The sequence below is a fragment of the Prevotella sp. AM34-19LB genome, assembly GCF_003468525.1.
Lineage (GTDB): Bacteria > Bacteroidota > Bacteroidia > Bacteroidales > Bacteroidaceae > Prevotella.
This window is the reverse complement of the sequence record NZ_QSIG01000017.1, coordinates 1-56735: the sequence shown is the minus strand read 5'-3', so window position 1 is coordinate 56735 and position 56735 is coordinate 1. Positions and strand designations below refer to the sequence as shown.

Genomic DNA, 56735 nt, shown 5'->3' with positions numbered 1-56735 from the left:
CGATCGATAAGCACCAGTTTGGCAAGTGCAATGTCACGGAAGGTAATCGGGCATTCCTTGAAGAATCCATCTGCTACCTGCCCATCGATGAGCTTGTTAACCAGATTACTGATACTTTCCTCTGTGTATTCATTCAGTGAGCGGGAGGCTGCTTCTACCGTATCCGCCATCATCAGGATAGCCTGCTCTCGGGTGAACGGATTGGGTCCCGGATATTGGAACTGCGACTTATCGACCACTTCTGTAGGGTGGGCATTGCAATAGTTTACATAGAAGAATTTGGCTATACCCGTGCCGTGATGAGTGGTGATGAAGTCCTTGATGATACCCGGCAAACCTACCTTTTCTGCCATCTTCAGTCCTTCTGTTACGTGACTGATGATGATCTGGGCACTTTCCAGGTCACTCAGCTGGTCGTGTGGATTCACTCCAGCCTGGTTCTCCGTAAAGAATACCGGGTTTGTCATCTTGCCGATATCGTGATAGAGTGCTCCGGTACGTACCAGCAGACTGTTTGCCTCGATACGGTTGGCTATCTCCGCTGCCAGATTACCTACGGTGATGGAGTGCTGGAATGTACCAGGAGCAATCTCGCTCAGGTTGCGCAACAGCCCCTTGTTGGTGTTGGACAACTCGAAGAGTGTGACATTAGAAGTGAAACCAAACGTCTTCTCGATGATGTACATCAGTGGATAGGCGAGCAGCAGGAAGATTCCATTGATGGTGGAATAGGTGTACATGCTGCGGTCGATATTGAACACTTGGTTGTCTTGCATCAGCTGGAGGGCCACATATACCACGGTGGTACTGATGGCAACCAGGAGGGCTGTGAAGAAAATCTGCGAGCGCTTGGATAATTCGCGCAGACTGTAAATCGCAACCAAGCCGGAAACCAGCTGCACGATGATGAATTCATATTGGTATCTCACAGCTGCCGCACAGATGAGAATCATCGTGGCATGCGTGATGAAAGCCGTTCGTGAATCCATAAAGACGCGCACAAAGATAGGCGCCATGGCAAATGGGATGATATATACGCTGAAGAAATTGTGCTTCATGATGAGTGACACGAAGATAGGGAACAGCGTAATCATCGCATAGAGCATGGTGATGCTGCGTGGCTTGTCGAAGTAGTCTTTACGGAAGAGCGTGAGATAGAAGGTAAACATCATCACGAGGAGCAGTACGAAGAGTGCCTGGCCGATGATGGTAGTGGTAAGCTCGTCCTCCGTAGAACTTCGGCGCTTCGTCTCCTTGTCGAAAGAGTTAAGTACTCGGTAAGTATAGTCATTGATTACTTCGCCTCGGTCGATGATCTTCTGTCCACTCATCACCATTCCGCTGGCTAGCGGAATGCTACTCAGCAAGTCTGTTCGTTCAGCCTCCGAGCGTTCCTTATCATATATAAGGTTGGGTTCCACATAGTCGTTGAGATTGCAGCGGGAGAGAATCTGCCGCTGTGCTGATATCTTCTCATCAAAGAAGATGTGCTCATAGGCGGCAATGGTAGAGTAGAAGTTACCGATAGGAAAGCTCTTGGCATTCTTGCCGCTGATGATGCGTATCATACTGGTAGAATCCTTGTAGATACGGTTATATTCAGGCGTGCTGACAATGCCCGTCTGATAAACCTGCTTCAGCTGGTTGGCTATGAGTTCCACGTATTCCTTCGGAAGTCCTGGAATTCCCTGATTGAAGTCGTGGAGAAAACGCTTGATCTGTTCATTGCCGACATTGGATTTCACAGTGTAGTACGGTTGGAACTGCCGTAGCAGCGAATCCTGCTCGTGCTTGATGGCTTCATCGGTCTTGTAGATCGGGAAGTCGAAGGTGGCAATTACAGAACCGTACATCCAAGGTTTTCCCACGTCGTAACGGAACTGTCTGCCCTCATTGCGTGGCAAAAACCAGACAATGATGGAAACTGTAAAGATAACGAGAATGGTCTTGGTGATCAGGTTGCGCCAATAATTCTCCTCGGGATTGTTGAATATACTCATGTTTGTTACGCTTTATGGTTTGTGACGTTTTTGGGCTAAAAAGCTGCTCATTTTCCCAAATATTGAGCAAAAAAGCATCTTTTCTCCCATTAATTCCTTTTTACAGTGCGAAAATACGAAAAAAAACTATTATAATCGCAAAAAAAACTGTAAATTTGCAGAAAAATTCAAAAATAGCTATAAAATAAGACATGGCAGATAGAAAAGTAAGAGTGCGTTTTGCCCCAAGTCCAACGGGAGCACTGCACATTGGTGGTGTCCGTACCGCCCTTTATAATTATTTGTTTGCTCGCCAGCATGGTGGTGAGCTTGTGTTCCGTATCGAGGATACAGACTCTCATCGTTTCGTACCAGGAGCCGAGGAATATATCCTGGAATCTTTCAAGTGGCTCGGTATCCAGTTTGATGAGGGTGTGAGTTTCGGTGGCGAGCATGGTCCTTATCGTCAGAGCGAGCGTCGTGATATCTATAAGAAATATGTACAGCAGCTTTTGGACAATGGTAAGGCATACATCGCTTTCGATACTCCAGAGGAGCTGGAAGCTAAGCGTGCTGAGATTCAGAATTTCCAGTACGATGCTCATACCCGTATGCAGATGCGCAACTCTCTCACCCTTTCCAAGGAGGAGGTAGATCAGCTCATCGCAGACGGTAAGCAATATACCGTGCGTTTCAAGATTGAACCAGGACAGGAGATTCATGTCAACGATATGATTCGTGGCGACGTGAAGGTGATGAGTGATATCCTGGATGACAAGGTGCTCTATAAGAGTGCTGATGAATTGCCAACTTACCACTTGGCAAACATCGTGGACGACCACCTGATGGAAATCTCTCACGTGATTCGTGGTGAGGAGTGGTTGCCTAGTGCCCCATTACACGTTCTTCTTTATCAGGCATTTGGTTGGGAAGATACCATGCCTCGCTTCGCCCACCTTCCTCTGCTTCTCAAGCCAGAGGGTAAGGGTAAGTTGAGCAAGCGCGATGGTGACCGCCTCGGTTTCCCTGTATTCCCATTGGAGTGGCACGATCCTAAGACCGGTGAGGTTTCTTCAGGTTATCGTGAGAGTGGCTATTTCCCAGAGGCAGTAGTCAACTTCCTGGCGCTCCTCGGTTGGAACCCTGGTACAGAGCAGGAAATCTTCTCTCTCGATGAGTTGGTGAAGGCTTTTGATATCTCCCGCTGTTCCAAGGCTGGTGCCAAGTTCGACTTCAAGAAGGGTATCTGGTTCAACCACGAGTACATTCTCATGAAGAGTGATGATGAGATTGCCAACCTCTTTGCACCAATCGTAGCCAACAATGGTGTAGAGGAGACTTTGGATAGAGTAAAGCAGGTGGTACACATGATGAAGGATCGTGTGAACTTCGTCTATGAGTTGTGGCCATTGTGCTCATTCTTCTTCCTCCCTCCTACAGAGTATGATGCCAAGACAGCCAAGAAACGCTGGAAGGAGTACTCTGCACAGCAGATGACTGAACTCGCTGAGGTTCTTGAGGGCATCGAGGACTTCTCTATCGAGGGTCAGGAGCCTGTCGTATTGAAGTGGGTAGAGGATAAGGGTTACAAGCTCGGTGATGTGATGAATGCTTTCCGTCTGACTCTCGTAGGAGAGGGCAAGGGACCAGGTATGTTCGACATCTCTGCCTTCCTCGGTAAGGAGGAGACTTTGCGTCGCCTTCGCAAGGCTATCGAAGTTTTGGGTTAATTCACAATAAACATCTCTCTGAGGAACTTTCGCCGTCGGGCTGAATGTTTCTCAGAGAGTTCACGTATTTATAGATACTAACCAATAAAAGTAATATCATGATCTATAATATCGTAATATATTTCGTCCTGTTGGGTATTGCCATCGCCAGTCTGTTTAATGAAAAAGTACGCAAAATGTGGCGTGGTGAGCGTGAGGCTTTCAAGATATTGAAGCAAAAGGTGGATCCTAATGCTAAGTACATTTGGTTTCATGCGGCTTCGCTCGGCGAGTTTGAGCAGGGACGTCCATTGATGGAGCAAATCCGCAAGGAATATCCTCAGTATAAGATTTTGCTCACCTTTTATTCTCCTTCGGGTTATGAGGTGCGCAAGAACTATGAGGGTGCCGACATTATCTGCTATATGCCAGTGGATACCCGTCTGAATGCCATCCGTTTCCTTCGCCTGGTACGCCCTGTGATGGCTTTCTTCATCAAGTATGAGTTCTGGTCTAATTTCCTTCATATTCTTATGCATCGCAACATTCCTACCTATAGTGTGAGCAGTATCTTCCGCGAGGATCAGGTATTCTTCAAGTGGTACGGCAGGAGTTATGCAAATGTACTGAAGTGTTTTACCCGTTTCTTCGTGCAGAACGAGGAGAGCAAACGATTGCTCGAAAGCATCGGCATCAAGGATGTGGATGTGGTAGGAGATACTCGTTTCGACCGTGTGCTCCAGATCAAGGAGGCTGCAAAGCGCTTGCCTATCTGCGAAGCTTTCAGAAGTGGGGTGGCTGGTTCGGCAGAAAAAGCTTCGGTTTCTTCTGATGTTTCTTCTGAAAAAGCATCTCGTCCGGATTATAAGGTCTTCGTGGCTGGTAGTTCATGGCCTCCTGATGAGGAAATCTTTATCCGTTTCTTCAATGAGCATAAGAATTGGCGACTGTTGATTGCTCCTCATGTGATTGCTGAGGAACATCTGAAGTTGATTCTTTCTCTCTTGAGGGATAAGAAGGTAGTACGTTATACTCAGACTACGCCAGAAGAAGCAGCCAAGGCTGATGTGTTGATTATTGATTGCTTCGGATTGCTGAGCAGTATGTATAACTATGGAGATGTGGCTTATGTCGGCGGCGGATTTGGTGTCGGCATTCATAATACTCTGGAAGCTGCTGTATGGAATATGCCGGTTATCTTCGGTCCAAACAACAAGAAGTTCCAGGAGGCTCAGGGCTTGCTGAAATCGGGTGGCGGTTTCGAAATCAATACCTACGAGGATTTCGAGGGCTTGATGAAGTCGCTGATGAATGACGAAGCTTTCCTGAAGCAGGCTGGCGATGAGGCTGGTGCTTTCGTAGCGAGCCTTTCGGGAGCCACAGACAAGGTTTTGGCCAAGGTTACATTATAATATATAAAAGGTCTCATGGTTTTTGAAAATCATGAGACCTTTTTTGATGTTTGGCATAGAATTCTATTTGTTTTATTCCATGCTTGTATTATGCTTTTTCTATTTGATGATGCGGTAGTAATCCTCCTTGCGAGGCTTTACGGTATGAGGATGTGCAGATGCATAACCCAATGCCAGGGCTCCTACTCCCATCAAACCTTCAGGAAGATTCCAGTCCTTCATCAGCTTCTTGCCTTCTTCTGATGCGAACATGCCATCTTCACGGTTGATCCAGCAGGAAGAAAGACCGATGGAGTGGGCTGCAAGCATCATATTGCCTAGGATGAGGCTGCCGTCTTTTACTCCGTTTACATTACTTTCTGGTGCCAGGACGATGACGATGGTTGGCGCTCCGTAGTAAGGATCACTCTCCACACCCATGATGTCTGCGTTCATCTTGCGAAGCTGGGCGCAAACCTCAGGATTCTGAACTGCTATGATGAATGGCTCCTGTGTGCCATGACCGGTAGCAGCCCAAGTGCCAGCTTCCAAAACTGTCTTTAATTCCTCGTCGGTAATCTGGTCAGCCTTGAATCGACGAATGCTTCTTCTCTCCTTGATGGCTTTTAAAACTTCATTTTCCATATTATCTTGTTTTAAACATTGTATTTAGAATTCTTTTCTCTTTATTTGCTCTTTACGCAGGATATCCGCTCTTTTATGCAGGATATCCGCTCTTTTATGCAGGACATCCGCTCTTTTATGCAGGACATCCGCTCAAATCCTCCTCGTCCATATACTGGCTGAGAACTCGTGCGATGCGAATCAAACCCTGCATCAGGGTCTTGCGAGGACAGGCGATGTTGAGGCGCAGGTAGCCTTGACCAGCCTTTCTGCCATACATCGTACCGCTGTTGACGAACACCTTGCCGTCATTCATCAGTTTCTCGTAAGCCTCGTCGCTAGATAATTCGAATGGTAGAATGTCGAGCCAAACAAGGTAAGTACCTTCCAGGCGGGTTACGCGAACCTGCGGCAATTCGGTATTGAAGAATTCCTTTACAGCCTGATAGTTTTCGTAGAGATACTGGTTCAGTTCGTCGAGCCATTCCTCACCCTCGTTGTAGGCAGCCTGGAGAGCGATGATGCCGAAGGGATTGACATCACATACCTCGTTGATGTTGATGGCACGGTTGATGCGGCGGCGCAATGCTGCATCCGGACAGATGATGTTGGCTATCTGGAGCCCGGCAATATTGAATGACTTTGAAGGTGAGTTCAGTACCACGCAGTTGTCGCGGCAAGCTTCGCTGATGCTGGCAAATGGAGTGTAGTGATAGCCAGGCATGACGAGTTCGCAGTGAATTTCATCGGCAATGATCTTCACATTATGCTTGAGACAGATGTCGTTCATTCGCTCCAGTTCCTCTTTCTTCCATACTCTTCCGGCTGGGTTGTGAGGGTTGCAGAGAATGAAGGCGGTGGTCTTCTCATCGGCACACTTGCGCTCGAAATCCTCAAAATCGATTTCGTAGGTGCAGTTGCCCACACGCTTCAATTCATTTTCCACTACTTCGCAGCCGCTATTGGTAATGCATGAGAAGAAGCAGTTGTACACTGGAGTCTGCACCAAAACCTTCTCGCCTGGCATACAGATAGCCTTTAGGCTGCAGGAGATAGCTGGTACTACACCCGAAGTATAGAGAATCCAGTCTTTCTCTATCTTCCACTGGTGGCGGCGGGAAAACCAGTTGATGATTGCCTCGTAGTAAGAATCTGGTACTAGGGTGTAGCCGAAGATACCGTGAGCAACACGCTTCTGCAGAGCTTCAATGATGCAGGGAGCTGTCTGGAAATCCATGTCTGCTACCCACATCGGAATAACGCCGTCTTCCTTTACCAGATCCCATTTATAGGAATTGGTACCGCGACGTTCGATGATTTCATCAAAATTGTATTTCATATTTGTTTTCTATCTATGTTATTTCTTCATTGCCCGTAGGATAAATCTCTTTTTCCTTTATCAAAATCTCCGTTCACAAGTGTTGAACTTATGTTCAGCACTGTTGAACATAAGTTCAACACTGTTGAATGTAAGTTCAGAACTTATGAACAGAGATTTCTCCTAATACTAAGAACATTTCTCCTTAATGGCAATGCTTATTTTGTTTAAGGGAATACAGAATTGCAATGAATGCTTCTGCTATTTCGAATGGTCGATGATTTCACATGCTCCCTTAGGTGCTTGGCAAACTCTGTGTAGGTTACGCTTCCCACTTCGTCTGCCTCGATTCTTCCGGAAATAGGGTTCTTGATATTGGTGATGCTTCCCTTGATGTGTGCATTGATGTTCATGCAATCCTCAAAGGCGCGGTCGCATTCCTTATCAAATGTGCAGTCTTCGAGTGTGACGTGGTCCATATAGCAGAGTGGCTGCTCGCCGCTGATGTGGCAACGTACGAACTTGATGTTCTTGCTGTGCCAGGCAAGATACTCGCCATTCAGTTCTGAATCATAAACGGTCACATTCTCGCACTCCCAGAAACTATCCTTGGTAGTTATCTTGGCATGGTGAATCTCCACGTTGCTGCAGTATTGGAATACATACTTGGAGTCGCTCTCCAGTCCATCTACATAAATGTTCTTGGAAAACATGAATGGATAGGTGCCATCGTGAAGCTTTACGTTCTTCAGTTTCAGACCATCTATCTTCCAGAAAGTCTCGTCTGCATCCGTGATGTTGACGTTTTCCAATTCTAGGTTCTTCATTTCGCGGAAGAACTTAGGACCATCGATGGTGCAGTCTTTCATCACCATATTATCACTATACCAGATGGCGGAACGGCTCTCTGGGGCGAAGTAGCAGTCTGTGATGAGGGAGCCATCCACATGCCACCAAGGGTATTTGCCATAAAACTTGGAATGGTGGCATTCTATGTTCTTGCAGCACTTGATGCCCGACTCGCCATCTGTAATTGTGATGTCCTCCAGGCGTACATCGTGAGCACCAAAGAGAGGGCGCTCGCCTCCGAATGATTTGTTCTTTATCTGTTCCATAATTTTCTATTATCCTTTCTTATTTGTTATTTCTGTTTGCAAAATTACAAAAATAATGCCAAAGTCGTATAACCCGATTTACAGAAAAGTGTAACTTTATGGCGTATTTGCGGATAAAGTTGCTGAAGGCAGGAAAAATGAAAACCAAAAAAGGCTGAATCATGAAGCATTTTCACGATTCAGCCCTTATCGAGTTAACTTCTAAAAATCCGAAGTGGAGAATTACAAGTTAGGGTTCATCTCTTTCCACTCAGCTACTGGAGGAACGATGCCAAGCTCTACGATCTCATCGCGCATCTTGCAAAGGTGCTCGTAAGACTTAGCGAGGCTAGCGAGCTCTTCCTCTGTACCTGTAGGCTCTGTGAAGTGAACACCAGTCTTGTCGATAGTAGTAGGCATAGCCATCATTACGTTCTTGAAGCCGCACTTGTCGCAATTAACGTAGCAACCTGCAGGCAATGTGAACTTCTCGCCACCCATAGCAGCCTCGATCATCTTAACTGCATTGTAAGCTGGGCTCTGGAATGAAGAACGGCCACGGAGCTTGATGATGTTAGAACCACCCTGTACTGTGTGGTGCTTGATCTCCTCCCAACGCTCGTCAGAAAGACCCATCTCTGCCAATGGCTTGCCGTCAACCTTAACCTGAGAAGCAAATACTGCCATCTGCTCGCCGTGACCACCGTAAGTGTGAGCGCCAGTAACCTTATCCTGCTGTACACCGAACTCGAGAGCCAAAGCCTGCTGCAAACGAGTAGAGTCGAGAGCTGCGAGTGAAGTCAACTGATTTGGCTTCAAACCAGAGTGGATAAGAGCTGTCAAAGCTGTAACGTCAGCTGGGTTGAAGATAACAACTACGTGCTCAACCTCTGGGCAGTACTTCTTGATATTGTCACCGAACTCAGCAGCGATCTTGCAGTTACCCTTGAGAAGGTCCTCACGAGTCATACCCTCCTTACGAGGAGCACCACCAGAAGAGATGATGTACTTAGCACCAGTGAAAGCTTCCTCTGGATTTACTGTATAAGTAACGTTAACACCAGGGAATGCGCACTGCTGAATCTCATCGAATACACCGTGAACACCTGGCTCGAAGATGTCGTAGAGACAAATATTAGGAGTAAGACCGAGCATCAAAGCGCTCTGAACCATGTTAGAACCAATCATACCGCCTGCACCGACGATAACGAGCTTGTCATTTGTTAAAAATTCCATAACTACAATTTTTTATTTAAGTGTTTATAAATTTCTTGTTAGGGTAGGCGGCACCTGGTCGCAGCCCTTGCTTTTTGGGATTGCTATCGGTTAAAAAGACCGTAAATCTCGTACTTTTAGCTTTCCGACCGCAAAATTAATAAAAAGTAATGTAAATCGTGCATTATTTTACGCTTAAATTTGTGATTAATTCTTAAAATTAGTATCTTTGTAATCTCTAATTAGCAAAATGCCGTTATTTCCTCTGCTCTGGAGGCGGTAAATGGCATGAAAATCGAATATGTTATTATCAATACTTGGCAATTATGAATGAAATCAATCTAAGATTAGCTAGCTTGAGGGAAGTGATGAAGCGTGAGCATCTGGCTGCCTTTATCTTCCCTAGTACGGATGCTCATCAGAGTGAGTATGTGGCAGACCATTGGCTCGGCAGAGCTTGGATCTCCGGATTCAACGGATCGGCTGGAACCGCTGTAGTAACCATGAACTCTGCTGCATTGTGGACAGACTCCCGCTACTTCCTTGCGGCAGAAGAACAGTTGAGTGGAACAGAATTCCAGTTAATGAAGCTCAAGATTCCTGGAACTCCTACTGTTGCTGAATGGCTGGGAAAGGAATTGGCAGATGTTGCATCTCCAGAGGTCGGACTGGATGGTATGGTCAACTCATACTCAATGACCTCGGCACTTATCTCTGATTTGCGTAAGGAGGGTGGTATTACCTTGCGCACTAATTTTGATCCTTTGAAGGAGATATGGAAAAATCGTCCTGCTATTCCGGAAAATCCGGTGGAGATTCAGCCTTTGGAATTTGCCGGTGAGACAGCCGTTTCCAAAATCGCTCGAATCAGAAAGGCTTTGCGAGGTGTTCATGCTGATGGTATGCTGGTGTCTGCACTCGATGATATCGCCTGGACTTTGAACTTGCGTGGTACGGATGTTCATTGCAATCCGGTATTCGTTAGTTATCTCCTGATTGCATCTGATAAGGTGTCGCTTTTTGTAGATGAGGCTAAGCTTACAGATGAAGTTCGTGCTTATCTCCGGGAAGCTGGTATCTCTGTATATAATTATAATAAGGTGGAAGAGGGATTGGAGCAGTATGCAGAATATAATATTCTGCTGGATGGCAATGAAACCAGTTATCATCTTTGGAAAACCGTGAAATGCCAGGAAATCGTTTCCCAGAACTCTCCGATACCTGCCATGAAGGCTGTGAAGAGTGAAGCTGAAATTGCGGCTATCGCCGGGCGATGGTACGTGATGGCGTGGCAATGGTCAAGTTCCTGAGATGGCTGCTCCCTGCTGTGGAAGCTGGAGGTGAGACCGAGATTTCCATCGACAAGAAGTTGACTGCATTGCGTGCTGAACAGGATTTGTTCCGCGACATCTCATTTGATACAATTGCAGGTTATCAGGAGCATGGAGCTATCGTGCATTACGAGGCATCTCCGGAGACCGATATTCCGCTCAAGCCGGAAGGACTTCTTCTGCTGGATTCCGGTGCCCAGTATCAGGATGCAACTACAGACATCACCCGTACCATCGCTCTTGGTCCAGTAACAGATGAGATGAAGCATATCTACACCTTGGTTCTCAAGGGACACATTCAGCTGGAGTTGGCAAAATTCCCGGATGGAGCTTCTGGTACTCAGTTGGATGCGCTTGCCAGAGAATGCATGTGGAGAGAAGGCTTGAACTTCCTGCACGGTACCGGACATGGTGTAGGTTCTTATCTGAATGTGCATGAGGGACCTCACCAGGTTCGTATGGAATACATGCCGGCACCTCTCCGTGCAGGAATGACGCTGACAGATGAGCCAGGACTCTATCTTGCTGGAAAGTTCGGCGTGAGAATCGAGAATACCATACTGATTCAAGATTATAAGGAGACAGAATTCGGTAAGTTCCTGCAGATAGAATCCCTTACCCTCTGTCCGATCGACACCACTCCGATAGATGTAGAGATGCTCTTGCCGGAAGAGATTGCATGGCTCAATGATTATCATGCTGAAGTGTATGCAAGATTGGCTCCTCATCTCGATGAAGAAGAGAAAAAATGGCTGAAAAATGCCACAAAAGCCATAAAATAAAGGTTTTATAGCAAAAAAATGCCTAAAATCTTGGTTTTCTGAAAAATAAGATGTAATTTTGCACCCGCAATTTGTGGCATTACGCCCATTTCGCTAGAAATAACATAAGTTTAACATAATAAATTAAAAAGCAAAAAAATGATTATTGTACCAGTTAAGGACGGTGAGAACATCGAGAGAGCTCTCAAGAAGTTTAAGAGAAAGTTTGAAAAGACAGGTGTTGTTAAGGAGTTGCGTACTCGTCAGCAGTACGACAAGCCATCTGTTTTGAAGCGTCTCAAGATGGAACACGCCATCTACGTACAGCAGTTGCGCGCTAACGAGGAATAATATTATCCTCGGTAGAGGATGAAAATGCTCTCTTATTGGAAGCAAAAGTCCAAGAAGAGAGCATTAAAAGTAAAAAATCCTCAAAATATTTGGTGGTTTCGAAATATTTTCGTAATTTCGTTGCCGAATAACAAAAACTACAACTGTTATGTTGAATATAGACAAGTTCTTGGAATACTTATGCAGTGAGCTGAACAGGTCGCCGCGGACAGTAGAAAGCTATCGGGATGATCTGACATACTTCGAGAAGTTTGCTAAAGGCTTGTCTGGTTCGTTCTCTTGGGAGACCGTCGATTCTGACATGGTTCGGAATTGGATGGAAAGCATGATGGATAAGGGAAACTCAGCAGCAACGGTCGAACGTCGGCTCAGTGCTCTGAAAACCTTCTACCGGTTTGCTTTGACAAGACATTATGTTGAGTCTGATCCCGTATATAGCATCAAGGGGCCTAAAAAAGAGAAACCTCTTCCACAATTCGTTAAGGAAAGTGAGATGGATGAACTTCTGGATAGGCAGGTGTGGGGCGATGATTATAATAATGTACGTGCGCGTACCATAATTATAACGTTCTATGAAACTGGGATGCGACTGTCGGAACTCGTGAATCTGGATGACTGTGATGTCAGCTTCGTGAATTCGGAGATCAAGATAACGGGTAAGGGAAACAAACAGAGAATAGTGCCATTCGGTGACGAGCTTAAAAATACGCTCCGCGAATATCTTAAGTTGAGGGATGCAAGCATTGAAGCTTCTTCTCCGGCATTCTTTCTTTCTGATAAAGGTGAAAGGATGCAGCCTGCAAAGGTCAGGGATATCGTGAGAACGAACCTCGCAAGGGTTTGCTCGTTGAAGAAAAAGAGTCCTCATGTGTTGAGACATTCATTTGCCACGGCAATGCTGAATCATCACGTAGGAATTGAAAGTTTGAAAAAGCTGCTTGGACATGCGAATCTCTCGACAACCGAGATTTATACGCATACTACGTTCGAGCAATTAAAACGAGTTTATAATATTGCCCATCCTAGGGCGTAACCTTTTTAAAATTGGAGGTCACTATGGAAATTAAGATTCAGTCGATTCATTTCGACGCTACCGAGAAGTTACAGGCGTTTATCGAAAAGAAAGTCGCCAAGTTGGAGAAAACTTATGAAGATATACAGAAAGTAGAGGTGCAATTAAAGGTCGTTAAGCCTGCTACCGCTCTTAATAAGGAAGTTCACCTTGAAGTTGCTGTCCCTGGAACGACATTGTTCGTTGAGAAGACATGCGATACTTTTGAGGAAGGAATTGACCAAGCAGTGGACTCAATGAAGGTTCAATTGACCAAATTTAAAGAAAAAACAAGAAATCGATAAAAAATATTCCGAAAAATTTGGTGGAATGAAAAAATAGTTGTATCTTTGCAGCCGTTTTCCGATAGGTCGAAAACTTAGTCGCATTGCGGCTGTAAAGATTGCCTCTTTAGCTCAGTTGGCCAGAGCACGTGATTTGTAATCTCGGGGTCGTTGGTTCGAATCCGACAAGAGGCTCAGAAAAAGAAAGACTATGGGTAGTTACCAGAGTGGCCAAATGGGGCAGACTGTAAATCTGCTGGCTATGCCTTCGGTGGTTCGAATCCATCACTACCCACTTTCTTTGATAAGCGGAAATAGCTCAGTTGATAGAGCACTAGCCTTCCAAGCTGGGGGTCGCGGGTTTGAGCCCCGTTTTCCGCTCAATGTTGAAATGCTGTAATAGCTCAGTGGTAGAGCACTTCCTTGGTAAGGAAGAGGTCCTGAGTTCAACTCTCAGTTACAGCTCTACTTCAAGCGGAAGTGAGAAGTAGAAAACGTGGAGACAATATATTAATTAATTGATTATTCATTTATATAAATAAAAAGAAAAAGCTATGGCTAAAGAAGAATTCGTGCGTACCAAACCGCATGTAAACATTGGTACAATTGGTCATGTTGACCATGGTAAGACTACTCTTACTGCAGCTATCTCTAAGGTATTGAATGAGAAGCTCGGTACATCTGAGGCAGTTAAGTCATTCGATCAGATTGATAATGCTCCTGAGGAGAAAGAGCGTGGTATCACTATCAACTCTGCTCACATCGAGTATGAGACAGTAAAGCGTCACTATGCACACGTTGACTGTCCTGGACACGCTGACTATGTAAAGAACATGGTTACTGGTGCTGCTCAGATGGATGGTGCTATCTTGGTTTGTGCTGCTACTGATGGTCCTATGCCACAGACACGTGAGCACGTACTTCTTGCACGTCAGGTAAACGTTCCTCGCTTGGTTGTTTTCTTGAATAAGTGCGATATGGTTGACGATGAGGAGATGCTTGAGCTCGTTGAGATGGAGCTTCATGAGATCCTCGAGCAGTACGGTTATGAGGAGGATACTCCAATCGTACGCGGTTCTGCTCTCGGTGCTTTGAACGGCGTTGAGAAGTGGGTTAAGTCTGTTGAGAATTTGATGGACGTTGTTGACGAGTGGATTCAGGAGCCTGAGCGTGAGGTTGATAAGCCATTCTTGATGCCTATCGAGGATGTATTCTCAATCACAGGTCGTGGTACTGTTGCTACTGGTCGTATCGAGACTGGTCGTTGCAAGGTAGGTGACGAGGTTCAGTTGCTCGGTCTTGGTGAGGATAAGAAGTCTGTCATCACTGGTGTTGAGATGTTCCGTAAGGTACTCGCTGAGGGTGAGGCAGGTGATAACGTAGGTTTGCTTCTCCGTGGTATTGATAAGGCAGAGGTTAAGCGTGGTATGGTAGTTGTACACCCAGGTGCTATTACTCCTCACGATCACTTCAAGGCTTCTATCTATGTATTGAAGAAGGAAGAGGGTGGTCGTCATACTCCATTCGGTAACAAGTATCGTCCTCAGTTCTATCTCCGTACTATGGACTGTACAGGTGAGATCAAGCTTCCAGAGGGAGTTGAGATGGTAATGCCTGGTGATAACGTAGAGATTGAGGTAGAGTTGATCTACAAGGTTGCTTTGAACGAGGGTCTCCGTTTCGCTATCCGTGAGGGTGGTCGTACAGTAGGTTCTGGTCAGATCACAGCACTTCTCGACGATGTTAAGTAATTTTAGAATTATCTAGATTTACTATATATGACTTCCGCTTCTGCGGAGGCGGAAGTCAACTTACGGGTTTAGCTCAGTTGGTAGAGCACTGGTCTCCAAAACCAGGTGTCGAGGGTTCGAGCCCTTCAACCCGTGCTAAATAGAAGATAATATGAATAAAATAGTAAGTTATTGCAAGGCATGTTACGATGAACTTGCGCATAAGACTACTTGGCCATCACGTGCCGAACTAACTCATAGTGCAATGGTTGTATTATCTGCTTCCCTAGTCATTGCATTGGTGGTGTTCGCGATGGATTCTGTATTCAAAGCCTTTATGGGTGTAGTTTATCCAGGTTAATTTTTAGAGGAAATGGCAGACACAGGAAATAAATGGTATGTGCTGAAGGCCGTAAGCGGCAAGGAAGCTAAGGTGAAGGAATACATCGAAGCTGAGATGAAGCACAATGATTTACTTGCAGCAAATGTTTCTCAGGTGTTAATACCACTCGAGAAGCATGCATCTGTACGTAACGGTAAGAGAGTCGTTAAAGAAAAGGTTTCTCTTCCTGGTTATGTTTTTGTAGAAGCTAGACTGAAGGGCGATGTTGCGCATACTCTGCGTTTCATGCCTAATGTTTTAGGTTTCCTTGGCGGTTTGGATGAACCAACTCCTGTACCTCAGCGAGATATCAATCGTATGCTGGGTACTGTAGAAGAGACTGAGTTTGAGGAGAATCTCGATTGTCCTTACTTGGTTAATGATACTGTTAAGGTAATGGAAGGTCCATTTAGTGGCTTTAGCGGCGTTATCGAAGAGGTTAACTTGGAGAAGCGCAAGCTGAAAGTTACGGTTAAGATCTTTGGACGTAAAACTCCATTGGAATTAGGTTTTATGCAAGTAGAAAAGGAATAAGGTTCTGTTACGAGAACTTGAAGTCCTTTTATAAGTTTCAATTTTAAATATTAACAAAAAAAAATGGCTAAAGAAGTTGCTGGATTAATCAAATTACAGATTAAAGGTGGCGCTGCAAATCCTTCACCTCCAGTAGGACCTGCATTGGGTTCTAAAGGTATTAATATCATGGGATTCTGCAAGGAGTTCAACGCCCGTACCCAGGACAAGGCAGGTAAGGTATTGCCAGTTGTTATTACATATTACACTGACAAGTCGTTCGATTTCGTAATCAAGACACCTCCTGCTGCAGTACAGTTGAAAGAGGCTGCTAAGATCAAGAGTGGTTCTGCTCAGCCTAATCGTCAGAAGGTTGCTTCACTTACTTGGGATCAGGTAAAGGTAATCGCTGAGGATAAGATGAAGGACTTGAACTGCTTCACTGTAGAGTCAGCTATGAAGCTCATCGCTGGTACTGCAAGAAGTATGGGTATTACTGTAAAGGGAGACTTCCCTGGTAAATAATTTAAAACTTCAATTAGAAAAATGAGTAAACTGACAAAAAATCAAAAATCAGTAGCTGATAAGGTTGAAGCAGGGAAGATGTACACATTGAAAGAGGCTGCAGAGTTGGTAAAGGAGATTACTACTACCAAGTTTGACGCATCTCTCGATATCGATGTACGTTTAGGTGTTGACCCACGTAAGGCTAACCAGATGGTTCGTGGCGTTGTTTCATTGCCAAACGGTACCGGTAAGGTTACTCGCGTGCTCGCACTCTGTACTCCTGATCAGGAAGCTGCTGCTAAGGAAGCAGGCGCTGACTACGTAGGTCTCGACGAGTATGTTGAGAAGATTAAGGGTGGTTGGACAGATATTGATGTCATCATCACAATGCCATCTTGCATGGGTAAGATTGGTCCTTTGGGTCGTGTTCTCGGTCCTCGTGGATTGATGCCTAACCCTAAGAGTGGTACTGTAACTATGGATGTTGCTAAGGCAGTTAAGGAAGTTAAGCAAGGTAAGATTGACTTCAAGGTTGATAAGGCTGGTATTATCCACACATCAATCGGCAAGGTCAGCATGACACCTGAGCAGATCTACGGAAATGCTAAGGAGTTCATCAATACAGTTATCAAGTTGAAGCCTGCTGCTGCTAAAGGTACATATATCAAGAGTATCTTTATTTCAAGCACTATGAGTAAGGGTATCAAGATTGATCCTAAATCAGTTGAATAACTCTAAAAGTTTTGTAAAATGAAGAAAGAAGTTAAAGATACTATCATCACCGAACTTGGACAGAAGATTCAGGAATTCCCTCACTTCTATCTTGTAGATGTTACAGGATTGGACGCTGAGAAGACTAGCAATCTCCGTCGCAAGTGCTTTAAGAGTGAGATTAAGATGGTTGTTGTTAAGAACACCTTGCTCCACAAGGCATTCGAGGCTTCAGACATCGATTTCTCTGAGCTTTATGGCAGCTTGAAGGGTACTACTGCAGTATTGTTCACAAATACAGCTAATGTACCAGCTAAGTTGTTGAAGGAATACGAGAAGGATGGCGTTCCAGCATTGAAGGCAGCATACGCTGAGGAAAGCTTCTATGTAGGCGCTGACAAGCTCGCTGAACTCGCAGCTCTCAAGAGCAAGAACGAGGTTATCGCAGAGATTGTTGCTTTGCTCCAGTCTCCAGCACAGAATGTTCTTTCTGCTCTTCAGTCAGGAGGCAACACTATTCACGGTGTGCTTAAGACATTGGGCGAGCGTCCTGAGTAAATACAACATTTCATATATTAATAGTATAAACAAATAAAATTTTTAGAATAAAATGGCAGATATCAAAGCTATTGCAGAAGAGTTAGTAAATCTTACTGTTAAGGAAGTTAATGAGTTGGCAACAGTCCTCAAGGACGAGTATGGCATCGAGCCTGCTGCTGCAGCTGTAGCTGTAGCTGCTGGTCCTGCTGCTGGTGGTGCAGCTGCAGCTGAGGAGAAGTCTTCTTTCGACGTAGTCCTCGCTGAGGTTGGTGGCGCTAAGCTCCAGGTTGTTAAGGCTGTTAAGGAGGCTTGCGGTCTTGGTTTGAAAGAGGCTAAGGATCTCGTAGACGGTGCTCCTTCTACAATCAAGGAGGGTGTATCTAAGGACGAGGCTGAGAACCTTAAGAAGGCTATCGAAGAGGCTGGTGCTAAGGTAGAGCTCAAGTAATTAGATTAATTACATCTCTTACATAATGGTTAGGATTCTCCTAGTAGGCGAGTCCTAACCTTTTTGTGTCTTTTATTATCATGTTAATAAAACCCCCATTTAATAACTTCTAATGGCTACAAAAATTGTTGATAACAGAGTAAATTTTGCCAGCGTGCATAATCCGTATCCATATCCGGATTTTCTCGATGTGCAGTTAAAGTCTTTTAAGGACTTCTTACAGTTGGATACTCCGCCTGAGGAACGCAAGAATGACGGTTTGTATAAGGTGTTCTCTGAGAACTTCCCTATCACCGATACTCGTAATAATTTCGTTCTTGAGTTCTTGGATTACTATATTGACCCTCCTCGTTACACCATTGATGAGTGCTTGGAGCGTGGTCTTACATATAGCGTACCTTTGAAGGCTAAGATGAAACTGTATTGTACTGATCCTGATCATGAGGACTTCGGTACTTTTATCCAGGATGTATTCTTGGGTACAATCCCTTACATGACTGATAACGGTACATTCGTCATCAACGGTGCTGAGCGCGTTGTTGTTTCTCAGTTGCACCGTTCACCGGGCGTGTTCTTCGGACAGGGTGTTCATGCCAATGGTACTGTGCTTTATTCTGCACGTATTATCCCATTCAAGGGTAGCTGGATTGAGTTTGCTACTGACATCAACAATGTGATGTATGCTTACATCGACCGTAAGAAGAAGTTGCCTGTTACTACATTGCTCCGTGCCATCGGTTATGAGCAGGATAAGGATATTCTCCAGATCTTCGATCTCGCAGAAGAGGTGAAGGTGAACAAGAAGAATATGAAGGCAGCTATCGGTCGCAAATTGGCTGCTCGTGTCTTGAAGAGCTGGAATGAGGACTTCGTTGATGAGGATACTGGTGAAGTTGTATCTATCGAGCGTAACGAGGTGATCATGGAGCGTGAGACCGAACTTACTGCCGACAATATTGAGGACATTGTAGAGAGTGGTGCTGCTTCTGTGCTTTTGCATAAGGATGTAGATGCTGCCAGCAAGTACACAATTATCTTCAATACTTTGGCCAAGGACCCAAGTAACTCTGAGAAGGAGGCTGTGAACTACATCTATCGCCAGTTGCGTAATGCAGATCCTGCTGATGATGCAAGTGCACGTGAAGTTTTCCAGAACTTGTTCTTCTCTGACAAGCGTTATGACTTGGGTGAGGTTGGCCGTTACCGTATTAATAAGAAATTAGGTCTCGATACTGATGTTGATGTCCGCGTTTTGACTAAGGATGACATCATCGAGATTATCAAATATTTGATTCAGCTCATCAACTCAAGTGCTACTGTCGATGATATCGACCACTTGTCTAACCGTCGTGTTCGTACCGTAGGCGAGCAGCTGGCTAACCAGTTCTCTATCGGTTTGGCACGTATGAGCCGCACTATCCGTGAGCGTATGAATGTACGCGACAATGAGGTGTTCACTCCAACAGATTTGATCAATGCCAAGACCATCTCTAGCGTTATCAACTCATTCTTTGGTACCAACCCATTGTCACAGTTCATGGACCAGACTAACCCATTGGCTGAGGTAACCCACAAGCGTCGTCTTTCTGCCCTTGGTCCTGGTGGTTTGTCTCGTGAGCGTGCTGGTTTCGAGGTTCGAGACGTACACTATACTCACTATGGCCGTCTTTGTCCTATTGAGAGTCCTGAAGGTCCAAACATCGGTTTGATTTCTTCACTCTGTATGTATGCAAAGATCAATGACCTCGGCTTTATCGTAACTCCTTACCGTAAGGTGAACGATAGCAAGGTAGATATGAACAACGATGATGTTGTTTACTTGACAGCTGAGGATGAGGAGGCTAAGATCATCGGTCAGGGTAATGCGCCTTTGACGGAGGATGGTGCTTTCATCCGCGACGTGGTTAAGTGCCGTCAGGATGCTGATTATCCAGTAGTTCCACCAACAGACGTTGATTATGTGGATGTTTCTCCACAGCAGATTGCATCTGTATCTGCCGGTCTGATTCCTTTCTTGGAGCATGATGATGGTCACCGTGCGTTGATGGGATGTAACATGATGCGCCAGGCAGTTCCTTTGCTTCACAATGATGCACCTATCGTAGGTACTGGTCTTGAGAAGCAGGTGTGCGAGGATTCTCGTACCATGATTACTGCAGAGGGCGAGGGTGTTATTGAGTATGTAGATGCTACAACCATCCGTATCCTTTATGATCGCACAGAGGATGATGAGTTCGTAAGCTTCGAGCCTGCCTTGAAGGAGTACCGCATTCCTAAGTTCCGTCGTACCAACCAGAATATGACCATCGACTTGCGTCCTATCTGCAACAAGGGTCAGCGTGTAAAGGCTGGTGATATCCTGACAGAGGGTTATGCTACAGAGAACGGTGAGTTGGCTTTGGGTCGTAACTTGCTCGTAGCTTACATTCCTTGGAAGGGTTACAACTATGAGGATGCTGTCGTTATCTCAGAGCGTATGGTTCGCGATGACGTTTTGACATCTGTTCACGTTGATGAGTATTCACTCGATGTACGTGAGACCAAGCGTGGTGTTGAGGAGTTCACTTCTGATATTCCTAATGTCAGCGAGGAAGCTACCAAGGATCTTGATGATAACGGTATTGTTCGCGTTGGTGCTCGTATCGAGCCAGGCGATATCATGATTGGTAAGATTTCACCTAAGGGTGAGAGTGATCCTTCTCCAGAAGAGAAGTTGCTCCGTGCTATCTTCGGTGATAAGGCTGGTGATGTGAAGGATTCTTCATTGAAGGCTAACCCATCATTGAGTGGTGTTGTTATCGACAAGAAGCTGTTCTCTCGTGCCGTTAAGACTCGTGAGTCTAAGAAGCAGGATAAGATTATCCTTGCCAAGATTGATGAGGAGTACGAGGCAAAGGGCGACGACTTGAAGGATATCTTGGTTGATAAGTTGCTCACCTTGACTGAGGGCAAGACTTCTCAGGGTGTGAAGGATTACTCGGGTGCTGAGATTATCACCAAGGGTAACAAGTTCACAACAACAGCTTTGAAGAACCTGGAGTATGATGGCGTACAGTCTAATGGTTGGACAGAGGATGATCATACCAATACTTTGATCCAGCGCCTGATAATGAACTATATCCGCAAGTACAAGCAACTCGATGCAGAGTTGAAGCGTCGCAAGTTTGCTATCACTATCGGTGATGAGCTTCCATCAGGAATTCTCCAGATGGCTAAGGTTTATATCGCTAAGAAGCGTAAGATCCAGGTAGGTGATAAGCTTGCTGGTCGTCACGGTAACAAGGGTATTGTTTCTAAGGTAGTACGTCTTGAGGATATGCCATTTATGGCAGACGGTCGTCCTGTAGATATGGTATTGAATCCATTGGGTGTGCCTTCTCGAATGAACCTCGGTCAGATTTTCGAGTGTATCCTGGGTGCTGCAGGTAAGAAGTTGGGTGTTAAGTTTGCTACTCCTATCTTCGATGGTGCTCATCTTGAGGACCTCTCTGTATGGACTGACAAGGCAGGTCTTCCACGTTTCTGCTCTACTTACCTCTATGATGGTGAGACTGGTGAGCAGTTCGACCAGCCAGCTACCGTAGGTATGACTTACTTCTTGAAGCTGGGTCACATGGTAGAGGATAAGATGCACGCACGTTCTATCGGTCCTTACTCTCTGATTACTCAGCAGCCACTTGGTGGTAAGGCACAGTTTGGTGGTCAGCGATTCGGAGAGATGGAGGTTTGGGCCATTGAGGCATTCGGTGCTAGCCACGTATTGCAAGAGATTCTGACCATCAAGTCAGATGATGTTGTAGGACGTAGCAAGGCATACGAGGCAATCGTGAAGGGTGATCCAATGCCTACACCAGGTATTCCAGAGTCACTCAACGTATTGCTCCACGAGCTTCGCGGCCTTGGCTTGAGCATCAAACTTGATTAATTTTGAGAACCCCTAATTAAGATATAGAAACATGGCTTTCAAAAAAGATACAAAGGTAAAGAATAATTTTACGAAGATTACCATCGGTCTCGCTTCACCAGAGGAGATCCTGGAAAATTCGTATGGTGAGGTTACTAAGCCTGAAACCATTAATTATCGAACATATAAGCCGGAGCGTGATGGTCTCTTCTGCGAGCGCATTTTTGGTCCTACCAAGGACTATGAGTGCGCCTGCGGCAAGTACAAGCGTATCCGTTATAAGGGAATCGTCTGCGACCGATGCGGTGTAGAGGTTACTGAGAAGAAGGTTCGTCGTGAGCGTTCTGGTCACATCGAGCTTGTTGTACCAGTAGCTCACATCTGGTACTTCCGTTCTCTCCCTAATAAGATTGGTTACCTTCTCGGTATGCCAACCAAGAAGCTTGATGCTGTTATCTACTACGAGAAGTATGTAGTGATCCAGCCAGGTATTCTTGAGGGTAAGACTGATGCTGACGGCATTGAGTTGAATGGTTCTCATAAGCTCGACCTCTTGTCAGAGGACGAGTATATGGCTATTCTTGATCAGTACGACCCAAATGGCGATAACGAGCGTTTGGAAGATACAGATCCTAATAAGTTCGTTGCTAAGATGGGTGCCGAGGCTATCTACCAGTTGTTGCAGAATGTGGATCTCGACTCTTTGTCATACGAGCTCCGCGACCGTGCCAACAATGACTCTAGCCAGCAGCGCAAGACTGAGGCATTGAAGCGCCTGAACGTAGTAGAGGGCTTCCGTGCCAGCAAGGGAATCAACAAGCCTGAGTGGATGGTGATGAAGATCATCCCTGTTACTCCTCCAGAGCTTCGTCCTTTGGTACCTCTGGATGGTGGTCGTTTTGCAACATCAGACTTGAATGATCTCTATCGTCGTGTCATCATTCGTAACAACCGTTTGAAGCGATTGGTTGAGATCAAGGCTCCTGAGGTGATTCTCCGTAACGAGAAGCGTATGTTGCAGGAGGCTGTTGACAGTTTGTTCGACAACTCACGCAAGAGCTCTGCTGTAAAGAGCGAGAGCAATCGTCCTTTGAAGTCTCTCTCTGACTCTTTGAAGGGTAAGCAGGGTCGTTTCCGTCAGAACTTGTTGGGTAAGCGTGTTGACTATTCTGCTCGTTCCGTTATTGTTGTAGGTCCTGAGTTGAAGATGGGTGAGTGCGGTCTTCCTAAGTTGATGGCTGCAGAGCTTTACAAACCATTCATCATCCGTAAGTTGATAGAGCGTGGTATCGTAAAGACTGTCAAGAGTGCCAAGAAGATTGTTGATCGTCGCGAGCCAGTTATCTGGGATATTCTGGAGAATGTAATGAAGGGTCATCCGGTTATGTTGAACCGTGCCCCTACACTTCACCGTCTCGGTATCCAGGCTTTCCAGCCTAAGATGATCGAGGGTAAGGCTATCCAGTTGCACCCATTGGCATGTACAGCGTTCAACGCCGACTTCGATGGTGACCAGATGGCTGTTCACCTTCCATTGAGTAATGAGGCTATCTTGGAGACTCAGATCCTGATGCTCCAGAGCCACAATATTTTGAACCCAGCTAATGGTGCGCCTATCACCGTTCCTTCTCAGGATATGGTGCTTGGTCTCTATTATATTACAAAGATTCGTCCAGGTGCTAAGGGCGAGGGCTTGATATTCTACGGTCCTGAGGAGGCTTTGATCGCTCGTAATGAGGGTCGTTGTGATCTCCACGCTTTGGTTAAGGTAATCGTTGACGACTTGGTTGATGGTAAAATCCAGAAGCGTATGATTGAGACCTCTGTGGGTCGTGTTATCGTGAATGGTATCATCCCAGATGAGGTAGGCTTCTTCAATGACGTTATCTCTAAGAAGACACTCCGCGGCTTGATTTCTAATGTAATCAAGGCTGTTGGTATGGCAGAGGCTTGTGCCTTCCTTGATGGTATCAAGAACTTGGGTTATCGTATGGCATACGTTGCTGGTTTGTCATTCAACCTTGGCGATATCATCATTCCACCAGAGAAGGAGGAGATTGTTGAGCGTGGTCGCAAGGAGGTTGAGGAAATCACCAACAATTATAATATGGGTTTCATCACCAACAAGGAGCGTTACAACCAGGTTATCGATGCGTGGACTCACGTAAATACCGATTTGGGTAATATCCTGATGAAGGAGATGACTGAGGCAGACCAGGGATTCAACGCCGTTTATATGATGCTTGACTCTGGAGCCCGTGGTTCTAAGGATCAGATTAAGCAGTTGTCTGGTATGCGTGGTTTGATGGCTAAGCCTCAGAAGGCTGGTGCAGAAGGTGCGCAGATCATTGAGAACCCTATCCTTTCTAACTTTAAGGAGGGTATGTCTGTGTTGGAGTACTTTATCGCTTCTCACGGTGCTCGTAAGGGTCTTGCTGATACCGCGATGAAGACTGCCGATGCTGGTTACTTGACTCGTCGTCTTGTTGACGTATCTCATGATGTCATCATTACTCAGGAGGATTGCGGTACCTTGCGCGGCTTGGTTTGCACCGCTTTGAAGAATGGTGATGAGATTATCTCTTCTCTCTACGAGCGTATCTTGGGTCGTGTATCGGTACACGATATCATCCACCCTACAACAGGTGAGTTGATCGTTAAGTCTGGTGAGGAAATCACTGAGGCTAAGGCTAAGATCATCGATGAGTCTCCAATCGAGAGCGTTGAGATCCGTTCTGTACTCACTTGTGAGAGCAAGAAGGGTGTCTGCATGAAGTGTTACGGCCGTAACTTGGCTACAGCTCGTATGGTTCAGCTCGGTGAGGCTGTGGGTGTCATCGCTGCACAGGCTATCGGTGAGCCTGGTACTCAGCTTACTCTCCGTACCTTCCACGCCGGTGGTATTGCGTCTAACGCTGCTGCCAACGCTAAGATTGCTGCAAAGAACAAGTCTCGCATCGAGTTTGATGAGTTGAGCACTGTTCCATTCGTAGAGGAAGATGAGGAAGGCAACGATATCAAGTGCGAGAAGGTAGTAAGCCACTTGGCTGAAATCCGTTTCGTTGATCCAAATACAAACATCATCCTGGCTACATTGAATGTACCTTATGGTTCTTCTTTGTATCACAAGGAAGGTGAGATTGTAGAAAAGGATACCGTGATTGCTCGTTGGGACCCATTCAACGCCGTAATCGTCAGCCAGTACGCTGGTACCTTGAAGTTCAACGACGTTCAGAAGGATCAGACCTACCGTGCCGAGGTCGATGAGACTACTGGTTTGGAGGAGAAGATCATTACCGATTCTAAGAATAAGGCGATGGTTCCTTCTTGTGATGTTATTGATGCAAACGGTGAGATTGTAGGTACATATAACTTCCCTGTAGGTGGTCACCTCGTCGTAGAGGATGGTCAGACCATTAAGACAGGTGAGGTCTTGGTTAAGATTCCTCGTGCCGTAGGTGGTGCTGGTGATATCACCGGTGGTCTTCCACGTGTAACCGAGCTTCTCGAGGCTCGTAACCCATCTAACCCAGCTGTTGTATCTGAAATCGATGGTGAGGTAACTATGGGTAAGGTAAAACGTGGTAACCGTGAGATCATCGTAACCTCTAAGACTGGCGACCAGAAGAAGTATCTCGTATCACTCTCTAAGCAGATTCTGGTACAGGAGCATGACGCTGTACGTGCTGGTACTCCTCTTTCTGATGGTAGTGTAACTCCAGGCGATATCCTCGCTATTATGGGTCCTACCGCTGTTCAGGAGTACATCGTTAACCAGATCCAGGACGTTTATCGTCTTCAGGGTGTGGCTATCAACGATAAGCACTTCGAGGTGGTTGTTCGTCAGATGATGCGTAAGGTTCGTATCGACGATCCAGGTGATACTACATTTTTGGAGCAGGAGTTGGTTGATAAGCTCGACTTCGCTGAGGAGAACGACCGTATCTGGGGTAAGAAGGTTGTTGTCCACGCTGGTGACAGCACTGAACTCAAGCCTGGTCAGATCATCACTGCCCGTAAGTTGCGTGATGAGAACTCTGCATTGAAGCGTCGCGATATGAAGCTTGTTCAGGTTCGTGATGCAGTAGCTGCAACATCTACTCAGATTCTCCAGGGTATTACCCGTGCCGCTCTTGGTACTAAGAGCTTCATGAGTGCTGCTTCCTTCCAGGAGACCACTAAGGTCTTGAACGAGGCTGCTATTCGTGGAAAGGTAGATTACCTTGAGGGAATGAAGGAGAATGTTATCTGTGGTCACTTGATTCCTGCAGGTACAGGTCTCCGTCAGTGGGAGAAGCTTGTTGTTGGTTCTAAGGAAGAGTACGAGCGTATGCAGGCTAACAGAAAGAATGTACTCGACTATGCAGATTCTCCAATCGTGGACTAATCTGAAGGTTAGAGTAACATATATATAATAAGGTATAAGAGCATAGGTGAGTCATCATCTATGGCTCTTTTCTATCTATTGCCTGCTTGTTGATGATATCAAATCAACTTCTTTTTTTTGCTCAGGTGCAGGTAATGCAGAAATTATGTCTTTGTATTAGAAGTATTTTAGTGTGAAAGGACTTTTAATACAAAATAATTGGCAATTTATTCTTTTTTTTCAGATATTATGTGTAAATTTGCACTATCATTTAAAGTTTAATCCTATTAGCTTAATAAAATTATGGAAGAAAATAAGAATAATCAACAGCAGCAGAATCAGTTCCAGATGGGCATCAGCCCAGAAGTAGCAGAGGGTACATACTCTAACTTGGCACTGATTACTCATTCTAGTTCAGATTTCATCTTGGATTTCGCATGTGCACTTCCAGGAATGCCAGCACCTCAGATCAAGAGCCGTGTCATCATGGCACCTGAGCATGCCAAGCGTTTGCTCCAGGCATTGCAGAGCAATGTTTATAACTACGAGCAGGCTTTCGGTAAGATTAAGTTGGCTGACGAACCTGAGCGTACTATTGCTCCATTTGGCACACCAAAAGGTGAGGCATAATGCATAATCACATACATACTAAGACTAAATTTCCTGCTAAATACCGCTTTTTCTTTATAATATTTGTTTTTAATAGTTATATAAAGTTAAAACTAGCCCTCGTTTTTTAAAAGTCTCCTTAATATTTAGGTAGTTTGCCGAAAAAGTCGTAACTTTGCACCCCGAAAAGCCCCATAAGGTGGTGGCTTATACGGAAATAAGACAATAATAAAAATAAAATAATAAATTAAAAAGTAAAATTATGCCTACTATTTCACAGTTAGTAAGAAAAGGCAGACGAGTATTGGTAGACAAGAGCAAGTCACCAGCTTTGGATTCATGTCCTCAGCGTCGTGGTGTTTGTGTTCGTGTTTACACAACAACTCCAAAGAAGCCTAATTCGGCAATGCGTAAGGTTGCCCGTGTTCGTTTGACAAACTCTAAGGAGGTTAACTCTTACATCCCAGGAGAGGGTCACAACTTGCAGGAGCACTCAATCGTGTTGGTTCGCGGTGGTCGTGTTAAGGACCTCCCAGGTGTTCGTTATCACATCGTTCGTGGTACTCTTGATACCGCAGGTGTTGCAAACCGCACACAGCGTCGTTCTAAGTACGGTGCTAAGCGTCCAAAGGCAAAGAAGTAATTCTAATCCGGACAAAATTAAAAACAAATCCGAAAACTCACGGTCGGAGAAGGTCGAGAGTTTAGGTAAAAGATTATTTTTATTAAACGTTTTGCTGGAGAAGTAACAGGTTGAGTAAATACTCGGGTGCGAGTGTTGAAGAACGATATACAGCCCCATGCAGAATTTAAATTTTTTTGATTAAAAAATGAGAAAAGCAAAACCAAAGAAGAGAGTGATCCTCCCAGATCCAGTCTTCAATGACCAGAAGGTCTCTAAATTCGTAAATCATTTGATGTATGATGGTAAGAAGAATACATCTTATGAGATTTTCTACAATGCACTCGATACCGTAAAGGCTAAGATGGCTAACGAGGAGAAGTCTGCACTTGAGATTTGGAAGCAGGCTCTCGATAATATTACTCCACAGGTTGAGGTTAAGAGCCGCCGTATTGGTGGTGCAACCTTCCAGGTTCCTACAGAAATTCGTCCTGATCGCAAGGAGAGTATCTCTATGAAGAATCTTATTATCTTCGCTCGCAAGCGTGGTGGTAAGACTATGGCAGATAAGCTCGCTGCAGAGATTATGGATGCTTATAACAACCAGGGTGGCGCATTCAAGCGCAAGGAGGATATGCATCGTATGGCTGAGGCTAACCGTGCATTTGCTCACTTCAGATTCTAATTTAATTTATAAAATAGGTTTAAAAGAAAATGGCAAATCGCGATTTACATTTGACACGTAACATCGGTATCATGGCGCACATCGATGCCGGTAAGACAACAACATCTGAGCGTATCTTGTTCTACACAGGTAAGACTCATAAGATTGGTGAGGTACACGATGGTGCTGCTACAATGGACTGGATGGCCCAGGAGCAGGAGCGTGGTATTACTATCACTTCTGCAGCTACAACTTGTAACTGGAACTATCTCGGTAAGTCTTATAAGATCAACTTGATCGATACTCCGGGACACGTTGACTTCACTGCTGAGGTTGAGCGTTCACTCCGTGTACTCGATGGTGCTGTTGCTACATATTCTGCAGCTGACGGTGTACAGCCACAGTCAGAGACAGTATGGCGCCAGGCTGACAAGTACAATGTACCTCGTATCGGTTATGTAAACAAGATGGACCGTTCTGGTGCTAACTTCTTTGAGACAGTACAGCAGATGAAGGATATCTTGGGTGCTAATCCTATTGCTATTCAGATTCCTATTGGTGCTGAGGAGAACTTCAAGGGTGTAGTTGACCTGATCAAGATGAAGGCTATTCTCTGGCACGATGAGACTATGGGTGCTGAGTATGATGTAGAGGATATTCCTGCTGACTTGGCTGATGAGGCTGCTGAGTGGCGTGATAAGCTCCTCGAGGGTGCTGCTAACTTCGATGACGAGGTGATGGAGCTTTACCTTGAGGGTCAGGATATTCCAGAGGATAAGCTCCTCGCTGCTATCCGCAAGGGCTGCTGCGCTATGGAGTGCTGCCCAATGTTGCTCGGTTCTTCATACAAGAACAAGGGTGTTCAGCCATTGCTCGACTATGTATGTGCATTCTTGCCTTCACCAATGGATACTCCAAACATCATCGGTACTAACCCTGATACTGAGGAGGAAGAGGATCGTAAGCCATCTGAGGATGAGCCTACATCTGCTCTCGCATTTAAGATTGCTACCGACCCATTCATGGGCCGCTTGGTATTCTTCCGTGTTTACTCAGGTAAGGTTGTTGCTGGTTCTTATGTTTACAACCCACGTTCTGGCAAGCGCGAGCGTATCAGCCGTCTCTTCCAGATGAACTCTAAGCAGGAAATCCCAATGGAGTCTATCGATGCTGGTGATATCGGTGCAGGTGTAGGTTTCAAGGATATCCGTACTGGTGATACACTCTGTGATGAGGATCACCCAATCGTACTGGAGTCTATGACATTCCCTGATACTGTGATCTCTATCGCAGTTGAGCCAAAGAGCCAGGCAGACATCGCTAAGATGGACAACGGTCTCGCTAAGTTGGCTGAGGAAGACCCAACCTTCACAGTTCGTACAGATGAGCAGAGCGGTCAGACTATCATCTCTGGTATGGGTGAGCTCCACTTGGATATCATCATCGACCGTTTGAAGCGTGAGTTCAAGGTTGAGTGTAACCAGGGTAAGCCTCAGGTTAACTACAAGGAGGCTATCACTAAGACTGCTCAGAGCCGTGAGACTTACAAGAAGCAGTCTGGTGGTCGTGGTAAGTTTGCTTGTATCGATGTAACCATCGGTCCTAAGGACGAGGATTACAAGGAGGGCGACTTGCAGTTCATCAACGAGGTTAAGGGTGGTAACGTCCCTAAGGAATTCATCCCATCTGTACAGAAGGGCTTCGCTGACTGCTTGTCAAATGGTGTACTCGGTGGCTTCCCAATGACAGGTTTGAAGGTAACTTTGACCGATGGTAGCTTCCACCCAGTTGACTCTGACCAGTTGTCATTCGAGTTGGTGGCACATCAGGCATTTAAGGTACTTTGCCCTAAGGCAGGTCCTGTTTTGATGGAGCCTATCATGAAGGTAGAGGTTGTTACTCCAGAAGAGAACATGGGTGACGTAATCGGTGACTTGAACAAGCGCCGTGGTCTCGTTCAGGGTATGGAGGAAGGTCGTAGCGGCGCTCGCGTCGTAAAGGCTATGGTTCCATTGGCTGAGATGTTCGGTTATGTAACAGCTTTGCGTACTATCACTTCTGGTCGTGCAACAAGCTCTATGGAGTATGATCACCACGCAGCTCTCTCTTCAACAATCGCTAAGGCAGTGTTGGAGGAGGTTAAGGGTCACGCAGAACTCCTTTAATCAAATAAAGAAATAACGGTAAGATGAGGCGCTGCTTAGCGAATGACTCTTAAGCAGCGTACCTCTTCTTCCATTAGACTAAAATAATTCATATTAATAATAACTTAATTTTAAAAATGAGTCAGAAAATCAGAATTAAGCTGAAGTCTTACGACCACCAGTTGGTTGACAAGTCAGCTGAGAAGATTGTGAAGGCTGTTAAGGCAACAGGCGCTATCGTTAGCGGTCCTATTCCATTGCCAACACACAAGCGTATTTTTACTGTAAACCGCAGTACTTTCGTTAACAAGAAGTCTCGCGAGCAGTTCCAGCTCTCAGATTTCAAGCGTCTCATCGACATCTACAGCTCAACAGCTAAGACTGTTGATGCCTTGATGAAGCTTGAATTGCCAAGTGGTGTAGAAGTAGAAATCAAAGTCTAATTATTAAAAATTAAATTGAAATGCCAGGATTAATTGGAAGAAAAATCGGAATGACATCCGTTTTCAGTGCCGACGGTAAGAATATTCCGTGCACTGTTATCGAAGTAGGTCCTTGTGTTGTAACCCAGATTAAGACCGTAGAGAAGGATGGTTACAAGGCTTATCAGTTAGGTTTCGGCGAGGCTAAGGAGAATCGCACCTCTCAGCCTATGATGGGAATCTTCAAGAAGGCAGGCACAACACCTAAGAAGCACTTGGCCGAGTTCAAGTTTGATGAGGAGTACAACCTCGGTGACACCATTACAGTTGATATCTTCAACGGCTGCAAGTTCGTTGACGTAATTGGTACATCAAAGGGTAAAGGCTTCCAGGGCGTTGTAAAGCGTCACGGATTCGGTGGTGTAGGTCAGTCTACTCACGGTCAGGATGACCGCGCTCGCAAGCCGGGATCTATTGGTGCATGTTCTTACCCTGCAAAGGTATTCAAGGGTATGCGCATGGGCGGCCAAATGGGAGGTGACAGAGTAACAACTCAGAACCTTCAGGTGTTAAAGGTAATTCCAGAGCAGAATCTCCTTATCGTTAAGGGTTCTTTCGCTGGATGCAAAGGTTCAACTGTTTTAATTGAGAAATAATGGAAGTTAGCGTATTAGATATCAAAGGTCAGGAGACCGGCCGCAAGGTAGCTCTTAATGATGCAGTCTTCGGCATTGAGCCTAACGATCACGTTCTCTACCTCGACGTAAAGCAGTATCTCGCTAACCAGCGTCAGGGTACAGCTAAGTCTAAGGAGAGAAGCGAGATGAGCGGTTCTACTCGTAAGCTTGGTCGTCAGAAGGGCGGCGGCGGTGCTCGCCGTGGTGATATTAACTCACCTGTACTCGTAGGTGGTGCTCGCGTATTTGGTCCTAAGCCACGTGATTACCGCTTCAAGCTCAACAAGAAGGTAAAGATTCTTGCTCGTAAGTCTGCTTTGTCTTATAAGGCACAGGAGAGCGCAATCGTGATGTTGGAAGATTTCACTTTTGAGGCTCCAAAGACTAAAGAATTCTTAAGTGTTCTTAAGAATCTTAAAATCGAGGGCAAAAAGGTACTCTTCGTTTTGCCAGAATCAAATAAAAACGTATATTTGTCTGCACGTAACTTACAGCGCGCTGAGGTTATCCTCGCATCTAACGTCAATTCGTACAAAGTTTTGAACGCTGATGTAGTAGTGATTACAGAGAAGTCGCTTGAGACTATCGACCAGATCTTAACAAAGTAAAAAGGAGATATTAGAATATGGCATTTATTATCAAACCATTGGTTACTGAGAAGATGACCAAGATTACAGACAAGCAGCCTAACCGCTATGGCTTCGTTGTTCGTCCTGAGGCTAATAAGCTCGAGATTAAGAAGGAAGTTGAGAGTCTGTATAATGTTACAGTAGTTGACGTGAACACAATTCGCTACGCTGGCAAGCGCTCTGCCCGTTACACAAAGGCAGGTCTTGTTAAGGGTCAGAAGAATGCGTTCAAGAAGGCAATCGTTACTCTGAAGGAGGGCGATACAATTGATTTTTACAGCAATATTTAAAATAAAAAATGGCAGTACGTAAATTAAAACCGGTTACTCCGGGTCAAAGACACAAGGTTATTGGCACGTTCGAGGATATTACTGCATCCGTGCCAGAGAAGTCTCTCGTTTACGGTAAGCGTTCTACCGGCGGTCGAAACAACACCGGTAAGATGACCGTTCGCTATATTGGCGGTGGTCACAAGCAGAAGTATCGTTTAATCGACTTCAAACGTGAGAAAGATGGTGTTCCAGCAGTTGTTAAGACAATCGAGTACGATCCAAATCGTTCGGCTCGTATCGCATTGCTTTACTACGCTGATGGTGAAAAACGTTACATTATTGCTCCTAACGGACTTCAGGTAGGCGCTACTTTGATGTCAGGTGCAGATGCTGCTCCTGAGATCGGTAACTGTCTTCCTTTGGCAAACATCCCTGTTGGTACAGTGATTCACAACATCGAGTTGCGTCCTGGTCAGGGTGCTTTGTTGGTTCGTTCGGCTGGTAATTTTGCTCAGTTGACTTCTCGTGAGGGCAGTTATTGTGTAATTAAGCTCCCTTCTGGTGAAACACGCCAGATTTTGAGTGCTTGTAAGGCTACAGTTGGTAGTGTTGGTAACTCAGACCACGCACTTGAACAGTCTGGTAAGGCTGGTCGCTCACGCTGGTTGGGTCGTCGTCCACACAACCGTGGTGTGGTTATGAACCCTGTTGATCACCCAATGGGTGGTGGTGAAGGTCGCCAGAGTGGTGGTCACCCACGTTCACGTAAGGGCTTGTACGCTAAGGGTCTTAAGACTCGCGCACCTAAGAAACTTTCTAACAAGTATATTATCGAAAGAGCTAACAAAAAATAAAGAGTAAATTATGAGTCGTTCACTTAAAAAGGGTCCATACATCAACGTTTCTCTCGAGAAGAAGATTCTCGCTATGAACGAGAGTGGCAAGAAGAATGTTGTTAAGACATGGGCTAGAGCTTCAATGATATCTCCTGATTTCGTAGGACATACTGTTGCAGTTCATAACGGTAATAAATTTATCCCTGTTTATGTTACAGAGAATATGGTTGGCCACAAGCTTGGAGAGTTTGCTCCAACACGTCGCTTTGGCGGTCACTCTGGTAACAGAAAGTAAGCTAAGGGTTAAACCATTTAAAAATTTTAGGTAAATAATGGGAGCAAGAAAACATATTGCGGCTGAGAAATTGAAGGCAGCCCGTAAAAACTTGTACTTCGCTAAGTTGGTAGGCGTTCCTTCTTCTCCACGTAAGATGCGCTACGTTGTAGACATGATTCGTGGTATGGAGGTTAACCGCGCACTCGGAGTACTTCGCTTCTCTAAGAAGCAGGCATCTGCTGACGTTGAGAAATTACTTCGTTCAGCTATCGCTAACTGGGAGGCAAAGAATAATCGCAAGGCTGAAGACGGTGAGCTTTATATCAGTAAGGTCTTCGTTGACGAAGGCGTTACAATGAAACGTATGAGACCTGCACCACAGGGTCGTGGTTATAGAATTCGTAAGCGTTCTAACCATGTTACTCTCTTTGTTGATGCAAAAACTAATGACGAAAAATAATTAAATAGAATGGGACAGAAAGTTAATCCGATTAGTAACCGACTTGGTGTAATCCGTGGTTGGGATTCAAATTGGTTCGGTGGTAAGAACTTCGGTGACAACCTCGTAGAGGATCAGAAAATCCGTAAGTATCTTAACGAGCGCCTTGCTAAGGCAAGTGTTTCTCGTATCGTTATCGAACGTACATTGAAGCTTGTTACCATTACTATTTGCACAGCCCGTCCAGGTATTGTCATTGGTAAAGGTGGTCAGGATGTAGATAAGTTGAAGGAAGAGTTGAAGAAGCTTTATAAGAAAGATATTCAGATCAACATCTTCGAGGTTAAGAAGCCTGAGCTTGATGCTACCATCGTAGGTAAGAACATCGCGAGCCAGATTGAGCACATGATTGCTTATCGTCGCGCTATCAAGATGGCAGTTGCTAACACTATGCGTGCTGGTGCTGAGGGTATCAAGATTCAGATTACAGGTCGTCTGAACGGTGCTGAAATGGCACGTAAGGAAATGTACAAGGAAGGTCGTACACCTCTCCATACATTCCGTGCAGACATCGACTACTGCCAGTGCGAGGCACTTACCAAGGTAGGTTTGCTTGGCATCAAGGTATGGATTTGCCGTGGTGAGGTTTATGGTAAGGCTGATCTTACTCCAAACTTCTCACAGGACAACAAGAGCAACAACCGTGGTAACGGCCGCTCTAACAACCGTGGTGGTAATCGTAAAAGAAACAATAACCGTTAAATTTTAGAAAGCTATCATGTTACAGCCAAAAAGAGTAAAATATAGAAGACCTCAAGATGGTCGTGGCAATAAGGGCAACGCTCACAGAGGTACACAATTGGCATTCGGTTCTTTCGGCATCAAGACTCTTGAGTCAAAGTGGATCGATAGCCGTCAGATTGAGGCAGCTCGTGTGGCATTGAACCGCTACATGAACCGTCAGGGCCAGGTCTGGATTCGCATTTTCCCTGATAAGCCAATCACTCGTAAGCCAGCCGATGTCCGAATGGGTAAAGGTAAGGGTGATCCAGCAGGATGGGTTGCACCTGTTACACCAGGTCGTATTCTCTTCGAAGTAGAGGGTGTAAGCTTCGACATTGCAAAGGAGGGACTCCGTCTTTGCGCTCAGAAGCTTCCTGTGAAGACTAAGTTTATTGTTAGACGTGATTACGATAAAAACGCTTAATTATGAAGATTGCAGAAATTAAAAATATCGAGACCAAGGAATTGGTTGAGAAGTTGGAGGCAGCAGTTGACGCTTTGAACAAGAAGAAGATCAACCACAACGTAACTCCACTTGAGAATCCATCAGAGATTAAGGTTGCTCGTCGTGATATCGCACGTATGAAAACTGAACTTCGTCAGAGAGAACTTAACAAATAATAATGGTCCAGATGGAAACAAGAAATTTAAGAAAAGTAAGACAGGGTGTTGTTATCAGCAACAAGATGGATAAAACCATTGTTATTGCAGCTAAGTTCAAGGAGATGCACCCTATTTATGGTAAGTTTGTCCAGAAGACAAAGAAGTACCATGCACATGACGAGAACAATGAGGCTAACGTAGGTGATACAGTTATGATCATGGAGACTCGTCCTCTGTCTAAGACAAAGAGATGGAGATTAGTACAAATTGTAGAAAAAGCTAAGTAATTATGATACAGGCAGAATCAAGACTTACAGTATGTGATAACAGCGGTGCTCGCGAGGCTCTTTGCATTCGAGTTCTCGGTGGTACAGGCCGTCGTTACGCTAGCGTTGGTGACGTGATTGTCGTTGCTGTCAAGAACGTTATCCCATCAAGTGATTTGAAGAAGGGTGCAGTATCAAAGGCTTTGATTGTTCGCACAAAGAAGGAGATTCGTCGTGCAGACGGTTCATATATCCGTTTCGACGATAACGCTTGTGTATTGCTCAACAATGCAGGTGAGCTTCGTGGTAGCCGTATCTTCGGCCCTGTTGCTCGTGAGCTTCGTGCAGTTAATATGAAAGTCGTTTCTTTGGCACCTGAGGTTCTTTAATATTTTAAAAGTATAAAGTAATGAGTAAGTTACATATTAAGAAAGACGATACCGTTATCGTTATTGCCGGTGCTGATAAGGGCAAGACAGGTAAGGTGCTCAAGGTCCTCGTTGACGAGAACCGTGCCATCGTAGAGGGTGTGCACATGGTATCTAAGAGCACTAAGCATCTGCACAGAATCCTCAGGGAGGCATCGTAAAGCAGGAGGCTCCTATTCATATCTCAAATTTGAGTTTGATCGATCCTAAGAGTGGCAAGGCTACTCGCGTTGCTATCAAGCATGAGGGTAAAAACGTTGTTCGCATCGCTAAAAAGTCAGGGGAGGAAATCAAGTAATGGATACAGCACAGTTAAAGAAAGTATATAAGGAGACAATCGCTCCTGCTCTTCAGAAGCAGTTCAACTATTCTTCAGCAATGGAGATTCCAGTTTTGAAGAAGATTGTCATCAACCAGGGTCTCGGTGACGCTACACAGGACAAGAAGATTGTTGACGTAGCTATCAACGAGATTACTGCTATCACCGGTCAGAAGGCTGTTGCTACATATTCTAAGAAGGATATCGCAAACTTCAAGCTTCGTAAGAAGATGCCTATCGGTGTTATGGTAACATTGCGTCGTGAGCGTATGTACGAGTTCTTGGAGAAGCTCGTTCGTGTTTCTCTTCCTCGTATCCGCGACTTCAAGGGTATTGAGAGCAAGTTCGATGGCCGTGGTAACTACACATTGGGTATCACAGAGCAGATCATCTTCCCAGAGATCAACATCGATGAGATTGACCGTATTCAGGGTATGAACATCACCTTCGTTACTACTGCTAAGACAGACGAGGAAGGTTTTGCACTTCTGAAGGCATTCGGTCTTCCATTCAAGAACGCAAATAAAGATTAAGAGATATGGCAAAAGAATCAATGAAAGCTCGCGAGATTAAGCGTGCAAAGCTTGTAGCTCGTTACGCTGAGAAGCGCGAAGCTCTGAAAAAGATTATTGCAACTTCTAATGATCCAGCCGAAGCATACGAGGCAGCTCGTAAGCTTCAGGCTATCCCTAAGAATGCAAACCCTATCCGTCTCCACAACCGTTGCAAGATCACTGGTCGTCCAAAGGGTTATATCCGCCAGTTCGGTCTTTCACGTATCCAGTTCCGTGAGATGGCTTCTGCAGGTTTGATTCCAGGTGTTAAGAAGGCAAGCTGGTAATCTTTACAGGCAAGGAATTTTTTATTATTTAATATTGTCGGGGTAGTCCCGATTAATTAAACATTTATATTTTATGACAGATCCAATAGCAGATTATCTGACAAGACTCAGAAACGCAATCATGGCTCATCACCGTGTTGTAGAAGTTCCTGCGTCTAACTTGAAGAAAGAGATTACAAAGATCCTCTTCGAGAAAGGTTACATCCTCAACTACAAGTTTGTAGAGGATGGTCCTCAGGGCTCAATCAAGGTTGCCTTGAAGTACAACCCAACTACAAAGCAAAACGCTATCAAGTGTTTGAAGCGCGTGTCAACTCCAGGTTTGCGTAAGTACACTGGTTACAAGGACATGCCAAGAGTTATTAACGGATTAGGTATTGCTATCTTATCTACATCCAAAGGTGTAATGACAGACAAAGAGGCTTCTGATCTTAAGATCGGTGGCGAGGTTCTTTGCTATATTTATTAATTGGAGGCTTTTATATGTCTAGAATAGGAAAATTGCCAATTAGTATCCCTGCAGGTGTTACTGTAAACTATGACAACGATTCACACGTTTGTACAGTAAAGGGCCCTAAGGGTGAACTTTCTCAGTGGATTGATCCATCTATCAAGTTTATCAACGCAGATGGTCAGATTAGCTTTGAAATCGATGAAAATAGTCCTGTAAATGTTAAGCAGAAGCAGGCTTTCCACGGTTTGTATCGCTCTCTCGTTAACAACATGGTTGTTGGCGTTAGCGCTGGTTATACAAAGGTTTTGGAATTGGTAGGTGTTGGTTATCGTGTTTCTAACCAGGGCAACTTGATCGAGTTCGCTTTGGGTTACACTCACCCTATTTTCATCCAGTTGCCTAAGGAGATTAAGGTTGAGACTAAGTCTGAAAGAAACCAGAACCCAATCTTGACATTGGAGTCATGCGACAAGCAGTTGTTGGGACTCGTTTGTGCAAAAATTCGTTCTTTCCGCAAGCCTGAGCCTTATAAGGGTAAGGGTATTCTCTTCAAGGGTGAAGTTATTCGCAGAAAGTCTGGTAAGAGTGCTTCAGCTAAGTAATTTTAATTATTTACGATTATGACAACAAAGAAAGTAGAAAGACGAATTAAGATAAAGTTCCGCATTCGTAAGAATGTTAACGGAACAGCTGAGCGTCCACGTCTCAGTGTATTCCGCTCTAACAAGCAGATTTACGCTCAGGTTATTAATGATTTGACAGGCACTACACTTGCATCAGCTTCTTCACTTGGTTTGGAGAAGATGCCTAAGCAGGAGCAGGCAACTAAGGTTGGCGAGCTCATCGCTGAGAAGGCAAAGGCTGCTGGCGTTGAGACAGTAGTTTTCGACCGTAACGGTTATCTTTACCACGGTCGCGTAAAGCAGTTGGCTGACGGTGCTCGTAATGGTGGTCTTAAATTTTAAACGATTATGGCAATGGATAAAGTAAAGGTAAATAACGAAGAAGTACTTAAGGATCGCTTGGTTGCAATCAACCGTGTAACTAAGGTTACCAAGGGTGGTCGTACTTTCACATTCGCTGCTATCGTCGTTGTAGGTGACGGTAACGGTGTTATCGGTTACGGTCTTGGTAAGGCAGGTGAGGTTACAGCTGCTATTGCTAAGGGTACTGAGGCTGCTAAGAAGAACTTGGTTAAGGTTCCTGTACTCAAGGGTACAGTACCTCACGAGGTTGAGACAGCTTTCGGTGGTGCTAAGGTTCTCATCAAGCCAGCTGCTGCCGGTACTGGTTTGAAGGCCGGTGGTGCTATGCGTGCTGTTCTTGAGAGCGTAGGTATCAAGGACGTTATTGCAAAGTCTAAGGGTTCATCAAATGCCCACAACCTGGTAAAGGCTACTATCGCTGCTCTCGCAGAGATGCGTGATGCTTACACTGTAGCAGGTGAGCGTGGTATCAGTATGGATAAAGTATTTAACGGTTAATTAGGATTTATCGAATATGGCAACAATTAAAGTCAAGCAGATTAAGAGTAAGATCGGTGCTCCAGTTGATCAGAAGCGTACACTCGCTTGTCTGGGTCTCCGCAAGATTTCTCAGGTTGTTGAGGTAGAGGATACTCCTAGCAACCGTGGTATGATCCGTAAGGTTCATCACCTCGTAAGTGTAGTTGATTAATTAATCTCAAAAAATTAGGAACGATTATGAAATTAAATAATTTGAAACCTGCTGCAGGTTCTACCCATTCACGTCGTCGTATTGGTCGTGGTCCAGGTTCTGGTCTCGGTGGTACTTCTACACGTGGTCACAAGGGTGCCAAGGCTCGTTCTGGTTATAAGAGAAAGATTGGTTTCGAAGGTGGTCAGATGCCATTGCAGCGTCGTGTTCCAAAGGCTGGTTTCAAGAATATCAACCATAAGGAGTACTTCGCAGTAAACCTTTCAACTCTTCAGGCTCTTGCAGAAGCAAAGAACCTTACAAAGATCGGTATTGAGGAACTCAAGGCAGCTGGTCTTACCAATGGTAAGGAGCTTGTTAAGGTTCTCGGTAACGGTGAACTCACAGCAAAATTGGAAGTTGAAGCTAATGCTTTCTCAAAGACTGCCGAAGAAGCAATCAAGGCAGTAGGTGGTAACGCAACTATAATCTAAGTAATGAAAAAGTTTATTGAGACACTAAAGAACTGTTGGAAGATTGAGGACCTCCGTCAGAGACTCCTCATTACTCTTCTGTTTACGGCTATTTACCGTTTTGGCTCGTTTGTGGTACTTCCGGGTATCAATCCGAGCATGTTGGAAAAATTGCAGTCGCAGACCTCAGGCGGTCTTATGTCGCTTTTGGACATGTTCTCTGGTGGTGCATTTTCTAATGCGTCTATCTTCGCATTGGGAATTATGCCTTATATCTCAGCTTCAATTGTTATGCAGCTTCTTGCTGTCGCTGTACCTTACTTCCAGAAGATGCAGCGCGAGGGCGAGAGCGGTCGCAAGAAAATACAATGGTACACTAGAGTCCTGACAGTAGCCATCCTGGTCTTTCAGGCTCCTAGTTACCTTCTGAATTTGAAGATGCAGGCTGCTAACGCTTTGGCAACGGGTATTAGCTGGACAGTCTTTATGATTCCAGCTACTATCATCCTTGCAGCAGGAAGTATGTTTATTCTCTGGCTTGGTGAGCGTATCACGGATAAGGGAGTTGGTAATGGTATCTCTCTCATCATTATGATTGGTATCATCGCTCGTTTGCCTCAGGCATTCGTACAGGAGATGACCTCTCGTTTGCAGGCTATCTCAGGTGGTGGTTTGATCATGTTCATTGTTGAGATTCTCATTCTCTACGCTGTAGTTTGTGCCTCAATTCTTCTGGTACAGGGTACTCGTAAGATTCCGGTTCAGTACGCTAAGCGCTTGGTTGGTAACAAGCAGTATGGCGGTGCACGTCAGTACATCCCATTGAAGCTTTTCGCAGCCAACGTAATGCCTATCATCTTTGCTCAGGCTTGATGTTTATTCCATTGGCAGTAGTTCGCTACCAGTCTGAAAATGCAAGCAGCGTTGTGCAGCAGCTGATGGATAACCGCAGTTTACTTTATAATGTAATCTACGTAACCCTCGTGATTGCGTTTACATATTTCTATACTGCGATTACATTGAACCCAACTCAGATGGCAGAGGATATGAAGCGTAACAATGGTTTCATTCCAGGCGTTAAGCCAGGTAAGGATACTGCTGAGTACATTGATACCGTAATGTCTCGTATTACTTTACCAGGTTCATTATTTATAGCATTTATTGCGATTATGCCAGCTCTTGCAGGACTTCTTGATGTGCAGCAGGCCTTCTCACAATTCTTCGGAGGTACTTCTCTGTTGATTTTGGTAGGTGTTGTGATCGACACATTGCAGCAGATCGAGAGTCATTTGCTTATGCGCCACTATGATGGTCTTCTCAATTCAGGCCATACTCGTCAGGGTGGTGTTGCTGCATATTAATCTTTATCTTTTGAAATGCAGATATTTCTGAAGACAGAGGATGAAATTAACCTGATGCGCAAGGCTAACCTACTTGTTGGTGCAACGCTTGCGGAATTAGGTAAACATATAAAACCAGGTGTAACGACTCTCCATTTGGATAGGGTAGCTGAGGAGTTCATCCGTGATCACGGTGCGATTCCAACGTTCAAGAATTTTCCTAATCCTTATGGAGAGCCTTTTCCCGCTAGTATATGTACTTCCATCAATGATGTAGTAGTACATGGTATTCCTAGTGAGAAGGACGTGCTGAAGGATGGTGATATTATCTCCATCGACTGCGGCACCCTTTTAGAAGGTTTCAACGGTGACAGTTGCTATACTTTCGCTGTTGGAGAGATATCTTCCAATGTTCAACAACTCCTTAAGGTAACTAAAGAATCTTTGTACCTGGGTATCGAACAGGCTGTGGCAGGAAAGCATTTGGGTGATATTGGTTACGCCGTACAGACACATTGCCAGCAATATGGCTATGGTGTAGTACGAGAGCTAACAGGTCATGGCATTGGCAGGGCTATGCACGAGGATCCTCCTGTTCGTAATTACGGCAGTCGTGGTTCCGGCATTCTGTTAAAGGAAGGTATGTGCTTGGCTATAGAGCCGATGATAACAATGGGCGACCGTCAAATTGGCTTGCTCCCCGACAAGTGGAGCATAGTTACTAGAGATCGTCAACCAGCTGCTCATTTTGAGCATACAATTGTTGTTCGAAAAGGTAAAGCTGAAATTTTATCTTCATTCGTAGAAGTTGAACATTTAGAAGGACAAAAAATTTAATTATGGCAAAACAGGCCGCTATTGAGCAAGATGGAACAATTGTAGAGGCATTATCAAATGCTATGTTCCGCGTTGAATTGGAGAATGGTGTTGACATTACTGCCCACATCTCTGGTAAGATGAGAATGCATTACATTAAGATTTTACCTGGTGATAAGGTGAAGGTGGAAATGAGTCCATACGACTTGACTAAGGGTAGAATTGTTTTTAGATACAAATAATTATCACATATAAGGTTATGAAGACAAGAGCATCATTGAAGAAGCGTTCAGCTGATTGCAAGATCGTACGTCGTAAGGGTCGTCTCTTCGTTATCAACAAGAAGAACCCTAAGATGAAATTGCGTCAGGGCTAATGTTAAAGTTCTGTAAAAGTATGGCTATTTAAAAAAAAAGTTGTACTTTTGCACCGCTTTTAACGCAAAGTATTAATTTTTTAATTTTTTATTAAACAATGGCAATAAGAATTGTTGGAGTAGATTTGCCCCAGAATAAGCGTGGCGAAATCGCATTGACCTATATCTATGGTATCGGTCGAAGTAGTTCAGCAAAGATATTGGATAAGGCAGGTGTAAGCCGTGACCTGAAAGTCAGCGAGTGGACTGACGATCAGGCAGCCAAGATCCGTGAAATTATCGGCGCTGAGTTCAAGGTTGAAGGTGATCTCCGTTCAGAGATCCAGATGAACATTAAGCGACTGATGGATATTGGTTGCTATCGTGGAGTTAGACATCGTAATGGTCTTCCAGTTCGCGGTCAGAGCACAAAGAATAATGCTCGTACTCGCAAGGGTAAGAAGAAGACTGTTGCTAATAAGAAGAAGGCTACTAAGTAATTCTAAGGAGGAAATTAATTATGGCAAAGCAAAAAGCAACATCTAAGAAGAGAAACGTACGTGTTGACGCAATCGGTCAGCTTCACGTACATAGCTCATTCAACAACATCATTGTATCTCTTGCTAACAACGAGGGTCAGGTTATCTCTTGGTCTTCAGCTGGTAAGATGGGTTTCCGTGGTTCTAAGAAGAACACTCCTTATGCTGCTCAGATGGCTGCAGAGGATTGTGCAAAGGTAGCTTTCGACCTTGGTCTTCGCAAGGTTAAGGCATACGTAAAGGGTCCAGGTAACGGTCGTGAGTCTGCTATCCGTGCCGTACACGGTGCAGGTATCGAGGTAACTGAGATCGTTGACGTAACTCCATTACCACACAACGGATGTCGCCCTCCAAAGCGTCGTCGTGTATAATTGCATTCATTGATACAAACAATATAGCATTTTATAAATATTATGGCTAGATATATAGGTCCGAAATCTAAAATTGCGCGTCGTTTTGGTGAGCCAATCTTCGGCGCAGACAAAGTTTTGTCCAAGAGAAACTTCCCTCCTGGACAGCATGGCAACAACCGTCGTCGCAAGATGTCTGAGTACGGTGTCATGTTGGCAGAGAAGCAGAAGGCTAAGTACACTTACGGTGTATTAGAGCGTCAGTTCCGTAATATGTTTGAGAAGGCTGCTAAGGCTGATGGTATTACTGGTGAGGTTCTGCTCCAGAATCTCGAGTGCCGTCTCGACAACGTGGTATTCCGTCTTGGTATCGCTCCTACTCGTGCTGCTGCACGCCAGTTGGTGGGTCACAAGCACATCACTGTTGATGGCAAGGTAGTTAATATCCCTTCATTTGCAGTTAAGCCAGGTATGGTAGTTGCCGTTCGTGAGAAGTCTAAGTCTCTCGAGGTTATCGAGGCAGCACTTGCTGGTTTCAATCATAGCAAGTACCCATGGATTGAGTGGGACGATAATTCTAAGAGTGGCAAGTTCTTGCACAAGCCAGAGCGTGCTGACATTCCAGAGAATATTAAGGAGCAGTTAATCGTTGAGTTGTACTCTAAATAAATCATTAAATTAATGGCGATATTAGCATTTCAAAAACCTGATAAAGTAGTAATGCTGGAGGCTGACAACCAGTTCGGAAAGTTCGAGTTCCGTCCGTTGGAGCCTGGCTTTGGTGTTACCATCGGTAACGCCTTGCGCCGCATTCTCCTTTCATCATTGGAGGGTTACGCTGTGAACACCATCCGCATCGCGGGTGTTGAGCACGAGTTCTCTTCTGTGCCTGGTGTAAAGGAAGATGTTACCAACATTATCTTGAATCTCAAGCAAGTTCGATTCAAGCAAGTAGTAGAAGAATTCGAGAATGAGAAAGTTAGTATCACCGTTGAGAATTCTACAGAATTCAAGGCTGGTGATATAGGCAAGTATCTGACTGGATTTGAAGTGTTAAACCCTGATTTGGTGATTTGTCATTTAGACTCCAAAGCTTCGATGCAGATTGATCTGACAATTAATAAGGGACGTGGATACGTGCCTGCTGATGAGAATCGTCAATTCTGCACAGACGTTAACGTTCTCCCAATCGATTCCATCTACACCCCTATCCGTAACGTAAAGTATGCGGTTGAGCCATATCGTGTTGAACAGAAGACCGACTATGACAAGCTCGTACTCGAAGTTACAACAGATGGTTCCATTAGTCCTAAGGATGCGCTGAAAGAGGCTGCGAAGATCCTTATCTATCACTTCATGCTCTTCTCTGATGAGAAGATTACCCTGGAGAGTCCTGATCAGGATACCAACCAGGAGTTTGATGAGGAGGTTCTTCATATGCGCCAGTTGCTCAAGACTCGTCTCGTAGATATGAACCTCAGTGTTCGTGCGCTCAACTGCTTAAAGGCAGCTGATGTAGATACCTTGGGTGATTTGGTTCAGTTTAACAAGACTGACCTCTTGAAGTTCCGCAACTTCGGTAAGAAATCGCTCTCAGAGCTTGATGATTTGCTCGAGAGTCTGAATCTGTCTTTTGGAACAGATATTTCAAAGTATAAATTAGACAAGGATGCTTAATGCATCCTTTGTCCAAAAAGAACAAAAATTAAAATGAGACACAATAAGAAATTCAACCATTTAGGTCGTACTGCTTCTCATCGTAACGCGATGTTGGCTAACATGGCTGCATCACTTATCTTGAGTGAGCACAAAAGAATCACTACGACCCTCGCAAAGGCAAAGGCTCTTAAGAAGTATGTTGAGCCACTGATCACACGTTCAAAGAATGATACTACTACATCACGTCGTGTTGTTTTCCGTTATCTTCAGAACAAGTACGCTGTGAAGGCTCTCTTCGGTGAGGTAGCTGAGAAAGTAGCTAACCGTCCTGGTGGTTACACTCGCGTTATCAAGTTGGGTACCCGTCAGGGTGACGCAGCTGAGATCGCTTTCATCGAGCTTGTTGACTTTGATGAGAACATGGCTAAGACTCCTAAGGCTGCTGCTAAGAAGACTCGTCGTAGTCGTAAGGCAACTAAGGCTGAGGAGGCTCCTGCAACTGAGGCACCTGCAACTGAAGAGGCCGCAGCTGAATAAGTTACAAAAGATCTCACTATATTTAAGCGCTTCTGTCGTTAGACAGAGGCGCTTTTTTTTTTAGTTTGATAGTTCTGCTTTTCCGGATTTAGGGGATTCCCTAACGTTATTTAGGGATTCTTTCTTGATGTTTTCAATAAATAGTTGTACTTTTGCAGCAGAATTAAATGATAGGGTTATGAAAAAGGTGATACTTTTAATGCTCTGTTCTTCGCTGGTGATGAGCAGTTGCGATACATATACTGGCAGTGGAGCCTACGCTGGAGGTTCCATCGGCTCCATTCTCGGTTCTGCTATCGGTGGATTATCTGGTGGACCTAGAGGTTCTGATATGGGAACCATCATCGGCATGGCTGGCGGTGCTGTTGTAGGTGCTGTCATCGGAAGTCAGGCAGATAAGGCGCAGGCTGACCGTAAAGCAGCTTACAAGCAGGATAGAGTAGAGCGGCGCTCCGGAAGTGATTACAGCAATACTCCCGTAACTGATAATCCGGAGATCTTTGATTCCAACAATGGGGGTGATGACCGTCTCTATGATTTCAAGGGCAAGGACTATACCGGCGATTACAGTGCCCAGCAGCCTACTACTTCGATGCCGACTGCTACCGTTGAGGAGCTTGGTGCCCGATTCTCCTATTCTCCTACCTTGGAGATTGTTAATGCCCGGTTTGTTGATGACAACGAAGATAATTGTTTGAATCGCAATGAAACCTGCAAGGTGATATTCGAGATTGTCAACCGAGGTCATGAGCCGGTTTACGATGTTGTTCCAACCGTGGTTGAAACCACCGGAAACAAGCATATCTTCATTTCGCCTAGTATCCATGTCGAGAAGATTTCCCCAGGATCGGGTGTTCGGTACACCGCAATGGTGAAAGCGGATAGAAAGTTAAAGGATGGAATGGCACGGTTCTGTGTGAGTGTGATTCATGAGGGCAAATCCATTTCCAAGGTCAATGAATTCAATATCCCTACCAAGAGATAATAATCCCCTAGTAGTTGCAACATAAAATCAAAAAAGCAAGAAACGGCTTGATTGCTGGTTCTTGCTTTTTTCTTTTTTCGGGGGAGTATAAAGCTTTTGCCCTTTCAGGGCGTATTGTACATCGCTGGTTTACCCAGGGTGTTGCCCTGGGCTAGGAGCTTCTGCCCTTTCAGGGCGTGTTGGTGCTAGGGCTTTTGCCCTTTCAGGGCGCATGGCGATGATGAGGGGCTTTTTCCTTTGCTTCGACCTTGGCTTTAGCTTTTTCCTTTGCCTCGACCTTGACTTCAGCCTTTTCCCTTGCCTTTTCCTTCTTTTCGAATAATGGTCGGGTTCAAACTCAGCCATTTCGAAATCTATCTTCGGGAGCTTGCTATCCTCAGGCTTGAAAGGAACAGGGTTATCCAGTCTTTCTACCTTCACCGTAGCCACACCCTGCGAAATCATGTCGATTTCTTTCGCGGCAGCCCAGGAAAGGTCGATGATTCTTCCCCTTCCGAACGGACCACGGTCGATCACTTCAACGATTACACTCTTGTCATTTCTCAGATTCGTAACCTTCAGCATCGTGCCGAAGGGATAATAACGGTGTGCACACGTTAGACTGTCATGGTGGATTCTCTGTCCACTTGCCGACCTGGCACCCGTGGCACGTTTAGAGTAATAGGATGCCTTGCCACGCTGATGCTTCTGGCCGCAGCATGGGATGCATGATAATGTACTCAGAAATGTACTCAATAATGCTATGATAAATAATCTTCTTTTCATAACTTCTCGATATTTTGCTTGCAAATATATAAAAAAATGATGAAAAATGCAAGAAAATCTCAGAAAATCAGTATCTTTGCACTATAATTCGCTACACATATGGAAAATAATGTACCCCAAGAGTGGAATAAGTTCTATTTGAAAGACGTATCATTTGTCAATCTCATGATGCGACGTATCTACAATGTCTTGATTGTAGCCAACCCTTACGATGCGTTCATGCTAGAAGATGATGGACGCATCGAGGAGAAGATATATAATGAGTATATGGAGCTGGGTCTCCGTTACCCCCCAACCTTCACCCAGGTCTCAACCACCGAAGAGGCAGCCCAGGTGCTGCGCTCCACCGTCATCGACCTCGTCATCTGTATGCCGGGCAATGCCGACAACGATGCCTTCGATGTGGCGCGCGATATCAAGGGCAAGTTCCCGAATATCCACTGCGTGGTACTCACCCCGTTCTCCCACGGCATTACCAAGCGAATGGAGAACGAAGACCTCAGCATCTTCGATTACGTATTCTGCTGGCTGGGCAACACCAACCTCATCCTCTCCATCATCAAGCTCATTGAGGATAAGATGAACCTGGAGCACGATATCCGGGAGGCAGGTGTACAGATGATACTCCTGGTAGAAGACTCCGTGCGCTTCTACAGTTCCATCCTGCCCAACCTCTACAACTATATCCTCGAGCAGAGCAAGAATTTTTCCAAGGAAGCCCTCAACCGCCATGCTGCCACGATGCGAATGCGTGGCCGTCCGAAGGTGGTGCTCGCCCGTACCTACGAAGAGGCGCAGAAACTCTACGATAAGTATTCCAACAACACCCTGGGTGTCATCAGCGATGCCCGGTTCCCGTTGAAGAGTGCTGCCAAGGCTTTCGGCAACGAGGTGGAGCAGGAGGCGAATCCCGAGCACGGCACCGATACCTTCGGACGTGAGAAATGTCCTGATGCCGGATTGCGCCTTTTCCGTTACATCCGCAAGACCGATCCGTTCGTGCCGCTCATCATCGAGAGTTCCGAGAGCGACAACCGTGCCAAGGCAGAAGCCGAGGGATTCCGCTTTGTAGATAAGAACTCCAAGAAGATGAGTGTGGATCTCCGTCGCCTGATGGAGGAGCACATGGGCTTCGGCGATTTCATCTTCCGCGATCCGAAAAACCACGAGGAAATCATGCGCATCCGCAGTCTGAAGGAGTTGCAGGATAACATCTTCAACATCCCCAACGATTCGATGCTCTATCATATCAGCCGCAACCACATGAGCCGCTGGCTCTGTGCCCGTGCCATCTTCCCGGTTTCCGCCTTCCTGAAGCACGTCACCTGGGAGAAGCTGCAGGATGTGGATGCCCACCGACAGATCATCTTCGATGCCATCGTGCAGTACCGTCACATGAAGAACCTGGGCGTGGTTGCCGTGTTCGACCGTATGAAGTTCGATAAATATGCCCATTTTGCCCGCATCGGCGAAGGATCGCTGGGCGGAAAGGGCAGGGGACTTGCCTTCCTCGACAACATCATCAAGCGCCATCCTGAGTTCAACCAGTATGAGAATGCCACCGTGCAGATTCCGAAGACCGTGGTGCTCTGTACCGATATCTTCGACGAGTTCATGATGAGCAACAATCTCTATCCGATAGCTTTGAGCGATACCAGCGATGATGAAATCCTGAAGCACTTCCTCCATGCGCAGCTGCCCGATTCGCTGATAGCCGACTTCTTCACCTTCTTCGAGGCAACGAAGAGTCCTATCGCCATCCGTTCCAGTTCGCTGCTCGAGGATGCCCACTATCAGCCTTTCGCCGGCATCTATTCCACCTATATGATACCTTATCTCGCGGATAAGTATCAGATGCTGCAGATGCTCGCCTGCGCCATCAAGGGCGTGTATGCCTCGGTGTTCTATCGCGATTCCAAGGCATACATGACCGCCACCCGCAACGTCATCGACCAGGAGAAGATGTCGGTAATCCTGCAGGAGGTGGTGGGCAAGGACTACGGCACCCGCTATTATCCTACGATGAGTGGCGTGCTCCGTTCGCTCAACTATTATCCTATCGGCGATGAGGAGGCAGAGGAGGGTATTGCCAGTCTTGCCCTCGGATTGGGTAAGTATATCGTGGATGGCGGTCAGACCCTCCGCGTCTGTCCGTATCATCCGCATCAGGTGCTGCAGACTTCCGAGACGGAGATGGCGCTGCGCGATACCCAGACCCAGTTCTATGCTCTCGACATGAAGCATGTGGGCGATGACTTCAAGGTGGATGACGGATTCAATATCCTCAAGCTCCGTGTGAAGGATGCGGTAGAAGACCAGAGTCTCAACTACATCGCCTCTACCTTCGACCCTTACGATCAGGTCATCAACGACGGCGTGTATGAAACCGGCCGCAAGCTCATCACCTTTGCCGGAGTGCTCCAGCACGATGTGGTACCCCTGCCGGAACTCATGCAGATGTCGATGAAGTGCGGTTCCGAGGCGATGCGCCGACCGGTGGAGATTGAGTTTGCCTGCAATATCCATGCCGACAAGACCTGCGATTTCTATCTCCTCCAGATCCGTCCGATCGTGGATGCCAAGGAGATGCTCGACGAGGATGTCAGGGCGATACCGGATGCCGACTGTCTGCTCCGTTCCCACAACTCCCTGGGCCATGGCATCAGCGAGGATGTCACCGATGTGGTGTATGTGAAGTACGATGACCAATTCTCGGCGATGAACAATTTCTATGTAGCCGATGATATCGAGCGCATCAACCGCAAGTTCCTGGCAGATGGCAAGAATTATGTGCTGATAGGTCCGGGCCGCTGGGGATCGAGTGATCATTACCTAGGCGTACCGGTCAAGTGGCCGCATATCAGTGCCGCCCGTGTCATCGTAGAGGTGGCTTTGAAGAATTACAACATCGATCCGAGTCAGGGCACCCACTTCTTCCAAAACCTCACCTCTTTCGGCGTGGGCTATTTCACGGTAGATACCAATACCGGGGAGGGAGGCTTCGTAAACAAGGAGATATTGGATGCGATGCCGGCTGTAGAAGAGACGCAGTATGTGCGCCATGTACGCTTCGACCGTCCGCTCAGAATCCTGATGGATGGCAAGAAGCAGGAGGGAGCTGTCCTGCATCCGCAGGAATAGGCTCCCGGCACTGCCGGCATCAAGAATAAAAAAGTGTTCAGTAAAAAAGAAATAGAATAAAAAAATGTTGAACCAAGAAACAGAAAACCATTCAGTAAGCGACAAGAAATATCTTGTCCCGTTCATTCTCATCACGTCGCTCTTCTTCTTGTGGGGCTTCGCGCGTGCCATTCTCGATGTGCTCAACAAGCACTTCCAGAATGCCCTGCACATCAGTATCACCCAGTCGGCAATGATCCAGGTAACCACCTATCTGGGCTATTTCCTTATGGCTATACCGGCGGGCATCTTCATCAATAAGTATGGCTATCGCCGGGGCGTGGTGTTTGGCCTCCTGCTCTTCGGTCTGGGTGCCATCTTCTTTATTCCGGGGGCAGCGATAGGCAGCTTCTCTGCCTTCCTCTTCTGCCTCTTCGTCATCGGATGCGGACTGGTGTTCCTCGAAACAGCCGCCAATCCATACGTTACCGAACTGGGTGCCAGGGAGACTGCTACCAGCCGATTGAACCTCTCGCAGTCGTTCAATGGACTGGGCAGCATCTTTGCCACCTTCTGCATCGGTCAGTTCCTCTTCAATGATACGCAGCAGGGCGGCAATGTGGTCATACCTTATGCCATCTTGGGCGTTCTGGTGCTTGCCATCGCCGTGGTGTTCTCCCGTGTCGATCTGCCAGAAATCCAGCACCAGCAGACGACGGAAGACAAGGCGAAGGGCAGCAATATCGCCAAGCTCTTTGCCAACCACAGGATGTTCGTCTTCGGTCTCTTGGCCCTCCTGAGCTACGAGGTAGCCGAGATCTCCATCAATTCCTACTTCATCAATTTCGTCACCGGCATGCATTGGATGAGCGACCGCACCGCCTCTCTCGTCCTCACCCTTGCCCTGGCGTTCTTCATGGTAGGCAGATTCCTGGGCAGCTGGATCATGCGCCATATCCAGGCAACCACCATGCTTCTCATCTGTGCCGTGGGCAGCGTGGTCTGCATCGGACTGGTGCTTTGCGATCTGGGCATCGTATCGCTGGTAGCCCTGGTGGGCAACTATCTTTTCGAGGCAATCATGTTCCCTACCATCTTCAGCATCGCCCTCACGGGATTGGGCAATCTCACCAAGTCGGCATCCTCGCTCCTGATGATGACTCCGATAGGTGGATGCGGCTTCCTGCTGATGGGAATGATCGCCGATACCACCCATGTCACCCTGCCTTTCGTGGTACCTTTTATCGGTTTCCTCATCGTCTTGGCTTATGCCGTTCGGGAGTACAAATTGCAAAGTGCAATTAGCAAATAAGGGGTTTTAGACGACTAAAAAGGGGGAATTAACTTTTTTAACTCGCTTGTAACACGAAAAAGTAAGCATATTTTTTGCTGTCTCAAAAGAAAAAGTTAAATTTGCACTCGGTTATGGTGGGGGCGTTTAGAATCCACCAGATAAAAATGAATAGAATGTTTCATTAAACAATAAAATTAATAACAATTATGGCAGTAGATTACAAGAAAATCGGTCTTGTGAACACTAAGGAAATGTTCGCAAGAGCTATCAAGGGCGGTTGGGCCGTTCCTGCTTTCAACTTCAACAACTTGGAGCAGCTCCAGGCTATCATCCAGGCTTCTTCAAACTTGAAGTCACCAGTTATCCTCCAGGTATCTAAGGGTGCTCGCAAGTATGCTAACCCTACTTTGCTCCGTTATATGGCAGAGGGTGCTGTAGAGTACGCTAAGGAGTTGGGTTGCAACCATCCTGAGATCGTTCTCCACCTCGATCACGGTGATAGCTTCGAGACATGTAAGAGCTGTGTAGATTTCGGCTTCTCTTCTGTAATGATCGACGGTTCTTCACTTCCATACGAGGAGAACATTGCATTGACAAAGAAGGTTGTTGATTACGCTCATCAGTTCGGTGTAACTGTAGAGGGTGAGCTCGGTGTCCTCGCTGGTGTTGAGGATGACGTAGTAGCTGAGGAGTCTCACTATACAAAGCCTGAGGAGGTTGTTGATTTCGCTACACGTACAGGTGTTGATTCATTGGCTATCTCTATCGGTACTTCTCACGGTGCTTACAAGTTCAAGCCAGAGCAGTGCACACGTGACCCTAAGACTGGTCACCTCGTTCCTCCTCCATTGGCATTCGACGTATTGGCAGCAGTTGAGGAGCAGCTTCCTGGTTTCCCTATCGTTCTCCACGGTTCTTCTTCAGTTCCTCAGGAGTATGTTGATATCATCAACAAGTACGGAGGCAAGTTGCCAGATGCAGTTGGTATCCCAGAGGAGCAGTTGACTAAGGCTTCTCAGAGCGCAGTTTGCAAGATCAATATCGACTCTGACTCTCGTCTTGCTTTCACAGCAGGTGTTCGTGAGACATTTGCTCTTCACCCAGAGTACTTCGACCCACGTCAGTACTGCGGTAAGGCTCGTGAGTACATGGTTGACCTCTATAGCCACAAGATCAAGGATGTTCTTCATTCTGACAACAAGTTGGCTAACCTCGACTAATCTTCGAGATTTATCAACCCAAAATAATAGCGGGAATCCTTCGGGGTTCCCGCTTTTTTAATGCCCTTTTCTTTCATCTCTCTTGCCCTTTTCTTTCGCCTTTCTTTCATCTCTCTTTCGCTTTTCTATCATTTTGTTATGTAACAGAATCGTTGTGTGCGTGAACGTTCCGTATCTTTACATTATTTAACTTAAAAAGTTTGGAGCGTATTACTTTTTCTCTAATTTTGCAGTCGAACAAATGTTAGAAGTACATTTAATATTCTTGTATATCATTTGTATATTGTAAAAGATGATTTAGGCCGAAAGGTTATTTTGGAAGTCTTCCAGAGTGCTGCAACCCCGCAGATGCTTGTAAGAGGAGACCAGGTTTAAATGATTGAATAACAATTAGTAAATGATAAAATATGAAAAAGTTTTTTGGAATGGTCATCACTTGTATGATGGCATTGGGTTTAGTAAGCTGCAGTGCGGCTGACGATGATTTGACGGGCGATACAACAACACGTGTCAACACCGTTACAACAAAGTCAAACTTCTCACTGCTCAGTTATTCACAGACAACCGGTGCTGAGGTAAATGAAACCTCTAACATCAATGGTGAGAACAACGAGAAGCTGGTATGCAAGGTTCTTTCTGGTGGTCAGTTGCAGTTGACTCACAAGAATGTAATCTTCGATGAGGGCACAAATATCAAGTTTGACTCTCAGTTAGTTGGCAACAAGATTATCATCACCGAGACAGGCGATTACGGCAAGTCTGGTAAGTATGGTTATTTCACACTTGTTGCGAAGGTTGGAATAGTTAAGGATGGTGACTATGTGATCGTAGTTAAGAGAAACGACCACACTCGCGAGGAGTTCAATATGCATTACGACTCTTCAAAGGCGAAATAAGATAGGGTATATGATCAATACAATACCTTACGATTATGATTCAATATAAATAGGTAGAATAGAAAATATAATAAAGTGTGATTAAATAATGTAATTGAATAATAGTAAATGTAAATGTAAATGATAATAAGTTGAGCGTCGCTCAGACGACCAGTCTAGTTTTTTTTTATTAATTGTTATTGATTACGCTGATGAGCAGTTCCGGCGTACAGTCCTTTAAAACCACGATGTTTCCTTTGTCTAATAAGTAAATCGTAGGCATCGCTTGATGCTGTAAGTAGCACTAATCTGATCATCTGCAATGATTCTGAGCATTCTGTATTCAGCAGGAATGGTCTGTTTTTTCAGCCACGCCGTAACCTTGTGGCAATTCTCGCATTCCGGATCATAGAAGTAGAGTATCACCTTTTCATTCTGATAGTCAGTCAACTGATGCATTTTTCCATCTTCCAGCTTGAAGGAGAGGTTAGTAGCTTTGGTGCCTGGCAGGTTTTTCCGTGCCGCCTTCCACTTGAAGTCGATGCGTTCCTTTTCCGCTTCATCGAAGTAAGGCGACTTCTTCATTTCCGCCAGGAAGAAGCTATATACCCTGTCGTTTCTCATCGGCGACTGTGGGTCGTCGAAATAATGCTCTATCAGGCTCTCGAATTTCTCCTTGGCAGGCTTCTGTGCGTAAGCTTGGCAGTGAAGGCGCTGATGCCTTTCTGGGCGATCTCGTCGTTGAAACGGGCGAGGATATCGATGAAGTTGACGAATCCCTGTTCTGTAATCTCCTCGTTTTTCAGTTGGGTAGTATCAGCAAACTGATAGTTGTCCCAGTAGTGCTCGCTGAGGTAGGTAGCGCGCTGTTCTACGCTGCGCAGCGTATCAGGCAGCGCAGGGTAGGGGAATGCATTCTGCGCCTGAGTATTCAGGCTGCATAACATGAGCATGCATGCGATAAGATAAGAGATATGTTTTGCTTTCATCATTTCATCATTTTATTTTTTGTCGAATCTTTTATTCTTTTCCGGTAATTATATCTCCTCACAAGCCACCATTTCCGCTCCGCGGTAGATAACTACCAGCTTGTGGAGCTTTGTGGTCTTTACCGCCTCTCTGACCATATCACTCTCCGCATAGCGGGAGATTTGAGCAGAAGCCTCCTCGAAGAGCTTTTTCACTTGCTCATCTGTGGTCTGGCTCTTGCAATATTTCAGCTCAATGATGTATGAATCCACCATGTCCTTGTAGATGTCACAGAGCGGAGAGAGGAAGATGTCGGCATAGCCGCCGTCATTGTCCAGCTCAGAGATAGGGCGATAGAATTTGTTCTGGCTCGTCATCGCCAGAGTGAAGCCATGTACGAAAGCCTCTCCCTTCTGCTTGTCTCGCTGGGAGGAATACTTCTTCAGGCAGTCGGCGATATACTCAAAGTATGGCTTGAATTGCCCATCGTATGCCAGTTTGCTCTCCAGTTTTCCCTTGTTATATCTATCATATACCAAGTCGTTCTCCTTGTAGGTGTCGAGCAGGTAGGTGTACATCTGATCACGCACCACCTCATTCGGGATGATGAACTTGGTCTCACCCTTGTATGTTCCGTCTATCGTCACCATGCCGAAGTAGAACAGCAGGCTGAGGAAGTTGTCTGGGTCGTTGATTCGCTCGGCAGGGAAGTTCTCATTGAGCGTACCTGTCACGAATCCCTGGGTTACCAACTGCTGGATGATGCTGGCGTCATGGGCGAACTCCTTGTCGTGGCGGATGAGCATTCGCAACTTGTCATAGTCGATGCGGATGTTGGTCTCCACCATTCTCTTCGGAATTTGGTATTCGTTGTCAATATAGTTGTCTACGAAGTTGAGTACCATCACCGAGTTGTACATGGTGGTCTCACCATACCTCTCCTCGGCAAAGCAATAGTTGTCGTACCATGGGTTCATCACCTTGATTAGCTCATCGGTGGTATGATTGAACGGCAGTACGCTGCCGTAATAATCCAGCATCTCTTTCACTTCTTCCTCGGTAAATCCCGTCATCTCATTGAATTTTGGGCTTAGGGAATAGTTGGTTCCGATGTTGAATCCGCTGGTCAGGTCATCCATGGTCACAGGGCTTACTCCTGTGACGAACACTCTGCCCAGGGTATTGCCAGCCGCACCCTTGATGGTGTTGAAGAACTGGCGCAAGTATCCCTCTCCGTGGGTCTGGTTGCGATACCTCATAAGATGCTCCTCATGGGCAAGAATCATGTTGGTGAAGTTGTCGTACTCATCGATGAAGAGATAAATCTTCTTATCTACCTCCTGGCACTTCTGGCAAAGAAACCTCAACTTGGATACCGCATCAGGCTCCTTTTCCAATCCTTCCTTGGTATCAGCAGGAAGAATATGTGCATAGATGTCGCAGAAGAAATTGAATACAAGGCGACAATGGTTGTCCAGTCCATCCTTATAATCGTCCAATCCTGCTGCCACCTCGGCAAAATTGAGGCGGATGATGAGATAAGTATTATGCTCTGGTGTAGGATTCTGCCCGATGTAAAGCTTGCCAAAGATTTCCTCAAACTTGTCTTTCTTGTTGATATCATAGTAATTCTCAAGCATGGAGAGGGTGAGTGTCTTGCCGAAACGGCGAGGGCGAATGAAGAAGAAATACTTGTTGGATTCTTCTATTTGCTCTATGAAAGGAGTCTTGTCCACATAGTAACAATCCTCTTTGATGACATCCTCAAAATTCTGCATACCGTATGGTATGCGCTTGCGATAAATGCGCTTTGGTCTTACTATCATAACTCAGTTTGATTATTCGTTTTTGAATCTGATGGCAAAGATAATACTTTATCTCCTAATCTCCAAAACTTTTCGCGGAAAACTTCTCCCGTACAGCTAGAAAAAGTGGGGAAGTTAAGTTAGGGAAGTAAGAGGGAGTGATAACTTCTTTAACTTCAATCATTTCCCTCTTTTGAGAAACTTGAAATGTAAATTGCTCCTTCTTTGCCATCCGTCGTAATAGTACGCCACTTTCAAAAACACTCTTCACTCTTCACGAATGTGGTATAAATGCTTGTATTTAAGGAATTTGCACGGGTGAAGAGTTGCGCTCGACTCTTCACCACTCTTCACCTGGAAAATCTGTGAAAATCGTAAGCGGCTCCGCGTTTATACCTTGCATAATCAAAAAAAAGCAGTAACAGCTGATTAAACAAATGCTGCTACTGCTTTTTCCATCGGTCGGGAAGTAAGTCTCTATAT

58 protein-coding genes, 5 tRNA genes and 4 pseudogenes (1 of these 67 running past the window's edge) are annotated in these 56735 nt (G+C 45.6%); 59 read left to right on the top strand and 8 right to left on the bottom strand.

Annotated elements, in window-relative coordinates; all coding sequences use genetic code 11:
• Positions 1-2000, bottom strand: the 5' portion of a protein-coding gene (locus tag DW830_RS07140; protein WP_119249394.1) for an HD family phosphohydrolase. 118 nt of this gene lie to the left of the window's left edge; 2000 of the gene's 2118 nt are visible here — the first part of the coding sequence; its start codon is at positions 1998-2000; the stop codon falls past the left edge of the window.
• Positions 2001-2191: 191 nt separating this feature from the next.
• Here DW830_RS07140 and gltX point away from each other — a divergent pair, with 191 nt between their 5' ends.
• On the top strand, positions 2192-3709 hold the full coding sequence (gene gltX / locus DW830_RS07135) for a glutamate--tRNA ligase (RefSeq protein WP_119249393.1): 1518 nt from the start codon (positions 2192-2194) through the stop codon (positions 3707-3709).
• A 101-nt stretch (positions 3710-3810) separates the two neighbouring features.
• Complete coding sequence (locus tag DW830_RS07130) at positions 3811-5100, top strand: 3-deoxy-D-manno-octulosonic acid transferase (RefSeq protein WP_119249405.1); 1290 nt, start codon at positions 3811-3813, stop codon at positions 5098-5100.
• A gap of 99 nt (positions 5101-5199) precedes the next feature.
• Here DW830_RS07130 and DW830_RS07125 read toward each other — a convergent pair whose 3' ends face one another.
• The 4 genes from DW830_RS07125 to DW830_RS07110 all read right to left on the bottom strand — a co-directional run bounded on the left by DW830_RS07125 (position 5200) and on the right by DW830_RS07110 (position 9351).
• Positions 5200-5724 carry a nitroreductase family protein gene (locus tag DW830_RS07125; protein ID WP_118311611.1) on the bottom strand — a complete coding sequence of 175 codons (525 nt, stop codon included), beginning with the start codon at positions 5722-5724 and terminating at the stop codon, positions 5200-5202.
• Positions 5725-5839: 115 nt separating this feature from the next.
• Positions 5840-7042, bottom strand: coding sequence for a MalY/PatB family protein (locus DW830_RS07120; RefSeq protein ID WP_119249392.1), 1203 nt, complete (start codon positions 7040-7042; stop codon positions 5840-5842).
• 206 nt (positions 7043-7248) lie between these two features.
• Positions 7249-8136 carry a DUF3737 family protein gene (locus DW830_RS07115; RefSeq protein ID WP_119249391.1) on the bottom strand — a complete coding sequence of 296 codons (888 nt, stop codon included), beginning with the start codon at positions 8134-8136 and terminating at the stop codon, positions 7249-7251.
• Positions 8137-8358: 222 nt separating this feature from the next.
• A complete protein-coding gene (locus DW830_RS07110; protein WP_118311608.1) occupies positions 8359-9351 on the bottom strand; it encodes a malate dehydrogenase in 993 nt (330 codons plus the stop codon).
• A 305-nt stretch (positions 9352-9656) separates the two neighbouring features.
• Here DW830_RS07110 and DW830_RS07105 point away from each other — a divergent pair.
• The 53 genes and pseudogenes from DW830_RS07105 (at position 9657) to DW830_RS06845 (ending at position 46204) form a co-directional block, all read left to right on the top strand.
• A pseudogene (locus DW830_RS07105) lies at positions 9657-11443 on the top strand (aminopeptidase P family protein).
• Between the two features lie 138 nt (positions 11444-11581).
• On the top strand, positions 11582-11773 hold the full coding sequence (gene rpsU, locus DW830_RS07100; protein WP_119249390.1) for a 30S ribosomal protein S21: 192 nt from the start codon (positions 11582-11584) through the stop codon (positions 11771-11773).
• A 148-nt stretch (positions 11774-11921) separates the two neighbouring features.
• Positions 11922-12806, top strand: coding sequence for a tyrosine recombinase XerC (locus DW830_RS07095; protein ID WP_199656078.1), 885 nt, complete (start codon positions 11922-11924; stop codon positions 12804-12806).
• Positions 12807-12829: 23 nt separating this feature from the next.
• Positions 12830-13129 (top strand): ribosome hibernation-promoting factor, HPF/YfiA family, encoded by a 300-nt coding sequence (gene hpf, locus DW830_RS07090; RefSeq protein ID WP_089543942.1) that lies wholly within the window; start codon positions 12830-12832, stop codon positions 13127-13129.
• A gap of 100 nt (positions 13130-13229) precedes the next feature.
• Positions 13230-13303: transfer RNA gene (locus tag DW830_RS07085), tRNA-Thr, on the top strand.
• Positions 13304-13321: 18 nt separating this feature from the next.
• A tRNA-Tyr gene (locus tag DW830_RS07080) sits at positions 13322-13403 on the top strand.
• 13 nt (positions 13404-13416) lie between these two features.
• A tRNA-Gly gene (locus DW830_RS07075) sits at positions 13417-13489 on the top strand.
• Positions 13490-13501: 12 nt separating this feature from the next.
• Positions 13502-13573, top strand: a tRNA-Thr gene (locus DW830_RS07070).
• 89 nt (positions 13574-13662) lie between these two features.
• Positions 13663-14859, top strand: coding sequence for an elongation factor Tu (tuf, locus tag DW830_RS07065; protein WP_119249389.1), 1197 nt, complete (start codon positions 13663-13665; stop codon positions 14857-14859).
• A gap of 62 nt (positions 14860-14921) precedes the next feature.
• Positions 14922-14994 (top strand) — tRNA-Trp (locus DW830_RS07060).
• Positions 14995-15010: 16 nt separating this feature from the next.
• On the top strand, positions 15011-15199 hold the full coding sequence (secE, locus tag DW830_RS07055) for a preprotein translocase subunit SecE (protein ID WP_089543940.1): 189 nt from the start codon (positions 15011-15013) through the stop codon (positions 15197-15199).
• Between the two features lie 12 nt (positions 15200-15211).
• The gene (gene nusG, locus DW830_RS07050; protein WP_089543939.1) at positions 15212-15754 is read left to right on the top strand and encodes a transcription termination/antitermination protein NusG; all 543 of its coding nucleotides are present in this window, start codon (positions 15212-15214) and stop codon (positions 15752-15754) included.
• A 63-nt stretch (positions 15755-15817) separates the two neighbouring features.
• Positions 15818-16258, top strand: coding sequence for a 50S ribosomal protein L11 (gene rplK, locus DW830_RS07045; RefSeq protein ID WP_089543938.1), 441 nt, complete (start codon positions 15818-15820; stop codon positions 16256-16258).
• Between the two features lie 21 nt (positions 16259-16279).
• Positions 16280-16972: a 50S ribosomal protein L1 gene (gene rplA, locus DW830_RS07040; RefSeq protein ID WP_119249388.1), complete on the top strand. Its 693-nt coding sequence runs from the start codon at positions 16280-16282 to the stop codon at positions 16970-16972.
• An 18-nt stretch (positions 16973-16990) separates the two neighbouring features.
• A complete protein-coding gene (rplJ, locus tag DW830_RS07035) occupies positions 16991-17509 on the top strand; it encodes a 50S ribosomal protein L10 (protein ID WP_119249387.1) in 519 nt (172 codons plus the stop codon).
• Positions 17510-17561: 52 nt separating this feature from the next.
• Entirely contained in the window at positions 17562-17939 is a 378-nt protein-coding gene (rplL, locus tag DW830_RS07030; protein ID WP_089543935.1) for a 50S ribosomal protein L7/L12, read from the top strand.
• 112 nt (positions 17940-18051) lie between these two features.
• Positions 18052-21864: a DNA-directed RNA polymerase subunit beta gene (gene rpoB, locus DW830_RS07025; protein ID WP_119249386.1), complete on the top strand. Its 3813-nt coding sequence runs from the start codon at positions 18052-18054 to the stop codon at positions 21862-21864.
• Between the two features lie 31 nt (positions 21865-21895).
• Positions 21896-26230: a DNA-directed RNA polymerase subunit beta' gene (gene rpoC / locus DW830_RS07020; RefSeq protein WP_119249385.1), complete on the top strand. Its 4335-nt coding sequence runs from the start codon at positions 21896-21898 to the stop codon at positions 26228-26230.
• 282 nt (positions 26231-26512) lie between these two features.
• Positions 26513-26839, top strand: coding sequence for a DUF3467 domain-containing protein (locus DW830_RS07015; protein WP_089543929.1), 327 nt, complete (start codon positions 26513-26515; stop codon positions 26837-26839).
• Positions 26840-27080: 241 nt separating this feature from the next.
• A complete protein-coding gene (gene rpsL, locus DW830_RS07010; RefSeq protein ID WP_006848839.1) occupies positions 27081-27461 on the top strand; it encodes a 30S ribosomal protein S12 in 381 nt (126 codons plus the stop codon).
• Positions 27462-27648: 187 nt separating this feature from the next.
• Entirely contained in the window at positions 27649-28125 is a 477-nt protein-coding gene (gene rpsG / locus DW830_RS07005) for a 30S ribosomal protein S7 (RefSeq protein ID WP_022110377.1), read from the top strand.
• A 29-nt stretch (positions 28126-28154) separates the two neighbouring features.
• A complete protein-coding gene (gene fusA / locus DW830_RS07000; RefSeq protein ID WP_119249384.1) occupies positions 28155-30269 on the top strand; it encodes an elongation factor G in 2115 nt (704 codons plus the stop codon).
• A 116-nt stretch (positions 30270-30385) separates the two neighbouring features.
• Complete coding sequence (rpsJ, locus tag DW830_RS06995) at positions 30386-30691, top strand: 30S ribosomal protein S10 (RefSeq protein WP_006283658.1); 306 nt, start codon at positions 30386-30388, stop codon at positions 30689-30691.
• A 20-nt stretch (positions 30692-30711) separates the two neighbouring features.
• Entirely contained in the window at positions 30712-31326 is a 615-nt protein-coding gene (rplC, locus tag DW830_RS06990; RefSeq protein WP_119249383.1) for a 50S ribosomal protein L3, read from the top strand.
• A complete protein-coding gene (gene rplD, locus DW830_RS06985) occupies positions 31326-31955 on the top strand; it encodes a 50S ribosomal protein L4 (RefSeq protein ID WP_089543926.1) in 630 nt (209 codons plus the stop codon). Before rplC ends, rplD begins: the two co-directional genes overlap by 1 nt.
• 17 nt (positions 31956-31972) lie before the next feature.
• On the top strand, positions 31973-32266 hold the full coding sequence (rplW, locus tag DW830_RS06980; protein WP_006848834.1) for a 50S ribosomal protein L23: 294 nt from the start codon (positions 31973-31975) through the stop codon (positions 32264-32266).
• Between the two features lie 8 nt (positions 32267-32274).
• A complete protein-coding gene (rplB, locus tag DW830_RS06975) occupies positions 32275-33102 on the top strand; it encodes a 50S ribosomal protein L2 (protein WP_006848833.1) in 828 nt (275 codons plus the stop codon).
• Between the two features lie 10 nt (positions 33103-33112).
• Positions 33113-33379, top strand: a complete 267-nt coding sequence (gene rpsS, locus DW830_RS06970; protein ID WP_006848832.1) for a 30S ribosomal protein S19 — start codon at positions 33113-33115, stop codon at positions 33377-33379.
• A 37-nt stretch (positions 33380-33416) separates the two neighbouring features.
• Positions 33417-33821 carry a 50S ribosomal protein L22 gene (gene rplV, locus DW830_RS06965; protein ID WP_119249382.1) on the top strand — a complete coding sequence of 135 codons (405 nt, stop codon included), beginning with the start codon at positions 33417-33419 and terminating at the stop codon, positions 33819-33821.
• A gap of 9 nt (positions 33822-33830) precedes the next feature.
• On the top strand, positions 33831-34562 hold the full coding sequence (gene rpsC, locus DW830_RS06960) for a 30S ribosomal protein S3 (RefSeq protein WP_089543924.1): 732 nt from the start codon (positions 33831-33833) through the stop codon (positions 34560-34562).
• 16 nt (positions 34563-34578) lie between these two features.
• Positions 34579-35007, top strand: a complete 429-nt coding sequence (rplP, locus tag DW830_RS06955) for a 50S ribosomal protein L16 (RefSeq protein WP_006848829.1) — start codon at positions 34579-34581, stop codon at positions 35005-35007.
• Positions 35008-35009: 2 nt separating this feature from the next.
• Complete coding sequence (rpmC, locus tag DW830_RS06950; protein ID WP_006848828.1) at positions 35010-35204, top strand: 50S ribosomal protein L29; 195 nt, start codon at positions 35010-35012, stop codon at positions 35202-35204.
• A gap of 2 nt (positions 35205-35206) precedes the next feature.
• Positions 35207-35473, top strand: a complete 267-nt coding sequence (gene rpsQ / locus DW830_RS06945; RefSeq protein ID WP_006848827.1) for a 30S ribosomal protein S17 — start codon at positions 35207-35209, stop codon at positions 35471-35473.
• A gap of 2 nt (positions 35474-35475) precedes the next feature.
• The gene (gene rplN / locus DW830_RS06940) at positions 35476-35841 is read left to right on the top strand and encodes a 50S ribosomal protein L14 (protein WP_089543923.1); all 366 of its coding nucleotides are present in this window, start codon (positions 35476-35478) and stop codon (positions 35839-35841) included.
• Positions 35842-35861: 20 nt separating this feature from the next.
• Positions 35862-36178, top strand: a pseudogene (rplX, locus tag DW830_RS06935) (50S ribosomal protein L24).
• Positions 36178-36732 carry a 50S ribosomal protein L5 gene (rplE, locus tag DW830_RS06930; RefSeq protein ID WP_022122149.1) on the top strand — a complete coding sequence of 185 codons (555 nt, stop codon included), beginning with the start codon at positions 36178-36180 and terminating at the stop codon, positions 36730-36732. The pseudogene rplX and the gene rplE overlap by 1 nt, the downstream one beginning before the upstream one ends.
• Positions 36733-36737: 5 nt before the next feature.
• Positions 36738-37040 carry a 30S ribosomal protein S14 gene (rpsN, locus tag DW830_RS06925; protein ID WP_089543921.1) on the top strand — a complete coding sequence of 101 codons (303 nt, stop codon included), beginning with the start codon at positions 36738-36740 and terminating at the stop codon, positions 37038-37040.
• 73 nt (positions 37041-37113) lie between these two features.
• Entirely contained in the window at positions 37114-37509 is a 396-nt protein-coding gene (gene rpsH / locus DW830_RS06920) for a 30S ribosomal protein S8 (protein ID WP_006848822.1), read from the top strand.
• A 14-nt stretch (positions 37510-37523) separates the two neighbouring features.
• Positions 37524-38096 (top strand): 50S ribosomal protein L6, encoded by a 573-nt coding sequence (gene rplF / locus DW830_RS06915; protein ID WP_119249381.1) that lies wholly within the window; start codon positions 37524-37526, stop codon positions 38094-38096.
• 18 nt (positions 38097-38114) lie between these two features.
• Positions 38115-38459 carry a 50S ribosomal protein L18 gene (gene rplR, locus DW830_RS06910; protein WP_119249380.1) on the top strand — a complete coding sequence of 115 codons (345 nt, stop codon included), beginning with the start codon at positions 38115-38117 and terminating at the stop codon, positions 38457-38459.
• Between the two features lie 6 nt (positions 38460-38465).
• The gene (gene rpsE / locus DW830_RS06905) at positions 38466-38978 is read left to right on the top strand and encodes a 30S ribosomal protein S5 (RefSeq protein ID WP_117662536.1); all 513 of its coding nucleotides are present in this window, start codon (positions 38466-38468) and stop codon (positions 38976-38978) included.
• Between the two features lie 16 nt (positions 38979-38994).
• Positions 38995-39171 (top strand): 50S ribosomal protein L30, encoded by a 177-nt coding sequence (gene rpmD / locus DW830_RS06900; protein ID WP_089543917.1) that lies wholly within the window; start codon positions 38995-38997, stop codon positions 39169-39171.
• A 26-nt stretch (positions 39172-39197) separates the two neighbouring features.
• Positions 39198-39644 (top strand): 50S ribosomal protein L15, encoded by a 447-nt coding sequence (gene rplO / locus DW830_RS06895; protein WP_089543916.1) that lies wholly within the window; start codon positions 39198-39200, stop codon positions 39642-39644.
• A gap of 3 nt (positions 39645-39647) precedes the next feature.
• Positions 39648-40984: pseudogene (gene secY, locus DW830_RS06890) on the top strand (preprotein translocase subunit SecY).
• 15 nt (positions 40985-40999) lie between these two features.
• The gene (gene map, locus DW830_RS06885; RefSeq protein WP_119249379.1) at positions 41000-41800 is read left to right on the top strand and encodes a type I methionyl aminopeptidase; all 801 of its coding nucleotides are present in this window, start codon (positions 41000-41002) and stop codon (positions 41798-41800) included.
• A 2-nt stretch (positions 41801-41802) separates the two neighbouring features.
• Positions 41803-42021, top strand: a complete 219-nt coding sequence (gene infA, locus DW830_RS06880) for a translation initiation factor IF-1 (protein WP_006848815.1) — start codon at positions 41803-41805, stop codon at positions 42019-42021.
• Positions 42022-42038: 17 nt separating this feature from the next.
• Entirely contained in the window at positions 42039-42155 is a 117-nt protein-coding gene (gene rpmJ, locus DW830_RS06875; RefSeq protein ID WP_006848814.1) for a 50S ribosomal protein L36, read from the top strand.
• A 98-nt stretch (positions 42156-42253) separates the two neighbouring features.
• Positions 42254-42634, top strand: coding sequence for a 30S ribosomal protein S13 (gene rpsM, locus DW830_RS06870; protein WP_117662532.1), 381 nt, complete (start codon positions 42254-42256; stop codon positions 42632-42634).
• Positions 42635-42654: 20 nt separating this feature from the next.
• Positions 42655-43044, top strand: a complete 390-nt coding sequence (gene rpsK, locus DW830_RS06865) for a 30S ribosomal protein S11 (protein ID WP_089543913.1) — start codon at positions 42655-42657, stop codon at positions 43042-43044.
• Between the two features lie 42 nt (positions 43045-43086).
• Entirely contained in the window at positions 43087-43692 is a 606-nt protein-coding gene (rpsD, locus tag DW830_RS06860) for a 30S ribosomal protein S4 (protein ID WP_119249378.1), read from the top strand.
• A gap of 12 nt (positions 43693-43704) precedes the next feature.
• The gene (locus DW830_RS06855; RefSeq protein ID WP_089543911.1) at positions 43705-44700 is read left to right on the top strand and encodes a DNA-directed RNA polymerase subunit alpha; all 996 of its coding nucleotides are present in this window, start codon (positions 43705-43707) and stop codon (positions 44698-44700) included.
• A gap of 33 nt (positions 44701-44733) precedes the next feature.
• A complete protein-coding gene (gene rplQ / locus DW830_RS06850; protein ID WP_089543910.1) occupies positions 44734-45219 on the top strand; it encodes a 50S ribosomal protein L17 in 486 nt (161 codons plus the stop codon).
• Positions 45220-45397: 178 nt separating this feature from the next.
• Positions 45398-46204, top strand: a complete 807-nt coding sequence (locus tag DW830_RS06845; RefSeq protein WP_119249377.1) for a hypothetical protein — start codon at positions 45398-45400, stop codon at positions 46202-46204.
• 129 nt (positions 46205-46333) lie between these two features.
• Here DW830_RS06845 and DW830_RS06840 read toward each other — a convergent pair whose 3' ends face one another.
• Complete coding sequence (locus DW830_RS06840) at positions 46334-46969, bottom strand: septal ring lytic transglycosylase RlpA family protein (protein ID WP_119249376.1); 636 nt, start codon at positions 46967-46969, stop codon at positions 46334-46336.
• A 99-nt stretch (positions 46970-47068) separates the two neighbouring features.
• Between DW830_RS06840 and DW830_RS06835 the strand changes: the two genes are divergently transcribed.
• The 4 genes from DW830_RS06835 (at position 47069) to DW830_RS06820 (ending at position 53499) form a co-directional block, all read left to right on the top strand.
• Positions 47069-50110, top strand: coding sequence for a PEP/pyruvate-binding domain-containing protein (locus tag DW830_RS06835; protein ID WP_119249375.1), 3042 nt, complete (start codon positions 47069-47071; stop codon positions 50108-50110).
• A 64-nt stretch (positions 50111-50174) separates the two neighbouring features.
• The gene (locus DW830_RS06830; RefSeq protein WP_119249374.1) at positions 50175-51401 is read left to right on the top strand and encodes a sugar MFS transporter; all 1227 of its coding nucleotides are present in this window, start codon (positions 50175-50177) and stop codon (positions 51399-51401) included.
• 188 nt (positions 51402-51589) lie between these two features.
• Positions 51590-52603, top strand: coding sequence for a class II fructose-bisphosphate aldolase (locus DW830_RS06825; protein ID WP_119249373.1), 1014 nt, complete (start codon positions 51590-51592; stop codon positions 52601-52603).
• A 407-nt stretch (positions 52604-53010) separates the two neighbouring features.
• Positions 53011-53499, top strand: a complete 489-nt coding sequence (locus tag DW830_RS06820) for a hypothetical protein (RefSeq protein WP_147327873.1) — start codon at positions 53011-53013, stop codon at positions 53497-53499.
• Positions 53500-53739: 240 nt separating this feature from the next.
• On the opposite strand, the pseudogene DW830_RS17065 reads toward DW830_RS06820, so the two are convergent.
• A pseudogene (locus tag DW830_RS17065) lies at positions 53740-54425 on the bottom strand (DUF5106 domain-containing protein).
• A gap of 90 nt (positions 54426-54515) precedes the next feature.
• A complete protein-coding gene (locus DW830_RS06805) occupies positions 54516-56273 on the bottom strand; it encodes an ATP-binding protein (protein WP_199656076.1) in 1758 nt (585 codons plus the stop codon).
• Between the last annotated feature and the right edge of the window lie 462 nt (positions 56274-56735).

What these genes read in the sequence shown, in the direction of transcription:
- gltX (WP_119249393.1), top strand. Translation starts at nt 2,192, where the DNA reads ATGGCAGATAGAAAAGTAAGAGTGCGTTTTGCCCCAAGTCCAACGGGA.
- DW830_RS07125 (WP_118311611.1), bottom strand. Translation starts at nt 5,724, where the DNA reads ATGGAAAATGAAGTTTTAAAAGCCATCAAGGAGAGAAGAAGCATTCGT.
- DW830_RS07120 (WP_119249392.1), bottom strand. Translation starts at nt 7,042, where the DNA reads ATGAAATACAATTTTGATGAAATCATCGAACGTCGCGGTACCAATTCC.
- DW830_RS07115 (WP_119249391.1), bottom strand. Translation starts at nt 8,136, where the DNA reads ATGGAACAGATAAAGAACAAATCATTCGGAGGCGAGCGCCCTCTCTTT.
- DW830_RS07110 (WP_118311608.1), bottom strand. Translation starts at nt 9,351, where the DNA reads ATGGAATTTTTAACAAATGACAAGCTCGTTATCGTCGGTGCAGGCGGT.
- rpsU (WP_119249390.1), top strand. Translation starts at nt 11,582, where the DNA reads ATGATTATTGTACCAGTTAAGGACGGTGAGAACATCGAGAGAGCTCTC.
- DW830_RS07095 (WP_199656078.1), top strand. Translation starts at nt 11,922, where the DNA reads ATGTTGAATATAGACAAGTTCTTGGAATACTTATGCAGTGAGCTGAAC.
- hpf (WP_089543942.1), top strand. Translation starts at nt 12,830, where the DNA reads ATGGAAATTAAGATTCAGTCGATTCATTTCGACGCTACCGAGAAGTTA.
- tuf (WP_119249389.1), top strand. Translation starts at nt 13,663, where the DNA reads ATGGCTAAAGAAGAATTCGTGCGTACCAAACCGCATGTAAACATTGGT.
- secE (WP_089543940.1), top strand. Translation starts at nt 15,011, where the DNA reads ATGAATAAAATAGTAAGTTATTGCAAGGCATGTTACGATGAACTTGCG.
- nusG (WP_089543939.1), top strand. Translation starts at nt 15,212, where the DNA reads ATGGCAGACACAGGAAATAAATGGTATGTGCTGAAGGCCGTAAGCGGC.
- rplK (WP_089543938.1), top strand. Translation starts at nt 15,818, where the DNA reads ATGGCTAAAGAAGTTGCTGGATTAATCAAATTACAGATTAAAGGTGGC.
- rplA (WP_119249388.1), top strand. Translation starts at nt 16,280, where the DNA reads ATGAGTAAACTGACAAAAAATCAAAAATCAGTAGCTGATAAGGTTGAA.
- rplJ (WP_119249387.1), top strand. Translation starts at nt 16,991, where the DNA reads ATGAAGAAAGAAGTTAAAGATACTATCATCACCGAACTTGGACAGAAG.
- rplL (WP_089543935.1), top strand. Translation starts at nt 17,562, where the DNA reads ATGGCAGATATCAAAGCTATTGCAGAAGAGTTAGTAAATCTTACTGTT.
- rpoB (WP_119249386.1), top strand. Translation starts at nt 18,052, where the DNA reads ATGGCTACAAAAATTGTTGATAACAGAGTAAATTTTGCCAGCGTGCAT.
- rpoC (WP_119249385.1), top strand. Translation starts at nt 21,896, where the DNA reads ATGGCTTTCAAAAAAGATACAAAGGTAAAGAATAATTTTACGAAGATT.
- DW830_RS07015 (WP_089543929.1), top strand. Translation starts at nt 26,513, where the DNA reads ATGGAAGAAAATAAGAATAATCAACAGCAGCAGAATCAGTTCCAGATG.
- rpsL (WP_006848839.1), top strand. Translation starts at nt 27,081, where the DNA reads ATGCCTACTATTTCACAGTTAGTAAGAAAAGGCAGACGAGTATTGGTA.
- rpsG (WP_022110377.1), top strand. Translation starts at nt 27,649, where the DNA reads ATGAGAAAAGCAAAACCAAAGAAGAGAGTGATCCTCCCAGATCCAGTC.
- fusA (WP_119249384.1), top strand. Translation starts at nt 28,155, where the DNA reads ATGGCAAATCGCGATTTACATTTGACACGTAACATCGGTATCATGGCG.
- rpsJ (WP_006283658.1), top strand. Translation starts at nt 30,386, where the DNA reads ATGAGTCAGAAAATCAGAATTAAGCTGAAGTCTTACGACCACCAGTTG.
- rplC (WP_119249383.1), top strand. Translation starts at nt 30,712, where the DNA reads ATGCCAGGATTAATTGGAAGAAAAATCGGAATGACATCCGTTTTCAGT.
- rplD (WP_089543926.1), top strand. Translation starts at nt 31,326, where the DNA reads ATGGAAGTTAGCGTATTAGATATCAAAGGTCAGGAGACCGGCCGCAAG.
- rplW (WP_006848834.1), top strand. Translation starts at nt 31,973, where the DNA reads ATGGCATTTATTATCAAACCATTGGTTACTGAGAAGATGACCAAGATT.
- rplB (WP_006848833.1), top strand. Translation starts at nt 32,275, where the DNA reads ATGGCAGTACGTAAATTAAAACCGGTTACTCCGGGTCAAAGACACAAG.
- rpsS (WP_006848832.1), top strand. Translation starts at nt 33,113, where the DNA reads ATGAGTCGTTCACTTAAAAAGGGTCCATACATCAACGTTTCTCTCGAG.
- rplV (WP_119249382.1), top strand. Translation starts at nt 33,417, where the DNA reads ATGGGAGCAAGAAAACATATTGCGGCTGAGAAATTGAAGGCAGCCCGT.
- rpsC (WP_089543924.1), top strand. Translation starts at nt 33,831, where the DNA reads ATGGGACAGAAAGTTAATCCGATTAGTAACCGACTTGGTGTAATCCGT.
- rplP (WP_006848829.1), top strand. Translation starts at nt 34,579, where the DNA reads ATGTTACAGCCAAAAAGAGTAAAATATAGAAGACCTCAAGATGGTCGT.
- rpmC (WP_006848828.1), top strand. Translation starts at nt 35,010, where the DNA reads ATGAAGATTGCAGAAATTAAAAATATCGAGACCAAGGAATTGGTTGAG.
- rpsQ (WP_006848827.1), top strand. Translation starts at nt 35,207, where the DNA reads ATGGTCCAGATGGAAACAAGAAATTTAAGAAAAGTAAGACAGGGTGTT.
- rplN (WP_089543923.1), top strand. Translation starts at nt 35,476, where the DNA reads ATGATACAGGCAGAATCAAGACTTACAGTATGTGATAACAGCGGTGCT.
- rplE (WP_022122149.1), top strand. Translation starts at nt 36,178, where the DNA reads ATGGATACAGCACAGTTAAAGAAAGTATATAAGGAGACAATCGCTCCT.
- rpsN (WP_089543921.1), top strand. Translation starts at nt 36,738, where the DNA reads ATGGCAAAAGAATCAATGAAAGCTCGCGAGATTAAGCGTGCAAAGCTT.
- rpsH (WP_006848822.1), top strand. Translation starts at nt 37,114, where the DNA reads ATGACAGATCCAATAGCAGATTATCTGACAAGACTCAGAAACGCAATC.
- rplF (WP_119249381.1), top strand. Translation starts at nt 37,524, where the DNA reads ATGTCTAGAATAGGAAAATTGCCAATTAGTATCCCTGCAGGTGTTACT.
- rplR (WP_119249380.1), top strand. Translation starts at nt 38,115, where the DNA reads ATGACAACAAAGAAAGTAGAAAGACGAATTAAGATAAAGTTCCGCATT.
- rpsE (WP_117662536.1), top strand. Translation starts at nt 38,466, where the DNA reads ATGGCAATGGATAAAGTAAAGGTAAATAACGAAGAAGTACTTAAGGAT.
- rpmD (WP_089543917.1), top strand. Translation starts at nt 38,995, where the DNA reads ATGGCAACAATTAAAGTCAAGCAGATTAAGAGTAAGATCGGTGCTCCA.
- rplO (WP_089543916.1), top strand. Translation starts at nt 39,198, where the DNA reads ATGAAATTAAATAATTTGAAACCTGCTGCAGGTTCTACCCATTCACGT.
- map (WP_119249379.1), top strand. Translation starts at nt 41,000, where the DNA reads ATGCAGATATTTCTGAAGACAGAGGATGAAATTAACCTGATGCGCAAG.
- infA (WP_006848815.1), top strand. Translation starts at nt 41,803, where the DNA reads ATGGCAAAACAGGCCGCTATTGAGCAAGATGGAACAATTGTAGAGGCA.
- rpmJ (WP_006848814.1), top strand. Translation starts at nt 42,039, where the DNA reads ATGAAGACAAGAGCATCATTGAAGAAGCGTTCAGCTGATTGCAAGATC.
- rpsM (WP_117662532.1), top strand. Translation starts at nt 42,254, where the DNA reads ATGGCAATAAGAATTGTTGGAGTAGATTTGCCCCAGAATAAGCGTGGC.
- rpsK (WP_089543913.1), top strand. Translation starts at nt 42,655, where the DNA reads ATGGCAAAGCAAAAAGCAACATCTAAGAAGAGAAACGTACGTGTTGAC.
- rpsD (WP_119249378.1), top strand. Translation starts at nt 43,087, where the DNA reads ATGGCTAGATATATAGGTCCGAAATCTAAAATTGCGCGTCGTTTTGGT.
- DW830_RS06855 (WP_089543911.1), top strand. Translation starts at nt 43,705, where the DNA reads ATGGCGATATTAGCATTTCAAAAACCTGATAAAGTAGTAATGCTGGAG.
- rplQ (WP_089543910.1), top strand. Translation starts at nt 44,734, where the DNA reads ATGAGACACAATAAGAAATTCAACCATTTAGGTCGTACTGCTTCTCAT.
- DW830_RS06845 (WP_119249377.1), top strand. Translation starts at nt 45,398, where the DNA reads ATGAAAAAGGTGATACTTTTAATGCTCTGTTCTTCGCTGGTGATGAGC.
- DW830_RS06840 (WP_119249376.1), bottom strand. Translation starts at nt 46,969, where the DNA reads ATGAAAAGAAGATTATTTATCATAGCATTATTGAGTACATTTCTGAGT.
- DW830_RS06835 (WP_119249375.1), top strand. Translation starts at nt 47,069, where the DNA reads ATGGAAAATAATGTACCCCAAGAGTGGAATAAGTTCTATTTGAAAGAC.
- DW830_RS06830 (WP_119249374.1), top strand. Translation starts at nt 50,175, where the DNA reads ATGTTGAACCAAGAAACAGAAAACCATTCAGTAAGCGACAAGAAATAT.
- DW830_RS06825 (WP_119249373.1), top strand. Translation starts at nt 51,590, where the DNA reads ATGGCAGTAGATTACAAGAAAATCGGTCTTGTGAACACTAAGGAAATG.
- DW830_RS06820 (WP_147327873.1), top strand. Translation starts at nt 53,011, where the DNA reads ATGAAAAAGTTTTTTGGAATGGTCATCACTTGTATGATGGCATTGGGT.
- DW830_RS06805 (WP_199656076.1), bottom strand. Translation starts at nt 56,273, where the DNA reads ATGATAGTAAGACCAAAGCGCATTTATCGCAAGCGCATACCATACGGT.